The sequence below is a fragment of the Povalibacter uvarum genome (assembly GCF_014202975.1).
In the GTDB taxonomy this organism is placed as follows: domain Bacteria; phylum Pseudomonadota; class Gammaproteobacteria; order Steroidobacterales; family Steroidobacteraceae; genus Steroidobacter; species Steroidobacter uvarum.
Map to the genome: position 1 here is coordinate 185,297 of NZ_JACHHZ010000007.1, position 55,283 is coordinate 240,579.

At 62.5% G+C, this 55,283-nt stretch carries 58 protein-coding genes (2 of these 58 running past the window's edge); 29 read left to right on the top strand and 29 right to left on the bottom strand.

Annotation, left to right across the window (positions count from 1 at the left end; genetic code table 11):
• From HNQ60_RS25980 to HNQ60_RS25995, 4 genes are all read right to left on the bottom strand, one after another.
• Positions 1–105 carry the 5' portion of an acyl-CoA dehydrogenase family protein gene (locus HNQ60_RS25980; RefSeq protein ID WP_184335717.1) on the bottom strand. 1,167 nt of this gene lie to the left of the window's left edge, so only the first 105 of its 1,272 coding nucleotides appear in the window; the start codon lies at positions 103–105; the stop codon falls past the left edge of the window.
• Positions 106–115: 10 nt separating this feature from the next.
• Positions 116–511: a DUF6285 domain-containing protein gene (locus HNQ60_RS25985; RefSeq protein WP_184335718.1), complete on the bottom strand. Its 396-nt coding sequence runs from the start codon at positions 509–511 to the stop codon at positions 116–118.
• Between the two features lies 1 nt (position 512).
• Positions 513–1,508: a phosphotransferase family protein gene (locus tag HNQ60_RS25990; RefSeq protein WP_184335719.1), complete on the bottom strand. Its 996-nt coding sequence runs from the start codon at positions 1,506–1,508 to the stop codon at positions 513–515.
• 128 nt (positions 1,509–1,636) lie between these two features.
• Positions 1,637–2,485: a helix-turn-helix transcriptional regulator gene (locus HNQ60_RS25995; RefSeq protein ID WP_184335720.1), complete on the bottom strand. Its 849-nt coding sequence runs from the start codon at positions 2,483–2,485 to the stop codon at positions 1,637–1,639.
• A 193-nt stretch (positions 2,486–2,678) separates the two neighbouring features.
• On the opposite strand from HNQ60_RS25995, the gene HNQ60_RS26000 reads away from it, so the two are divergent.
• The 7 genes from HNQ60_RS26000 (at position 2,679) to HNQ60_RS26030 (ending at position 11,935) form a co-directional block, all read left to right on the top strand.
• The gene (locus tag HNQ60_RS26000) at positions 2,679–3,623 is read left to right on the top strand and encodes a hypothetical protein (RefSeq protein WP_184335721.1); all 945 of its coding nucleotides are present in this window, start codon (positions 2,679–2,681) and stop codon (positions 3,621–3,623) included.
• Between the two features lie 210 nt (positions 3,624–3,833).
• Positions 3,834–4,370: an RNA polymerase sigma factor gene (locus HNQ60_RS26005; RefSeq protein WP_184335722.1), complete on the top strand. Its 537-nt coding sequence runs from the start codon at positions 3,834–3,836 to the stop codon at positions 4,368–4,370.
• Positions 4,357–5,451, top strand: coding sequence for a FecR family protein (locus HNQ60_RS26010; RefSeq protein ID WP_184335723.1), 1,095 nt, complete (start codon positions 4,357–4,359; stop codon positions 5,449–5,451). The genes HNQ60_RS26005 and HNQ60_RS26010 overlap by 14 nt, the downstream gene beginning before the upstream one ends.
• 106 nt (positions 5,452–5,557) lie before the next feature.
• Complete coding sequence (locus HNQ60_RS26015; RefSeq protein WP_184335724.1) at positions 5,558–8,761, top strand: TonB-dependent receptor; 3,204 nt, start codon at positions 5,558–5,560, stop codon at positions 8,759–8,761.
• 3 nt (positions 8,762–8,764) lie between these two features.
• Positions 8,765–9,685, top strand: coding sequence for a tetratricopeptide repeat protein (locus HNQ60_RS26020; protein WP_184335725.1), 921 nt, complete (start codon positions 8,765–8,767; stop codon positions 9,683–9,685).
• Positions 9,682–10,773 (top strand): dipeptidase, encoded by a 1,092-nt coding sequence (locus tag HNQ60_RS26025; protein WP_184335726.1) that lies wholly within the window; start codon positions 9,682–9,684, stop codon positions 10,771–10,773. The genes HNQ60_RS26020 and HNQ60_RS26025 overlap by 4 nt, the downstream gene beginning before the upstream one ends.
• Before the next feature lie 169 nt (positions 10,774–10,942).
• A complete protein-coding gene (locus HNQ60_RS26030; protein ID WP_184335727.1) occupies positions 10,943–11,935 on the top strand; it encodes a tetratricopeptide repeat protein in 993 nt (330 codons plus the stop codon).
• 138 nt (positions 11,936–12,073) lie between these two features.
• On the opposite strand, the gene HNQ60_RS26035 is transcribed toward HNQ60_RS26030, so the two are convergent.
• Both HNQ60_RS26035 and HNQ60_RS27310 read right to left on the bottom strand, forming a co-directional pair.
• Positions 12,074–13,525 (bottom strand): amidohydrolase family protein, encoded by a 1,452-nt coding sequence (locus tag HNQ60_RS26035; RefSeq protein ID WP_184335728.1) that lies wholly within the window; start codon positions 13,523–13,525, stop codon positions 12,074–12,076.
• A 110-nt stretch (positions 13,526–13,635) separates the two neighbouring features.
• Entirely contained in the window at positions 13,636–13,791 is a 156-nt protein-coding gene (locus tag HNQ60_RS27310) for a hypothetical protein (RefSeq protein ID WP_221304469.1), read from the bottom strand.
• A 50-nt stretch (positions 13,792–13,841) separates the two neighbouring features.
• Here HNQ60_RS27310 and HNQ60_RS26040 point away from each other — a divergent pair, with 50 nt between their 5' ends.
• A complete protein-coding gene (locus HNQ60_RS26040; protein WP_184335729.1) occupies positions 13,842–15,965 on the top strand; it encodes a TonB-dependent siderophore receptor in 2,124 nt (707 codons plus the stop codon).
• Between the two features lie 219 nt (positions 15,966–16,184).
• On the opposite strand, the gene HNQ60_RS26045 is transcribed toward HNQ60_RS26040, so the two are convergent.
• Complete coding sequence (locus HNQ60_RS26045; protein WP_184335730.1) at positions 16,185–17,105, bottom strand: hypothetical protein; 921 nt, start codon at positions 17,103–17,105, stop codon at positions 16,185–16,187.
• 197 nt (positions 17,106–17,302) lie between these two features.
• Between HNQ60_RS26045 and HNQ60_RS26050 the strand changes: the two genes are divergently transcribed.
• From HNQ60_RS26050 to HNQ60_RS26075, 6 genes are all read left to right on the top strand, one after another.
• On the top strand, positions 17,303–17,611 hold the full coding sequence (locus HNQ60_RS26050; RefSeq protein ID WP_184335731.1) for a hypothetical protein: 309 nt from the start codon (positions 17,303–17,305) through the stop codon (positions 17,609–17,611).
• A 13-nt stretch (positions 17,612–17,624) separates the two neighbouring features.
• Entirely contained in the window at positions 17,625–18,254 is a 630-nt protein-coding gene (locus HNQ60_RS26055) for a hypothetical protein (RefSeq protein WP_184335732.1), read from the top strand.
• 88 nt (positions 18,255–18,342) lie between these two features.
• Entirely contained in the window at positions 18,343–18,969 is a 627-nt protein-coding gene (locus tag HNQ60_RS26060) for a hypothetical protein (protein WP_184335733.1), read from the top strand.
• Between the two features lie 46 nt (positions 18,970–19,015).
• Positions 19,016–20,275 (top strand): M24 family metallopeptidase, encoded by a 1,260-nt coding sequence (locus tag HNQ60_RS26065; protein ID WP_184335734.1) that lies wholly within the window; start codon positions 19,016–19,018, stop codon positions 20,273–20,275.
• Between the two features lie 20 nt (positions 20,276–20,295).
• Positions 20,296–21,843, top strand: coding sequence for a long-chain-fatty-acid--CoA ligase (locus HNQ60_RS26070; RefSeq protein WP_184335735.1), 1,548 nt, complete (start codon positions 20,296–20,298; stop codon positions 21,841–21,843).
• A 24-nt stretch (positions 21,844–21,867) separates the two neighbouring features.
• The gene (locus tag HNQ60_RS26075; RefSeq protein WP_184335736.1) at positions 21,868–22,770 is read left to right on the top strand and encodes an SDR family NAD(P)-dependent oxidoreductase; all 903 of its coding nucleotides are present in this window, start codon (positions 21,868–21,870) and stop codon (positions 22,768–22,770) included.
• Here the strand turns inward: HNQ60_RS26075 and HNQ60_RS26080 are convergent.
• Complete coding sequence (locus tag HNQ60_RS26080; protein WP_184335737.1) at positions 22,721–24,838, bottom strand: alginate lyase family protein; 2,118 nt, start codon at positions 24,836–24,838, stop codon at positions 22,721–22,723. The two genes, HNQ60_RS26075 and HNQ60_RS26080, sit on opposite strands and share 50 nt — an antisense overlap.
• A 352-nt stretch (positions 24,839–25,190) precedes the next feature.
• On the opposite strand from HNQ60_RS26080, the gene HNQ60_RS26085 reads away from it, so the two are divergent.
• Positions 25,191–25,772 (top strand): NnrU family protein, encoded by a 582-nt coding sequence (locus tag HNQ60_RS26085; protein WP_184335738.1) that lies wholly within the window; start codon positions 25,191–25,193, stop codon positions 25,770–25,772.
• A 38-nt stretch (positions 25,773–25,810) separates the two neighbouring features.
• Positions 25,811–27,112, top strand: coding sequence for a Xaa-Pro dipeptidase (locus tag HNQ60_RS26090; RefSeq protein WP_184335739.1), 1,302 nt, complete (start codon positions 25,811–25,813; stop codon positions 27,110–27,112).
• A gap of 167 nt (positions 27,113–27,279) precedes the next feature.
• Here the strand turns inward: HNQ60_RS26090 and HNQ60_RS26095 are convergent, their stop codons facing one another.
• The 5 genes from HNQ60_RS26095 to HNQ60_RS26115 are packed head-to-tail and all read right to left on the bottom strand — an operon-like array spanning position 27,280 to position 29,314.
• Positions 27,280–27,747 carry a DUF1801 domain-containing protein gene (locus tag HNQ60_RS26095; protein ID WP_184335740.1) on the bottom strand — a complete coding sequence of 156 codons (468 nt, stop codon included), beginning with the start codon at positions 27,745–27,747 and terminating at the stop codon, positions 27,280–27,282.
• A 40-nt stretch (positions 27,748–27,787) separates the two neighbouring features.
• Positions 27,788–28,306, bottom strand: a complete 519-nt coding sequence (locus HNQ60_RS26100; protein WP_184335741.1) for a DUF1801 domain-containing protein — start codon at positions 28,304–28,306, stop codon at positions 27,788–27,790.
• Between the two features lie 5 nt (positions 28,307–28,311).
• Complete coding sequence (locus HNQ60_RS26105; RefSeq protein ID WP_184335742.1) at positions 28,312–28,521, bottom strand: hypothetical protein; 210 nt, start codon at positions 28,519–28,521, stop codon at positions 28,312–28,314.
• A 32-nt stretch (positions 28,522–28,553) separates the two neighbouring features.
• The gene (locus HNQ60_RS26110; RefSeq protein WP_221304470.1) at positions 28,554–28,994 is read right to left on the bottom strand and encodes an SRPBCC family protein; all 441 of its coding nucleotides are present in this window, start codon (positions 28,992–28,994) and stop codon (positions 28,554–28,556) included.
• Positions 28,991–29,314 (bottom strand): ArsR/SmtB family transcription factor, encoded by a 324-nt coding sequence (locus HNQ60_RS26115; protein ID WP_184335743.1) that lies wholly within the window; start codon positions 29,312–29,314, stop codon positions 28,991–28,993. Before HNQ60_RS26115 ends, HNQ60_RS26110 begins: the two co-directional genes overlap by 4 nt.
• A 242-nt stretch (positions 29,315–29,556) precedes the next feature.
• On the opposite strand from HNQ60_RS26115, the gene HNQ60_RS26120 reads away from it, so the two are divergent.
• Positions 29,557–30,345, top strand: a complete 789-nt coding sequence (locus tag HNQ60_RS26120; protein WP_407676470.1) for an HAD family hydrolase — start codon at positions 29,557–29,559, stop codon at positions 30,343–30,345.
• A 16-nt stretch (positions 30,346–30,361) separates the two neighbouring features.
• Here HNQ60_RS26120 and HNQ60_RS26125 read toward each other — a convergent pair whose 3' ends face one another.
• From HNQ60_RS26125 to HNQ60_RS26135, 3 genes are all read right to left on the bottom strand, one after another.
• Positions 30,362–31,606 carry an FG-GAP repeat protein gene (locus HNQ60_RS26125; RefSeq protein ID WP_184335745.1) on the bottom strand — a complete coding sequence of 415 codons (1,245 nt, stop codon included), beginning with the start codon at positions 31,604–31,606 and terminating at the stop codon, positions 30,362–30,364.
• A 127-nt stretch (positions 31,607–31,733) separates the two neighbouring features.
• Positions 31,734–32,213: a hypothetical protein gene (locus HNQ60_RS26130; protein WP_184335746.1), complete on the bottom strand. Its 480-nt coding sequence runs from the start codon at positions 32,211–32,213 to the stop codon at positions 31,734–31,736.
• Entirely contained in the window at positions 32,210–33,652 is a 1,443-nt protein-coding gene (locus HNQ60_RS26135; RefSeq protein WP_184335747.1) for an FAD-binding oxidoreductase, read from the bottom strand. The genes HNQ60_RS26130 and HNQ60_RS26135 overlap by 4 nt, the downstream gene beginning before the upstream one ends.
• 127 nt (positions 33,653–33,779) lie before the next feature.
• Here HNQ60_RS26135 and HNQ60_RS26140 point away from each other — a divergent pair, with 127 nt between their 5' ends.
• The 4 genes from HNQ60_RS26140 to HNQ60_RS26155 all read left to right on the top strand — a co-directional run bounded on the left by HNQ60_RS26140 (position 33,780) and on the right by HNQ60_RS26155 (position 36,259).
• Complete coding sequence (locus HNQ60_RS26140; RefSeq protein ID WP_184335748.1) at positions 33,780–34,523, top strand: helix-turn-helix domain-containing protein; 744 nt, start codon at positions 33,780–33,782, stop codon at positions 34,521–34,523.
• Between the two features lie 126 nt (positions 34,524–34,649).
• A complete protein-coding gene (locus HNQ60_RS26145) occupies positions 34,650–35,423 on the top strand; it encodes an FTR1 family protein (protein ID WP_184335749.1) in 774 nt (257 codons plus the stop codon).
• Positions 35,424–35,544: 121 nt separating this feature from the next.
• Entirely contained in the window at positions 35,545–35,904 is a 360-nt protein-coding gene (locus HNQ60_RS26150) for a hypothetical protein (RefSeq protein ID WP_184335750.1), read from the top strand.
• Between the two features lie 187 nt (positions 35,905–36,091).
• The gene (locus HNQ60_RS26155; protein WP_184335751.1) at positions 36,092–36,259 is read left to right on the top strand and encodes a hypothetical protein; all 168 of its coding nucleotides are present in this window, start codon (positions 36,092–36,094) and stop codon (positions 36,257–36,259) included.
• Positions 36,260–36,275: 16 nt separating this feature from the next.
• Here HNQ60_RS26155 and HNQ60_RS26160 read toward each other — a convergent pair whose 3' ends face one another.
• Together HNQ60_RS26160 and HNQ60_RS26165 are read right to left on the bottom strand one after the other, a co-directional pair.
• Complete coding sequence (locus tag HNQ60_RS26160; protein ID WP_184335752.1) at positions 36,276–36,668, bottom strand: cupin domain-containing protein; 393 nt, start codon at positions 36,666–36,668, stop codon at positions 36,276–36,278.
• Between the two features lie 108 nt (positions 36,669–36,776).
• Positions 36,777–37,190: a nuclear transport factor 2 family protein gene (locus tag HNQ60_RS26165; protein ID WP_184335753.1), complete on the bottom strand. Its 414-nt coding sequence runs from the start codon at positions 37,188–37,190 to the stop codon at positions 36,777–36,779.
• 296 nt (positions 37,191–37,486) lie between these two features.
• Here HNQ60_RS26165 and HNQ60_RS26170 point away from each other — a divergent pair, with 296 nt between their 5' ends.
• Both HNQ60_RS26170 and mddA read left to right on the top strand, forming a co-directional pair.
• A complete protein-coding gene (locus HNQ60_RS26170; RefSeq protein WP_184335754.1) occupies positions 37,487–38,080 on the top strand; it encodes a hypothetical protein in 594 nt (197 codons plus the stop codon).
• A 2-nt stretch (positions 38,081–38,082) separates the two neighbouring features.
• A complete protein-coding gene (mddA, locus tag HNQ60_RS26175; RefSeq protein ID WP_184335755.1) occupies positions 38,083–38,883 on the top strand; it encodes a methanethiol S-methyltransferase in 801 nt (266 codons plus the stop codon).
• A 62-nt stretch (positions 38,884–38,945) separates the two neighbouring features.
• Here the strand turns inward: mddA and HNQ60_RS26180 are convergent, their stop codons facing one another.
• A complete protein-coding gene (locus HNQ60_RS26180) occupies positions 38,946–40,808 on the bottom strand; it encodes a transcriptional regulator (protein WP_184335756.1) in 1,863 nt (620 codons plus the stop codon).
• Positions 40,809–40,906: 98 nt separating this feature from the next.
• On the opposite strand from HNQ60_RS26180, the gene HNQ60_RS26185 reads away from it, so the two are divergent.
• Positions 40,907–41,395 carry a cytochrome P460 family protein gene (locus tag HNQ60_RS26185; RefSeq protein ID WP_184335757.1) on the top strand — a complete coding sequence of 163 codons (489 nt, stop codon included), beginning with the start codon at positions 40,907–40,909 and terminating at the stop codon, positions 41,393–41,395.
• Positions 41,396–41,440: 45 nt separating this feature from the next.
• On the opposite strand, the gene HNQ60_RS26190 is transcribed toward HNQ60_RS26185, so the two are convergent.
• The 4 genes from HNQ60_RS26190 to HNQ60_RS26205 form a co-directional block, all read right to left on the bottom strand.
• Positions 41,441–42,991: a S10 family peptidase gene (locus HNQ60_RS26190; RefSeq protein WP_184335758.1), complete on the bottom strand. Its 1,551-nt coding sequence runs from the start codon at positions 42,989–42,991 to the stop codon at positions 41,441–41,443.
• Complete coding sequence (locus HNQ60_RS26195; protein WP_184335759.1) at positions 42,988–43,539, bottom strand: hypothetical protein; 552 nt, start codon at positions 43,537–43,539, stop codon at positions 42,988–42,990. The genes HNQ60_RS26190 and HNQ60_RS26195 overlap by 4 nt, the downstream gene beginning before the upstream one ends.
• 26 nt (positions 43,540–43,565) lie before the next feature.
• Positions 43,566–44,231, bottom strand: coding sequence for a class I SAM-dependent methyltransferase (locus tag HNQ60_RS26200; protein ID WP_184335760.1), 666 nt, complete (start codon positions 44,229–44,231; stop codon positions 43,566–43,568).
• A gap of 134 nt (positions 44,232–44,365) precedes the next feature.
• On the bottom strand, positions 44,366–45,382 hold the full coding sequence (locus HNQ60_RS26205) for an AraC family transcriptional regulator (RefSeq protein ID WP_184335761.1): 1,017 nt from the start codon (positions 45,380–45,382) through the stop codon (positions 44,366–44,368).
• A gap of 238 nt (positions 45,383–45,620) precedes the next feature.
• On the opposite strand from HNQ60_RS26205, the gene HNQ60_RS26210 reads away from it, so the two are divergent.
• Positions 45,621–46,931, top strand: coding sequence for a glycosyltransferase (locus tag HNQ60_RS26210; RefSeq protein WP_184335762.1), 1,311 nt, complete (start codon positions 45,621–45,623; stop codon positions 46,929–46,931).
• Between the two features lie 180 nt (positions 46,932–47,111).
• The gene (locus HNQ60_RS26215; RefSeq protein WP_184335763.1) at positions 47,112–47,825 is read left to right on the top strand and encodes a hypothetical protein; all 714 of its coding nucleotides are present in this window, start codon (positions 47,112–47,114) and stop codon (positions 47,823–47,825) included.
• A 51-nt stretch (positions 47,826–47,876) separates the two neighbouring features.
• On the opposite strand, the gene HNQ60_RS26220 is transcribed toward HNQ60_RS26215, so the two are convergent.
• A complete protein-coding gene (locus HNQ60_RS26220; protein WP_184335764.1) occupies positions 47,877–48,878 on the bottom strand; it encodes a helix-turn-helix transcriptional regulator in 1,002 nt (333 codons plus the stop codon).
• 85 nt (positions 48,879–48,963) lie between these two features.
• Between HNQ60_RS26220 and HNQ60_RS26225 the strand changes: the two genes are divergently transcribed.
• Positions 48,964–49,563, top strand: a complete 600-nt coding sequence (locus tag HNQ60_RS26225) for a DUF1579 domain-containing protein (protein ID WP_221304471.1) — start codon at positions 48,964–48,966, stop codon at positions 49,561–49,563.
• A 46-nt stretch (positions 49,564–49,609) separates the two neighbouring features.
• Here the strand turns inward: HNQ60_RS26225 and HNQ60_RS26230 are convergent, their stop codons facing one another.
• Entirely contained in the window at positions 49,610–50,209 is a 600-nt protein-coding gene (locus tag HNQ60_RS26230) for a hypothetical protein (protein ID WP_184335765.1), read from the bottom strand.
• A gap of 98 nt (positions 50,210–50,307) precedes the next feature.
• Positions 50,308–51,348 carry an MBL fold metallo-hydrolase gene (locus tag HNQ60_RS26235; RefSeq protein ID WP_184335766.1) on the bottom strand — a complete coding sequence of 347 codons (1,041 nt, stop codon included), beginning with the start codon at positions 51,346–51,348 and terminating at the stop codon, positions 50,308–50,310.
• A 230-nt stretch (positions 51,349–51,578) separates the two neighbouring features.
• Between HNQ60_RS26235 and speB the strand changes: the two genes are divergently transcribed.
• Positions 51,579–52,388 carry an agmatinase gene (speB, locus tag HNQ60_RS26240; RefSeq protein WP_184335767.1) on the top strand — a complete coding sequence of 270 codons (810 nt, stop codon included), beginning with the start codon at positions 51,579–51,581 and terminating at the stop codon, positions 52,386–52,388.
• Between the two features lie 21 nt (positions 52,389–52,409).
• Here speB and HNQ60_RS26245 read toward each other — a convergent pair whose 3' ends face one another.
• The 3 genes from HNQ60_RS26245 to HNQ60_RS26255 all read right to left on the bottom strand — a co-directional run bounded on the left by HNQ60_RS26245 (position 52,410) and on the right by HNQ60_RS26255 (position 54,965).
• On the bottom strand, positions 52,410–53,096 hold the full coding sequence (locus HNQ60_RS26245) for a PEP-CTERM sorting domain-containing protein (protein WP_184335768.1): 687 nt from the start codon (positions 53,094–53,096) through the stop codon (positions 52,410–52,412).
• A 321-nt stretch (positions 53,097–53,417) separates the two neighbouring features.
• Complete coding sequence (locus tag HNQ60_RS26250) at positions 53,418–54,362, bottom strand: DUF808 domain-containing protein (RefSeq protein WP_184335769.1); 945 nt, start codon at positions 54,360–54,362, stop codon at positions 53,418–53,420.
• Between the two features lie 39 nt (positions 54,363–54,401).
• Complete coding sequence (locus HNQ60_RS26255) at positions 54,402–54,965, bottom strand: dihydrofolate reductase family protein (RefSeq protein WP_184335770.1); 564 nt, start codon at positions 54,963–54,965, stop codon at positions 54,402–54,404.
• A gap of 166 nt (positions 54,966–55,131) precedes the next feature.
• Here HNQ60_RS26255 and HNQ60_RS26260 point away from each other — a divergent pair, with 166 nt between their 5' ends.
• A protein-coding gene (locus HNQ60_RS26260) for a nuclear transport factor 2 family protein (RefSeq protein ID WP_184335771.1) crosses the window boundary here: on the top strand, positions 55,132–55,283 show its 5' end (the start). Its footprint extends 253 nt past the window's final position; only the first 152 of its 405 coding nucleotides appear in the window; it begins with the start codon at positions 55,132–55,134; its stop codon lies off the right edge, out of view.

Genomic DNA, 55,283 nt, shown 5'->3' on the forward strand with positions numbered 1-55,283 from the left:
TCGCTCGTTGTCGTTCGCCCGTTGCAACGGCTCGATCTCGCGCTCGATGAAGTCATCGAGCTTGCCGAGGTAGTCGACCAGGTCGGCCGGCAGATCGAAATCCATCCGGAGCTCCTTATTCCTTGCCCGCTCGCCCGGCAAGTGTGCGTTGATAGCTGGCGTACGTCGGCTGATCCACCGCGACCTTGGCGAGCGTCGTGGTCCAGAGATGCTCCATGAGTTCCCGATCGTCGAGGCCGAGCTGCCCCGCGGCGATCCTTGCGCAGAGCTGTTGATTGAGCTCCTCAAGCGATCCGTGACTGCCGAGAAGACTCCTCAGTCGCTGGCGCTCAGCGTCATCCTGCTGAGTTGTCTCAGCGTTCAAGGCCAGCTGACGCCGTACGAGCTCGACAGCATTCGCCGCCACACGCGCATCGAATGCTTCGCGCGGCGGCAGCTTCGAGGGAACGACGTCTCGCAGGAACGTCGCAACCGATTCCAGAATCTCCGCGGGTGTCGGGTGGTCCTGCATTTCACTCCTCCAGGATCCGCAGCAAGTCGAGCTCGCTCTCGGACGCGCGCCTCGCGATCATCGCCCGCTCGACACTTCGATCGCGGCCGCTGCGGAACCAGTCGACCATGCCGGAGCACATCAGTCCCCAGCGCAGGCTGCCAAAGATTTCCCAGTAGCGCAGCCGCGTACGATCGAGTCGTTCGCCGCTGGCGTTCTCGTAGGCCGAATAGAGCGCCTCGCGCGAACCGAGCCCGCCGGCTGGCGAATCGATCTTGCCGAAGCGCCACGGATGCAGACACAGCCAGGCCAGATCGTGCATGGGATCACCGATGTGGCAGAGCTCCCAGTCGAGTACCGCACGCAGTCCCTCCGGGCCGACGATGAGGTTGCCCATGCGGTAGTCGCCGTGCACGAGTCGCGGAGTGAAAGGCGTCTTCGGCTCGTGATCGCGCAGGTAGCGAAGCGTGAGCTCGAACACGGGACGCGATTGACCCTGGCTGCGATACTCCTGCCGCCATTCATCGAGCGTCTGTGCGACGCTCTGCATCTTCAGAGGCGGAAGCCGATCCAGCGGCACTGCGTGAATGTGCGCCGCCGTCTCTGCGATCTGTTTCAGGAGCACGTGGTGAATCGCCTGGAAGGCCGGGTCGCGCAGGATCTTCCGCGCGATGGTCTCGCCTTCGATGCGCTCCATCAGGAAACCGCCGCCCAGACGATCGTCCGGCTGCAATACGTAGCGGACGATCGGTGCCTTGACGCCTGCCGCGACCGCAGCCTGGATCACCGACGCTTCGGTGCCGAGCCCGGCGAAATCTTCAGGCTGTGCATTGCCGGGCGGCCGCCGACGCAGGATCAGTGGGATCGTGCCGGTCGTCGACTCGGCATCGAACGACCACGTTTCCATGCTCGCGCCGGCAGACAGGTGACGCAGCGAATGCACTGCGCTCACGCCCGGAATGCGGGCGACGACCACGGCCTGAAGTGCATCCTGGAAGCTGTCTGCGTTCGAGGTCATCGGAGATCGGCGTTGGCCCTCCACTGGTCGCGGAGAATGGCAGAACAGGCACCTCGACCGCACCTATCGAGATCGATACTGTCGAGCCGCCGATGGATTCCCGCGTTCGCGGAAATGACAGTGGTCCGTCACTCCCGCGAACGCGGGAGTCCATGTCTCACTGATCGCTGAAATTCCCCGGGCGTTCGCCCGAACGCCTGTCTGAACGCTGCACTGAAATGACTGTGACTCGAGAATCCCAGGTCCGCCCCTAGCCGCGACAGATCGTCGTAGCTGCCCAGCAGCTCCAGCGACCGCGCCAGGCGCAATCGCAATTGATAGCGTGACAGCGGCATGCCTTCGACCTGCTGGAATACCTGCGTAAGGTAGACCGGCGAACCGCCGACTTCCGCGGCGATGTCCGCAAGCGACCAGCGGCGCGAAAGATCGGACGACAGTACCAGCTTCACGCGATCGACGAGTTTCCGCCGGACCGCTGTACCACGGGAGACGTGAGAGGTCTTCAATCCCAACGCACGCCGGACAAGTGCCACGGTGGCTGTTTCTGCTTCCAGCGGCTCTGTGATCTTTCCGGCGAGGCCGTAGCGCAGTTGTGCGGCGAGCGCTTGAGCGTGTGAATCGATGCGCAAGCGTGCGGGTTTGAAGGTGACGCGCGACGAGCTGTCCAGGTGTTCACGCGGCGAGAGCTCCTGCAATCCGTCTCCGCCGAGCGCAATGGACAGGCACGCATCGCCGCCGGAAAGCGGATGACTGATGCGGTAGCCTTCGCCAGCGTTGAAGAACAGCAGCTGGTTCGCTTCGGCGACCGTTGCTTCGCTGCGCGCATGCCGGACATAGACACCGCGATAGGGAAACACGAGGTGTGTCGTGCTTGCACACTCTTCCGCACTCGCATGACGGCAATCGCCCCGGCAGATCACATCACTGATCGTCGCCGTGGCGGTGCTCAGCAGGCATTGAACGGAGAGTTGGGTCATGCGGCGTTCGGTCATTCTTTGAACGGAGCGCGCCCATCGTAGCGGATCCGCGGGCCATCGGGACCTTTGCGGGCAGGGATCGTGACCGCATCGCCTCATTTGCGGACCGGCGGGCAGGGGCGGGTGAACTGGGATATCCTGCCGTCCAACTCAGGCGAATCGGGCAGCGCAAGATCCGAAGCCCAAGCTGCAAATGAACGGAATCCGCCGCAATATCAGGCTGTTGATCGTGGGGTTCGCCGCGGTCGCTGCGACCGCCGCAGCTCATTCCCACGCCGATGAGGACTCTTCCGCTTCCATCGCGGAAGCAGCGGCCCAGACGACTGAAGCCGGGAACGATGAGCGTGCCGCGCTTCTGAAGAAGGCGAAGGAACAACGCAAGTGGCGTTTCTCTCGCTACCAGCCTCCGACTGGAATCGGCGACCTCAAGTGGGGAGAGCGGCCCGCGAATTTCGAGCGATACCGGCCGGTGAACATCGAAGTCACCTTCACGCCGGGCAGGTACATCTGGAGCGGCAACCCATGCCTCGCGACCGCCGACTGCGACATCAACCACATCCTCAACTCGCTGCGGATCGATCAACACGAGCAGTTCCAGATGTTCGCGGAGTTCGTGATCCCGGAACAGGGAATGCGCTTCACGAACACCGGCGTAGTAATGTATCCGGTGACGTATATGTTCTGCGCCAACTGGGCCGGCGGTCGCGGCAAGCCGCCGCCTGACATTGAACAGCGGCTGGTCCTGTGCGGCGCCCGTCTCGTCTTCGAGAGTCAGACCGGCGAAGCGCTGGCGGCCCTGCGCGAGGATGAGCCGACGAACTACGAGCGCGTGCTGTTCGAGCTCATCGAGCGCCATGGACGTCCACCCAACTACTGGCGATCGCCGCAGGTGATCGTGAAGACCGACGACGCGATCATCAGCGAGCCGCGCAAACGCAGGTTCGACAACTGGGCCTGGTGTCCCTTCTACCGCGGCGGCGCACGTTCGTGCGGTACGAGCGTGAATCTCGCGTTCAATGAAAAGACCGGCAATGGTGCCGTCATTTTCGCTACACGCGCCATCTGGGACTTCGCCGCGGCCAGCGACTCCAAATCCGAATCGGCGCGGCTGCTGCACAAGCTCCTGTACGAAGAGTGAGCCTCTGGCCGGCTGCGTCCGGCCCACGCAGGCCGAGGGGTTTCGCCGATCGCCAACCCCCTCCCTCTCATATATATGTGCCCGTCCCGATCGATGGATCGGCCATATTCATAAAGAAAACTGGCCGCGCTCGCCGTCCGGGAGGGGGAAGCGGATGCCCATACCCGGTCTTAACCCTCAGGTACGACTCCGCGAGAAGCCTCACCGCTCATGTCCGATCCGGGCTCCAAAGGCCACGTTGCCGACTGGTTCCGACGCCTGCGCACCCCGTTGCGCCGGTTTCTCGTCGGGCGCGGAGCCGTGCGCGTCGCCGACCTGGACGATATCGCCCAGGAGGTTTTCCTCCGCCTGCTGCGCTATCGCACCAGCGAAGTGGTCAGTCAGCCGCAGGCGTATCTGTTCAAGATCGCGTCGAACGTCGCCGCGGAGTGGGCGATTCGCGCCCGTCACCGGTTCGAGCACGAGCCCCACTGGCTCGACTCGCTGGTCGCGGAGGATCAGGTCGAGGAGACGCTCGACAGCGCCGCCGCCCAGAACGAAATCCGTCGCGCCGTCGATACCCTGACGCCGCGCGAACGCCAGATCATCAAACTGTATTTCGAGGAAGGACTGACGCATGCGCAGATCGCCGAGCGAATCGGCGTAACGCTGCGGGTCGTGCGTCGGGACTTCGAGAAAAGCTATAGCAAACTGCGCGGCGAGCTGAAGCTGCAGCAAACAGGAGCGCTCAAGTATGGAAGCGAATGAACGGCGCAGGCTCGCCACGGAGGAGGCGAGTCGGTGGTGGATCAAGATGGATACGCGCTCAGCGGACACCCTGTCGGCTGAGGATCAGCGGCAGTTCACGGAATGGCTGCGCGAATCGCCTCTGCACGTGTCCGCGATGCTGCATGTTGCGCATGTTCACGATGCACTGGGCAGGTTCAAAGGCTGGAGCGAGGTTGCCACCGACGGCGCGGATGAGAACGACAACGTCGTGACTTTGCGCGACCAATCACCGCGCGAAGAGTCAGCGCCCCGTCGCCGCTCTGCATGGCTGCCGGCCGCACTCGCGGCTGGCCTGTGCACGTTCGTGGTCGGCGGCGCATGGATGTGGCTCGGCCGCGGTGAGGTGATCGTGACGGATCGTGCCGAGCGGCGCGAAGTCATGCTGAGCGACGGCAGCGTCGTCCGGCTCGAACCAGAGTCGATGGTCCGCGCCAGCATGAGCGATGACGTACGCAACATCACGCTGGTTCGCGGACGTGCCCTGTTCCACGTGAGCAAGGACCCGAATCGACCGTTCATCGTTGCGGCCAACAATACCGCTGTTCGCGCAATCGGCACGGCCTTCGGCGTCGAGCACAAGAAGGACGAGATCATCGTGACAGTTGCCGAGGGCGAAGTCGCGGTGCGCCCCGTTGCGCCGAAGATTCCAATCCTTCCGATGACACAGCAGGACGAGAGCCCGTCGGCAGCTCAGCCCGCAAGCGCAGGCGTCGTATCGAAGAGCGTGAGTGAAGTGCGTCTGACTGCGGGCAAGCAGGTCATCGTGCAGTCTTCCGGCAGCGCCGAACCCGTGCGTGAAGTCGATGCCGAGCGCGCGCTCGCCTGGTCCGAGGGAAGGCTCGTGTTCGACGGCGTGCCGTTGCGTGATGTCGCCGAAGAATTCAATCGCTACAACCATGTTCAGTTGCGCATCGAAGGCGAAGATCTGGGACAGCGTCTGGTGCGCGGCGTGTTCCAGGCGTCCGATCCGGAAACGCTGATTGCCTTCATCGGCGCCGGCGCTCACGTCAGTGTGACGTATCCGGATCGCCAGAACATCGTTGTCGCAGCCGCTCCCTAAAGCGCGGCTGATCGATCTGTCGAGGGGGAAGTTCGTGAGGTCGCCCGGTCTTACTTAATCAGAACGTATTTCGACAACCAGATCGTACTGGGCGGGGAGACCAACGATGCGGATTGCAATCGCCACTGCGGTAGCGGCATGCCTCATGGCCAGCATGGCCAGCGCGGAAGATGCCAAGCTCTACAACCTCAACATTTCGCGCCAGCCGCTCGACGCGGCGCTGCAGGAGCTTGCGCGCCAGACCGGCCTTCAGGTCGGTCGTTTCAGTGATGCAGGTCAGGATGAAATCCTCGTCGGTCCGCTGAGCGGCGACTACGCTGCGGACAAGGCGTTGGAAGTGCTGCTCTCGCCAAGCGGATTCACCTGGCGCGCACTCAATGATCGCGCGTACATCGTACTGACGCCTTCGGATCTGCAGCCTGCGCCAGCGGGAGAACGCGGTCGCGAAACAGTGACGCTGGATCGTGTCAGCACGACACAGATGCGTCCGATTCGTCTCGCGCAACTCGATACATCGGCAGCTCCGCCGTCGGGCGCGGTAACGGTGCCGCAACGCGCCGCCGCGGCAGCAAGCGCGGATGCGGAGGAAGCACCTGTTGCCGAAGTCATCGTCACCGGATCGCGTATCCGCACGACGAACCTCGTGAGCTCATCGCCTGTCACCACGGTGAATCAGGAAAGCCTCAAGCAGACCGGCACGCAGTCGGTCGAAGCGTATCTCAACACGCTGCCGCAGCTCGTTGCCGGCAACACCAAGTCGAGCAACGTGTTCGGCGATGCCGATGCGACCTCGACGCTGAATCTGCGCGGCCTCGGCGCCAAGCGCAGCCTCGTGCTGGTCAACGGCAAGCGCTTCATCGCTTCCGGCCCCGGCGGCACGGTCGACGTCAACAACATTCCTGCATCGATCGTCGACCGCGTCGAGATCGTGACGGGCGGTGGTTCGGCTGTGTACGGCTCGGACGCGATGGCCGGTGTCGTCAACTTCATCCTCAAGGACAAGTTCGACGGCATGGAAGTCGAAGGACAATACGGCATCTCCGGCGAAGGAGATGCTTCGGTATGGAGTGCCTCGACTACGATCGGGGGAACGGGTGAGAGATCCTCGGGCTGGCTGCACATCAGCCACGAAGAGCGTGACCTGCTGCGCGGCAACCAGCGCGAACTGTCGCGCTATGCGTTGACAGACAACGGCACCACGTTCGTTCGGACGGGCTCCGCGAGCCGTCGTGGCGGCACGCTGCTTGCGATTCCGACGCCGAACGGCACTGGCGGCTTCACGAATCGTGACTACGCGCTGGATGATCTCGTGCCGCGTCCGTACGTCGCCGCCCAGGACGCATTCTTCGATGCGACCGGCGACTACGCGATCCAGACGCCGCTCGAGCGCACCAACGTCTATGGTCGCGCAACCTTCGATGCGACCGATAACGCGACTGTCTATCTCGAAACGACCTACAACCGCGTCTTCTCGGCGGCAGCATTGTCGCCGTCGGCACCGAACGTGCGTCAGACCTACAACGCGCCTGCGATGCCTGTAAACGCGTCATGGATCTCTCCTGAGATTCGCGCGCTGCTCAACGCGCGTCCCAACCCGAACGCGCCGTTTGCAGTGCGCTTCCTCGTACCTGATTCGTTCCCAAAGCGTGAGATCTCGTTCACGCGCGATATCTTCCGCGGCATCGGCGGCCTCAAGGGCGAGTGGGATTCGGGCTGGGCTTGGGATGTGAGCTACAGCTACAGCCACCTCAACACGACGGAAGTGCAGAAGGGCGATGTGTCGCGCCGCATGATCGTCGAAGCCTCGACGCCTGATCCGAATGATCCGACGCGTTGCGCGAATGGCAATCCGGCTTGCTCGCTCATCACGAGCCTGACGGACTGGACGCCGGAGCAGGTTGCGTACCTGCGTTCCGACAACGTCAGCACCATCAGCGGTACGGAAGAGATCGCAGCTGCGCAGATCACGGGTGATCTGTTCACGCTGCCCGCTGGCGCGGTTTCGACCGCGTTCGGTACGGAGTACCGCCAGGTCTCCAGCCAGGACAACCCTGCACCGATCGTGCGTGACTTCATCTCGGCAGGTTTCGGCGAGCGCAGCGCGACCTCGGGCTCGTTCGACGTGTGGGAAGCGTACGGCGAAGCGATCGTTCCTCTGATCGCAGACAAGCCTTTCATGGACTACGTCGGCCTCGAAGTCGCTGCCCGCTACTCTGACTATTCGCTGGCCGGTGGCGTCAACACGTACAAGGCTGGCGGTGAGTGGCGTTTCAATCCGACGTGGCGTTTGCGCGGTGTGTATCAGCGCGCCGTTCGTGCACCGAACATCAACGAACTGTTCGGCGGCGCAACGCAGACATTCCCGCAGACGATCGAGCCCTGCTCTGCGTCCGCGAACCCGACAGGTGCTGTTCGCGATCTGTGTATCGCGCAGGGCATCCCGGCGGATCAGATCGGTGTCTACCAGCAGAACGGCGCGGCGATCTCCGGGTTGCTGGTGTCGAACCCGGATCTCGAACCGGAAGAGTCGGACACGGTCACGCTCGGTGTCGTCTACACGCCGGAAGCGCTGCCGCGCCTGAATGTGACGCTCGACTACTACGACATCAAGATCTCGAATGCCATCGAGCGTCTCGCCGGTGGTGCGATCGGCACGCTGAACGCCTGCTTCGCAAGCCTGGATATCAACAGCCAGTATTGCCAGACGATCCGTCGCTCGCCGAGCAACTATGAGATCGCGGACTTCCGGGTACCACTCGCGAACGTGGGTGCATTGCGCACGTCCGGCATCGACCTCGCCAGCCAGTACGCCTGGGACTTCGACTTCGGATTCGGCGGCGCCGGATCGCGGTTGCATGTTTCGGCACTGGCGACCTGGGTCGAGCAGAACACGTTCCAGGCGAACCCGGATGCGCCGGTCATCGATCGCGTCGGCACGGTCGGCGGCGACACGGCGGCGATTCCGGAATGGAGAGCGAATACGGACGTGACCTGGGTCACCGGCGACATGCGGTTCACCTGGAGCACGCAGTACCTCTCGTCAGTGAAGGATCGCAAGTACGCGAATGCGCTCGCCGCGGGCAGCGCGAATCCGACGGCGGGTATCACGAATCCGGAAGTGCCGGCCTACTGGTATCACAACTTCAATGTCGCCTATGACCTGGGCAAGTACTCGGTCTACGGCGGTGTCCGCAACGCCTTCGACAAGCAGGCTCCGCTGCTGTCCTCGCCCATCGAAGGCAACACTGACCAGAACACGTACGACGTCATCGGCCGCTACTTCTATCTCGGCGCCTCGGTGGAGTTCTGATCGATGCGCATCCTGCTGCCGCTCGTCGCCGCGCTTGCGGCGACGGGCTTCGCGGATTCATCCGCGGCGGAGCCGGTCGCGAAGCACAAATCCCTGATCGGGACTGAGCTTCGCGATCCGGACTGGAGCCCGGCCACGCGCGCGATGCTGGAGAAGGATCTCCTGATCGCACAGAAAACGATGGAGATCGCGCCTGAGCGGGAAGACTCCTATATCTGGCTGGGACGGCGTTTTGCGTATCTGAATCGCTTCGACGAAGCGATCGACGCTTTCACCGTCGGCCTCGGGAAATTTCCGGACAGCTACAAGCTGCTGCGTTTTCGCGGACGAAAGTACGCGCGCACGCGCCAGTTCGAGCTTGCGATTGCGGACTATCGGCGCGGCGTCGAGTTGATGCAGGGCATTGAAGACAGCTACGAGCCTGACGGCATCGTCAACAAGCGCAACCAGTTCCTCGGTTCGTACCGCGGCAACATGCACTACTACCTGGGGCAGACGCTCTGGGCGGTAGGAGACTATGCGGGCACGCTGCAGGGCATGGAGCGATCGATCAGCGAGCCGCTGGTCCAGAATCCGGATCACACGGTCGCTACGACGTACTGGCGATATCTCGCCCTGCGAAAGCTCGGGCGGACAGCGGAAGCGAACGAGCTCGTTCGCAAGATCCCCGGCGATCTCAAGCTGCTGGAGAACGACGGCTACTACGATGGCGTCAAGTTCATGCAAGGCGTGCTCGATGCGAAGAGCGTGATCGCGAAGGGCGATGCAATCAGCTCGTTCGCCGTCGCCATGGACTATCACTTCCGCGGCCAGCACGCCGAAGCGGAACGTACGTGGACCGACATCATCACCAAGACGCCGCAGGGCTTCTGGCCCGCGGAGACCGAGTTGCTCGCGTCGCGGGCACGCCGAGGTGCCAAATGAGCAGCCAGATGAATGGTTCGTGGACACGTCGCGCCGCCCTCGGCGCTATTGCTGGAGCGGTCGCTGCAGCATCCACACCGCGCACGTTGTGGGCCGCGAGCGGGCAGGGTGGCTCGCCGATCTTCGATGCGCTCGGTGAGATCCGCACGGTCTATACGCCTGCATTGCTCGATGACATCATCGCGAGCGGTACGCGCGCCATCTCGATCACACTGACGGATCCGAAGGTCGGTGTCGACGAGGCGCTCGATCTGCTGCTCCTGGACATCTCGGCGTACAACCGCTACCTCAAGTCGCTGCCGAATCACTTCATCCTGGCTCGCAGCATTGCGGACGTCGATCGCGCAGCGCGCGAGCGCAAGCTGGCGGTGTTCTACAACATCCAGGACTCCAATCCGGTTGCGCGCGATCTCGATCGCGTGGCCGTGCTGCGAGGGTTGGGTCTCACAAGCATCCAGCTCACCTACAACACCCAGAACTACTCCGGCGCCGGCTGCTTCGTGGAGAATGATCCGGGCGTCACGCCGTTCGGCCGCGAGCTCATTGCGCGCATGGAGAAGGAGCGCGTGCTGCTCGATCTGTCGCATGCAGGCATGAAGACAATGGCCGACGCCGTGGCGGCCGCAAAGCGGCCGATGATCATTTCTCACACGGCGTGCAAAGCATTGCGTCCGCATCGTCGCAACACTACCGACGAGAATATGCGCGCGATCGCGAAGAAGGGTGGTGTCGTCGGCATCACTCAGATCCGCACCTTCCTGACGGACGCGAAGAAGGACAACCTCGAGGTCTACTTCGAGCACATCGTGCACGCCGTGAAAGTGGCGGGCATCGAGCACATCGGCATCGGCAGCGACCGCGATCACCGCGTCATTCCTGACACCGAGGAAGAGCTGAAGATCCTGCTGCAGGAAGAAGGATCGCAGATCAAGCCGACGGACTGGCCGCTCTATCTCGAGAAGCTCAACGGGCCGCGACGCATGGAAGTCGTGCACGACGGGCTCAAGCGGCACAAGTTCCCGGCGTCGGATATCGACAGGATCATGGGCGGGAACTTGTACCGTCTTTACAAGGAAGTCGTGGGTTAAGTTGACCAGGAATGGATCCCCGCTTTCGCGGGGATGACGATCGCCGTCGCCGAGGTGACGACCTCGCAGTCATTCCCGCGAAAGCGGGAATCCATCTTCGTGTCCGTATCCTCGGAGAATCGATTTCGCGGCGCAGTTCATCGCGCCAGGCTACAAGGGGAAATTCAGCATGAGATTCAGCAAGAGCTTGTTCATCGGCGTCGCCGCGGTCGCGGCGATGGGGTCCGCCGTTGCTGCCGAGCAAGGGCCGCGCGTGTTGCAGGGCAAGTCGCTGTTCGGCGAGCAGCTCTATACGACCGGCCCGAATCCGGTGAACGTCGCGCCCACGGATACGCTGCTGCGTGCCGTGGCCGAGGCGAAGACAGCCTACGAGACCAACCTCACGATCGACTCCGCGACCTGGTACGGACGCCTTCTGGGCTACCAGGGACTGATGCGCGAAGCGATCGCCGTCTACACCGCCGGCCTCAAGAAATATCCGAACTCGGCGAAACTGCTGCGCCATCGGGCGCATCGCTATTTCAACCTGCGCGAGTTCGATCGTTCGGTCGAGGACGGCTTGCGGTCCGCCGCGCTGTACGAGAACAAGCCGCTCGAGCGCGAGAAGCTGGGCCCGGACTATTTTCCGAGCACGCCGGACGTCGTGCAGTTCTATCTCTACTATCACCTGGGCCATGCGTTCCTCGCGAAGCATGACTACAAGCAGGCGGCGCACTGGTTCGATCGCTCGCGTCAGGTCGGAGCCGGCGTCGGTGAAGCGAGCAGCATCACAGCCGGTACTTACTGGCAGTACATCTCCCTCGCGCGCGGCACGCAGTTCGATGCTGCCCAGGCGCTCCTCGACGGTTACACGATGGATCTGGTCGATCTCAAGGACAACCTCGAATCGAACAACTACTTCGAAGGCCTGCAGCTCTTCAAGCACCGCCGCGATCCGTCGTCCTTCTTCGACGACAAGGACAGCGGCAAGGCGTTCAGCACGTCGGACGGCATCAAGTCGAGCACGAGCTTCTCGCTCGCGAACTACTACCTGATTCAGGGCCGCGCGGCCGAGGCCAAGGATCACCTGCGTCGGGCGATGCAGATCGATACCTGGAGCTTCTTTGCGCGCGTACAGGCGGAAGCGGACTGGATTCTGGTGTACGGGGAAGAAAAGCCCTGAGGCTAGCCGGCCAGCAATGAGCTGTTAGCCAGAATCTAGAGAGGAGTTCTTGCTGTGGGTCCGGCTTTAGCCGGACGTCATCGCGTCACGCGATCTGGGCCTTCGGCCTGACGTCCGGCAAAAGTCGGACCCACAGTGCTATCGGATCCGCAGCGCCGAACGATCGATCGGCGTGCCGCGCTGAATGACGTGCGCGATCCGCCGGGTGTTCATGATGTCGGCGAGCGGGTCGCCGTCGAGAATCAGCAGGTCCGCGGCCTGGCCGGGCTGGATCGATCCCCACTCGTTTTCTTCCTTCAGGAATTTCGCCGCGTTGACAGTGGCTGCCGCGAGTGCGTCCATCGGCGCAACGCCGGCTTCGACCATCAATCGCAATTCCTGGTGCGTCCCGTAGCCGGGAAAAGCAAACGCATTGCCCGTATCCGTGCCAGTGACCAGCAGCGCGCCTGCCCGCTGGGCGTCACGCACGTGATCGAGGATCGGGCGCAGCCCGCTCTTGCCGAAGAACTCCTGTTCGCGGGCGAAGATTTTCGGAGCGTTCTGCATCGACGCTGCTTCCGCGTCCGTCAGTGTTTCGCGCAGGAACGCGTCGTTCATGCGATCGGGATCGGCGCTCCAGTTCAGGAAGCCGTCGTACAGGTCGAGTGTGACGACATAGAAGAAGCCGGCTGCACCCATTCGCTGATGCAACTCCGCGTCGAACGGCCCGGTGATGATCGAATGCGCGGCGGCATCGACGCCCGTGCGAAGACATACATCGAGCTCATCTCGCGACGATACGTGCGCGATCACGGGAATCTTCGCAGCGTGCGCTTCTTCCACGGCGGCACGCACGATCTCTTCGGACATCTGGGGATGGTCGTCACCGAAAGGACCGGGTCCCGATTCGATCGTGAGCTTGATGGCATCGGCGCCCCACGATGCGAGTCGCTTCACCTCGGTCCGCACTTCGTCGGCGGTACGAACGAGCGTGATGGCTCTCAGCGGCATCAGATCGATCGGCCCCTGTTCGGGTGCGGCGGCAACGGTCTCGGCAATCTTCTTCCGCAGGTCCGGCGGGAAGATCGTCGTCGTGGGGTGCGATCCGGGGACCGTGAGCAACGAGCCGACTGCGTAGAGCTTCGGTCCCTGCCACGTCCCGTCAGCGAGCTTGCCGCGGTACGAATCGATTTCCGCGGGCGACGCGCCGTTTGACCCCATGTTCAGAATGCGAGTGATGCCGTAGTAAAGATTGCGGGCCAGCGTCTGCTCGACGATGTTCCCGCTTTCCGCGAACGTGCCGTTGCCCCAATGAACGTGAAGGTCGGCGAAGGCCGGGACGACGCTCCTGCCGGCGGCATCGATCGTTTGCATTGCCTTCAGGGTGGGTGAGAGCGAGGGTGCGACTTCGACGATCCGGCCATCGTCGATCGCGATGACGGCGCCTTCCAGAACGCTCCTGGAGCCCGGGTCGATCACCTTCGCATTCGCAATGACGAGATCGATCTCGCGTGGCGCTTCAGCTTTCTGGCTGCAGCCCGCGGCGCAGACCAGCGCGACGGCCAGAAGGAGGTGCAGCCGGAGGGGTTGGGTCGCATCAGCGAAGGGCATGAGTTTGTTCTCGTTATAGGGGGCAGGACGCGCAGCCTAACAGCGCCCGCACGGTGATGGCATTTCAGGCAGGCGGGAGATGGATACCCCGTTTCGTGCGTATGACGGACTTACGCCTGGGCCATCTTGGCCGGAAAGATGAGAATCGTTATCATCTCGACCGCCGCGCGCCTTGCATGAAGGCCGATGCGGCAACCCAGCCAGCCGCCTGTCCCGCCGGGACACGCAAGCCAGCCATCAATCGCAGCGCGCTGGCCCTGTTTCATTCCATTTCTCCAGCGCCTCTGCCGCCGACAACGATAAGGGAGAGGCTCCGATGGCTCGTGTTTCCGACCAGCGCCTTGCGCGCGCGGTATGTATTGCATTGACCGGACTGTCAGCGGTGGCTGCATCAGCGGCCGATACCTCCGCTGCACCGACCGAGGTCGATACTGTGATCGTGAACGCGACACGCATCGGCACTTCGCTCGAAGAGGTCGCGACCAGCGGCGCGCTCGGATCGAAGAAGCTGCTGGACACGCCGTTCTCGATCACCGTCATCAGCGACGAAGAAATCAACCGGCGCCAGGCGAACTCGGTCGCGCAGATCTTCATCAACGATCCTTCGATTCTTTCTGCTTCGCCTTCGGCGACGACCGCCTGGTGGGGTGCGCAGATCCGCGGTCTCGACGTGATGAACTACTACATCGACGGCGTTCCGTTCCTTCTGTCCTACGGAGGCGAATTCCCTCTGGAACCCATCGAGAGTGTCGAAGCGCTCAAGGGCCTGACGGGATTCATGTACGGCTTCGGTACGCCCGGCGGTGCGATCAGCTACACCACCAAGAAGCCGACGGAGGAACCGCTGGCAATGATGGCGCTGGAGTACCGCAACGACAGCGTCTTCTCTGGTCAGCTCGATGCGGGCGGACGCGTCGGCGATTCGCAGGCATTCGGGTATCGCGTCAACGTCGCTGGAGAGTACGGCGAAGCGTACAGCGGGGCCGATCTCAATCGCACGCTCGTGTCACTGGCGGTCGACTATCGCATCACCTCCGATCTGGAGTGGTTCGCGAACGGGCTGTACGAGACGAGCAAGCTCGAGCACGAGCCGCTGTACTTCTACTGGGACATGTACGAGGACGCGCGGCTTCCGCGTCCGACCTATGACTACGAGAACGTCAGGATCGACAACTCGTTCTACGAGTACGACACGCTGATGGGCTCGACGGGTCTGAGGTGGCGCATCAACGACGAGTGGAAGGCAAACCTGACCTTGGGCTACAACGAGAAGGAACATCACTCGAACAAGATGTTCGCATACGTGTTGAACGAGGCGGGCGACTACGAGGGCTACGCCTACAATTTCGCGGGCTTGCTCAAGAACTACTTCAGCCGCGTGCTCGTTCAAGGCGAGGCGACGACAGGCGCGATCCGGCACGAACTGGTGTTCGGCATCGACTATCAGCGCAACACCACCCGCTGGGGCAACGACTGGCACTGGTCGAACGACTTCAACGGCAACATCTACCAACCCCAGGATTTCGTGGTCACGCGCGATATCGATTTCAGTCTTGCGCCGCTCAGCGACGACGAGCGACAGACTGCGCTGTTCGCCAGCGACACGCTCCATATCGGCGATCACTGGCAGGCAATGCTCGGCGGTCGATACACCGAGTACGAGCAGGTCGATCATGACCACGACCCGACGTTCGATTCCGGGTACGACACCAGCGAGTTCTCGCCGACGGTCGCGTTGATATTCAAGCCGGCCGATTACGTTGCCATCTACGGCAGCTATGTCGAGGCGCTGGAATCCGGCTCGCGCGTGGGGACTGACGGTGAGCCGCCGTACATGAACGCGGGCGAGCTTCTGCCCGCGACGATCAGCAAGCAGTACGAACTCGGTGCCAAATACGAGCACGATCGCCTGCGCTTCACCGCTGCCGCATTTCATGTCGAACGAGCCGCGCAGATCGACGTATACCGCGACGGTGATCGGTACCTGACCCAGGATGGGATGACTCTGTACGACGGCATCGAAGCCATCGGCAACGTGAACGTCACGCACGATCTGACGATGGGACTCGGTGCGACCTTCATCGATCCGCGCATCGACAGGGTCTCGGAGGAGAACGCAGCGCTGGAAGGCAATCGTCCTGCCGGCGCCCCGAAGCGCCAGTTCGTCGCCAACGCGGACTATCGATTTCCACGGATTTCAGGGTTGAGCGTGTTCGGCACCGTGCGCTACCTCGGCGACTTCTACTACGAGGAGGCGAACAACGTCCTGATCCCCGATCGCACGATCGTCAGCACCGGCTTCGAGTATCAGGCGCAGTGGGGCGGGCGTCGCGCCGTGATCACCGGCAGCATCAACAACCTGCTCGATGAGAAGTACTGGGACAGGAATACGCTGGGAGAAGGGATCAATGGAGCGTTGGGAGTGAGGGTTTATTGGTAGACCAATGGACGGCGGGCTAGTTGGCTAGCTTGTTAGCTAGCTAGCTACCTAGCCAGAGCAAGAGCCTCGTCACTCCCGCGAAAGCGGGAGTCCATGCCTTTGGTTCAGATGGACTCCCGCTTTCGCGGGAGTGACAGAGTCCTACGCTGACTCTTCTCTTCTCTTCTCTTCTCTTCTCTTCTCTGCTCTGGCTACCGGCTAGCTGGCTAGCGGGCTTCCTCACGATGTCAGTCTCCCCAACCCCTCCGGCCACAACTTCGTATACGGCGTGATCGCCCGATACACCGTGACATTGTTGAGCTGGCGATTGTCGCGGCCGAGGAACTTGATCAGTCCGCCCGCGCGGCCGAGGCGATTCTTGTACTGGTAACTCTGCGAGATGACGCGCTGGTAGAAAAACTCCCACTTGCCCTCGACGCGCCGGCCCATCACGAAGCAGAGAGTGTCGGTCAGGATGCCGCCCTGGAGCTTGCGATTCTGATCAGATAGACCCTGTTGCACTGTTGCTTCTTCGCGCGCGATGCCGCCGGCGTCCAGCTTGTAGTCCTCGCGTCCGAGTCGCAGCGCGTTCTTCGTCTTCACGCCGGAGTCCTTGAGCACCTGGTGATACTTGTCTTCGTATTCGCTCGAGTCGTCGCAGTTGATGTGACTGACATACGGCTCGCGCGGATCGCCGGTAACGACGAACGAGCAGCCGTTCATCTGGCCCGTGAAGAAGGCATCGGCCCGCGAGTCCTTGCGTAGTTGCATTGTCGTTACGCCGTTCTGGATCCACGGGAGCATGAGGCACAGGAACCACTGGAGACTCGCGCTCTCGGCTTCGGTGCGCGTGACGGATTTCGCCGCGGTCCGCACGACCAGTGTTGCCTTTTTCTGAATCTCATCGACCTGCCACGCCGCATTGTGGGCGAGGGCGCTCACATGCACGGAAGCCTTCCCTGCCTTGAACTTGTGGAACGACTTCGAAGCCGAGGAGCCGGCGAGATGGTTCTGCGCGCCCTCGATCTTGTTGAATGTGCTCTGCATCAACTCCAGCTGGCCGATCTTGCCGGCTTCTTCGGGGTTGCCGGGCAGGTTGATCGAATAGCGCTCGAAGAACGCCCTGGGATCGTCGAAAAACTGCTTGCGATAGTCGGGCATGGCGTCTTGTCCTTGTTCGGCGTTGCAGTGCGATGGTCCTGCGCGACCGGTGGATTTTCCGCGGACGTCGTCACACGTCCGCGATGTCGGCGGCGTTTACATGCGGGCATGAGCACCGTCCGGTATGAACGTTGGTCTAGTGGTTGTGTGATCGCACTCGGTCGTATAACCAACCCCTCATCGACGAGGGTCCCCTCATGGCCGAAGCAACCTTGACCGGTGTCGTAGTCGCTCAGCAACCCGGTGACCTGAACAGTATCGCGCCTTCTCCCTACGACGGGTTGTATCTGCTGACGGACGACGGCCAGCTGATCGCGCTCGTCAGAGATGCGATGTATGTGCAGATGTCCTGGGAGCACATCTGGCGGCGCAGTCGCCCGGTGTTCGAACCCCTGCTCGGGCAGCACGCAACGATCCAGGGCTATCTGTCGCGACGAACGCTCTACGGCGCCGCCGTCGTGACACCGGAATCGCACGCCAGCACCGTCGATCATTTTTCCCACTGAAGCGACGGCGGATATGCCACTCAAGGAAATGCTGGAGATCCTCGGAACGACTCTGGCGGTCGGTACGCTGGCTGCCGGCGTCTATCAGTACTACATCGCGCAGAAATGGAAACGCGCCGAGTTCGCAGCGAGCCAGTTGGAGTTGCTGACCAGCGACCCCGATCTCGAGCTGTGCTGCAAGCTGCTCGATTGGGCTGGCCGCGTATCGTCAGTGCCGGAGAAGTATCGCGATGTGACGAACGAGAAGACCTTCATGCATGACTGGCAGACCATGAAGGAGGCGATGCTGCCGGAAGAGGATTCGGATCGGGCCGACTGGGACTGGCAGCACATGATGTACCGCGACATCTTCGACCGGTACTTCGGTTACCTGGAAAGCATCAATCACTACGTCTCGGTCAACCTGATCTCGGTGCGGGATGTTGCCAGCCTCGGTTACTGGCTGGAGCAACTCGACAAACCCCGTTTCCTGCCCGACGAACAGCAGTCGCTGTTCCGTGATTTCATCGCGCGATATCACTACGAAGGCGTGCGGGAGCTGACGCGACGGTTCCAGGCGGCGGGTCTGACGGCACGCCCCAGCGACATTGCTCACCTGGAGTCCCCGCGTCGTTCAGTTGCACCGTCCAGCGCAACGATCTAGCCTGCCCTGGCCACCCGGTGGTGACTACCTAGTAGCCGCGCTATCGCGGCGATGGCAGTCTCATCGGATAACCATAAGGAAGAAAGCCATGATCGCGGGTACCCGACTGTTGCCGTTCCTCTGCGCCCTGTTGCTGACGGGCTGCGCATCATCGACGTTCACCACGACCTGGAAAACCCCGGACGCAACACCGCTGGGATTCAAGGGCGAGAAGGTGGTGGCGGCGGTACTGATGAAAGACCCCGCCGCGCGCAAGCTGGCGGAAGACAGGCTGGCGATGCAGATTTCCATGCGCGGCGCGGAAGGTCGAACACTGTACTCACTGGTCCCCGATGCAACGCCCGGCAATGAAGCCCAGGCAAAAGCGGCGCTCGAAGCAGCCGGAGTGAAGGGCGCCGTCGTGATGAGGCCGGTGCACGTCGACCGGACCGTTACGGTCACGGAGCCGTACGAAGCGGAAACGTACGCGAGCTTCTGGGGCGGCTACTACGGCTATGGTGTGTCCCTGTCGTATTCGTCGCCGAGAGAGGCGACCGTGAACGAGAAAATGGTCGTCTACGTCGAAACCCTCGTGTATTCACTCGAACAGAACAAGCTGGTCTGGGGCGGGCTGAGCACGAGCGAGGACCCGGATACGCTCGCCCAGTTGATCGAAGAGCTTTCGGTGGCCGCGGCAGCGGAGCTCGAGAAGCAGGGGTTGATCAAGGCCCGGTAGTCGTACGATCCTGCAGCCCCTGTCAGATCAGATCGAGGGAGCTGCAATGCGTTCAGGCCGGCGAGCTTTCCTGGGGATGACGGCGGCGACTGCCGCACTCGCGTTCAGACCGTCGGTCCTCCTTGCGCAGACGACACCGCCTCCTCCTGTCGGCAAGGCGGTCGCGGGCATCGCGCTGCCGCCTTCAATTCAGACTGCTGAATACCTGCAACGCATCGCCAAAGCGCAGCAGTTGATGCGCGCCGCTGGGCTGAAGGCCTTGCTGGTCGAGGCGGGAAGCTCGCTCGTCTATTTCACTGGCGTTCAGTGGTGGCGCAGCGAGCGCCTGACCGCGGCTCTGATTCCTGCCGAGGGCGAACCGATCATCGTAACGCCGCAGTTCGAGGAGCCTTCTGTGCGCGAAAGCCTGAAGATTCCCGCAAGCGTTCACGTCTGGAACGAGCACGAGAGCCCGACAGCATTGATTGCGGACTGGCTGAAGAAGCGCGGTTGGGGCGCAGGCCCGGTCGGCGTCGAAGAGACTGTGCGTTTCTTCGCGGTCGACGGCCTGCGAGCGCTCGGTGTCGAGACACGCAGCGACGCAGGTGTGGTTCGCGCATGTCGCGTGATCAAGTCTTCAGCCGAGATTGCGCTCATGCAGGCCGCGAGCGATATCACCATCGCTGCGTATCGTGACACGGCAACGCAGATCGCACGTGGAATGACGCCGGCCGACATCGGCAACATCATGTCTGCCGCGATGGCGAAACATGGCGGCACACCCGGGTTCACGTTGATCCTGCTCGGCGAGGCGAGTGCCTATCCGCATGGTTCCGGCAAGCCGCAGGAAGTGAAACCCGGTGAAATCGTGCTCATGGATTGCGGCTGCTCGGTCGAGGGATATCAATCGGACATCTCGCGAACGCTGGTGTTCGGCGAAGCGACGAAGCAGCAGCGCGCCGTTTTCGACCTCGTCCGGCGCGGCCAGCAGATCGCATTCGATACGGCGAAAGTCGGAACGCCCGCGGGCGAGGTGGATGACGCCGTTCGTTCAGCCTACGAGAAGGCGGGCTACGGCCCTGGCTACAAGTTGCCGGGAACCTCGCACCGAACCGGTCACGGCATCGGTCTCGACGGGCATGAGCCGGTCAATCTCGTGCACGGCGAGACGACGCGACTCGCTCCCGGCATGTGCTTCTCCGACGAGCCGGGAATCTACATTCCCGGCAGCTTCGGTGTTCGACTCGAGGACTGCGTCTACATGACAGCGGGTGGACCCAAGTGGTTCTCGGTGCCGCCGCCATCGATCGACGATCCGTTCGGCTGAGATCCCGAGGTCCAGTAACCATGTATCTCACCCAGGGCCTGCATCGCGCGCTGCAGTGTCGTCCTGATCGCATCGCAACGATCTGCGGTGATCGGCGACATACGTATCGTCAGTACGTCGATCGCGTGGCGCGGCTGGCCGGAGCGCTGCGGGAACTGGGCATGGCCGCGGGCGACCGCATCGGAATGCTTGCTCTCAATTCCGATCGGTACCTCGAATTTTTCTACGGCACGTGGTGGGGCGGTGGCGCGGTCAATCCGATCAACATCCGCTGGAGTCCGGCTGAGATTGCCTATTCGCTCGACGACTGCGATACGCGCATCCTGCTGGTCGATGAGCAGTTCAAAGGCGTTGCCGCGGAGTTACGCGGTCGCAGCAAAGCACTGCGGACGCTGATTTACACCGGCGACGGAGCCACGCCCGAAGGCATGCTGAACTACGAAGAGCTGCTGGGGAAAGCCACGCCGGCAGTTGACGCCGATCGCGGCGGAACAGACCTGGCCGCAGTCATGTACACCGGCGGCACCACCGGTTTTCCCAAGGGCGTCATGCTGAGTCACGCGAACCTGGTCTCGAACTCGCTCGCGCTGGTCGCTGCCAACATCACGCACGCCGATGGGATGGCGCTGCTTATCGCTCCGATGTTTCATGTTGCCGTCGGTGCGCTCATGCATGGGCACGTGATGATCGGGGGTACGTGCGTGATCGCGCCGATGTTCACGCCGATCGCGGCGATGCAGGCGATCCAGCAGCATCGCATCACTCACATGCTGCTGGTGCCGACGATGGTCCAGCTCACTGTCGACCATCCCGACGCAGGGAAATACGACCTGAGCAGCGTCAGCATGCTCATCTACGGCGGGTCGGTGATCAACGATGCGGTGTTGCGCAGAGCACTGAAGACCTTCCCCAATGCTGGCTTCTACCAGGCTTACGGCATGACGGAGCTCGCCCCGTGTGCCACCTACCTGCGTCCGGAAGACCATATCGGCAAGGCGGAGCTGCTGCGCTCGGCAGGTCGCGCATCGTTAGCGACGCAAGTGCGAGTGGTCGACGAGCAGGACGTGGAGGTTCCTCGCGGCACGGTCGGCGAAGTCGCGGTGCGTGGACCGACAGTGATGCTCGGTTACTGGAACAAGCCTGTTGAAACTGCCAAAGCGGTGCGCGATGGCTGGATGCATACAGGCGATGGCGGCTACATGGATGAAGACGGTTACCTGTACATCGTCGATCGGATGAAGGACATGATCGTCAGCGGAGGGGAGAATGTGTACTCGGCGGAAGTCGAGAATGCGCTTGCCCGTCACGCTTGCGTTGCTGCTAACGCAGTGATCGGAATCCCGAGCGAGCAATGGGGCGAGGCCGTTCATGCCGTGGTTGTGTTCAAGCCGGGAGCCAGCGCATCCGCTGAAGAGTTGTCGGCACACTGTCACGCGCTGATCGCCGGCTACAAGTGTCCTCGCAGTTTCGAGTTTCGCGATGCGCTGCCGATGACGGGTGCCGGAAAGATCCAGAAGACGGAGCTTCGCAAGCCTCACTGGGAAGGGCGTCAGCGCTCGGTCAATTGAGTACAGGTTGAAAGAGGTTTGGCCATGCGTGCGCTGTTCGCTGTGATCCTGGGCGTTGCGGTTTGCGTTTCGCCGGCTCGCGCAGCGCCGGCAGAGACGAAAGCGGTACTGGTGACAGGAGCGAGTTCCGGGATCGGCCGCACGATCACCGAACGCCTGGCATCCAAAGGGTACTTCGTCTACGCAGGCGCGCGTAAAGACGAGGATCTGAAGGCGCTAAATGCCATCAAGAACGTCCAGGGCATCAGGCTCGATGTGACCGATCAGCAGCAGATCGACGCCGCGGTCGACACGATTTCGAAGGCGGGACGTGGACTCTACGGGCTCGTGAACAATGCGGGCATCGCGACGCTCGGATCGCTCGAGAACATGAAGCCCGAGGAGTTCGACCTCGTCATGGCTGTGAATGTGCAGGGGACCTATCGCGTCACCCGGGCAATGGCGCCGCTGATCATCGAGCAGAAGGGACGCATCACCAACATCGGCTCTCTTTCCGGAACCGTGGCCATGCCCGATCTGCTGGCGTACGCGATGAGCAAGCATGCGATGGAAGCTTTCACCGATTCGCTGGCAGGGCAGATGGCGCCGCTCGGCGTGCAGGTCAACGTGATCGAACCGGGGAACTACGACACGCAGATCGGCAGGAACGCAGCGGAGCGCACGGGTGCGGCGTCGCGGATGGCGGATCGCAGCCGGTTCCCGAAGCCGGATGACGTTGCAGCGGCGGTCGAACAGGCGCTGTTCGATGCCAAACCAAAGCGCCGCTATCTCGTCGTGCCGGTCGAGGGCGAGGCGCGGATCGTGATCCGCAAACAGCTCGAGAAGCTCGTGCAGATGAACGAAGACCAGCGTTTCACGTATAGCCGCGATGAGCTGGTCAAGATGCTGGACGAGGCGCTGGCCGCGGGGCGGCCGTCGGGGACCTGACTCCGCGAAGTTCTCCGAAGGCACCGAGGAAGGGCATCGCACCTTCGCTCATGTCTTCCTCGTCGAGGCGAGAGCTCCTGTCGGACGACGAGCGAAACTCGGCGAGCGCCTCGGCATGCACAGCATCGGGTGGAATCTGCGCGCACGCCGCGAGGATCCGTGAATCGAAGCGATCCGGGTTCGAGGCATAGTCCGCCAGCAATCGCTTGTTCAAGGCCAGGAAGCGCAACAGCATGGCGATGCTGCGGTGCTGTGAACCTGTGAAGGTCCACAGATCGATGCCGAGGCGGCGCCCCAGCGATGCACAATGGATCAGGCCTTGAGTGAGAAACAGGCTGTAGTGCAGCGGGCGCGTACGCTTGAGCTCGTTGACGGGTACACCGAATGCACTGAGCTGACTCGTCAATCGCAGCGGCAGATCGGACAGCACTTGCGCTGCCCGTGCGTGTCGCCCCACGAACGCGGCGAGTGCCGCCACGACCAAGTCGTGCCATATCGCAATGTTGTTCGGCTCTTCACTGATCCGTCGCGCGTCGACATCGTCGAGGAATCGTTCGAACCACGCTTTCAGCGCAACTTGCTCGGCATCACTCAGCGCGCCAGCCCGCGCCGTCAGCGTGATGGCATCGAGCAGGGGCCAGAAGCCGCGAAAGTCCACGATGCCCCATGCGTTGCCGGTCTGCTCTCGCCCAGGAATGACCTGGGCGAATCGCATGTGTGGATTCATGCGAGTGTCGGGATCGATGAACCAGGTTTTCAGCATGCGCGCGGTGTGATCAAGCAGCGTCATGTCCCGGCTGACCGTCCCCGCGATAGCTGTGCTGCACGCGTCGATCACCAGATGATCGAGTGCGGCGCGATCGGTCGATGTGCCCGCGGCTGCAGCGTCATTTCGTTGACCATCGACGTGTCGAATGGTGCCATCTGCATCGACGTGGAAGTATGGCGCAACGCTGAGGTAATCCGCCGGATCTCCGCTGGCGGCGCAGCCGGTCTTGTTCCGCACGCTCGGCAGCGGACGATTCAATGCTGCTCGCGCGTGTGCGATGAGTCCTGAGACCTGAAGATGTTCGCGCCAGTTCCCAAGTGCTGCCTCGTCATAGCAGAGCAGCCGGCCCGGCGGATTGCGTTCGGTCACGAGACGCGTGTCGAGTTGGCGGCACAGCAGTTCAACGCCTTCGAAGCGCGAGCGCCAGCGCAGTCGTTCGTTGCCTTCGATGCGTTCTTCCGTGGTTGACGTCAGTCGCGCGACCCACGCACCCTTCACGAAACGACCGCGTTCGGCGCTGACCGCCGTGGGCTGTACATCCCACGAAGCAGTGCGCCAGGTATGCCAGGGTCCCGGAACTCCGAGACTCCTGAGCAGCGCGGCCTTGTTGAGATTGCCGTAGCGAAGGCTCTCGTCGAATCGCGCCTGGCTGTCGTTGCGAAAGCCGATCTGCGGTTCGGTGAGCGTGACCGACACCGAACCCGGCCGCAGCAATTCAGCGTTGTCCTTGATGCGCGCGAGCGGCACGATGAGATGGAATGCCGTGGCATCGCTCTCGGCGAGACGCCGAATCTGTTCCCAGGCGTCGCTGGTGATGAAGCAGGCGCCGTCCCAGGGCAGCGTCCATCGGGCGATGGCGCGGCCCGCATCGAGCGCGACATTGCGGGCCTCGTTCAGCCCGATCGCGTACAGGTTCTTGTGCCGGTACTTCCATTCGAGCGCAAAGCTCGAAGCGTCGAACGCGATGTCGCTGTGCTTCGGATCGACGCGATCGACACCTGGCGGCAGATCGGACATGTCATTGAAGCAGCGCGCATAGCGATGCATCTCGAAAGGCAGGCGGATGCATTCATGCCCGGCCTGTTGTATCAGCTCGAGACAGGTGGATTCCACCTGGGCGTCGGCGATGCGGTTGAGCACCCAATGCTTGCGGCATCCGCGCAGCTCGGGCTCGTGCTCGAGCGTGAAGCGCAGATGAGCCAGCATCTCTTCCGCGCCGTGTCGCGGCGGCAGGCTGTTGCCGAGCACGCGATACAGCGCGAACTGCAGCTGTGGTGACGTCGGAACGGATGGAGTCATCAGCGCGCTCCCGTCGCCTGGTCCGGTCTGAGTTGCCGCTGATTCTGACTCATCTGGCGCCCAGACTGCAGGACTGCACGATCGGCTCACGCCCCGCTTGTGCCTCGGCGCGGGAGAGAGGTGCTGCACCGTGCCTCCGGCCAGCACGCCCAGAACGCCGATGGCAGGGACGGCAAGTGACAATCGCCAGTTCGATTGATCGGCGATGACACTCTCCTTCGGTCAATGACGCGGACGGCATAGCTCGCCTGCCGCGATAAGTCCAGTGTCGGTGGGTTTTGTCGCCGGCGGTTGATTCTCGCGGGCCGGGCCCTTCAGTATGCTCACCCCGGACACGAGCGGCGCTATTGTCATGAGCATCCTGATACTCGGCCTCGTCCTGTTTCTCGGCGTGCACTCCGTGGCCATCGTGGCCGGGGATTGGCGCGAGTCGATGATCTCGAGACTCGGCGACAAGCCGTGGAAGGGGATCTATTCGGTCATCTCCATCGTCGGATTCGTGCTGCTGATCTGGGGCTACGGGCTCGCGCGGCAGGAGCCGATCGTGCTGTATGTGCCGCCGGTCTGGACTCGATACGTCACGGCGCTGCTCATGCTGCCCGTGTTCATTTTCCTGGTCGCGGCCTATCTGCCCGGGCGCATCAAGACGGCCATGAAGCATCCGATGCTGGCCGCTGTGAAGTTCTGGGCGCTGGCTCACTTGTTCGCGAACGGCACGCTCGCGGACGTGCTGCTGTTCGGCGGCTTCCTGGCCTGGGCCGTTGCAGACCGGATTTCTTTCAAGCGGCGGCCGCCGCAGAGGATCAAGACGGCGCCGCCGGGCAGATTCAATGACGCGATCGCCGTCATTCTCGGGTTGGCGTTGTACTTCGTGATGATCCACTGGCTGCATGTGCGCTGGTTCGGCGTTTCGCCGCTGCCGGTCTCGCTGTAACCCATTTGCGCGTTCTCACCTTCGTGTTCGAGGTCTCCATGCGTTCTCTGACGATCAATACGGTTTGCCTTGCCGGTCTGCTGACTACTGCTTCTGTCGCGGGTGTTCAGGCGGCGGAGTCCGCCGATCGGGTGCAGGTCATTCGTGCGGGACGGCTCGTCGATGTTGCCGCCGGACGTGTGCTGGAGAACCAGGTCGTCGTCATCAGGGGAGAGCGCATTGAATCAGTCGGTCCCGCGGCCAGTGCATCGATACCTGCTGGCGCAGAGGTCATCGACTTGTCGTCCAGCACGGTGTTGCCGGGGATCATCGATACGCACACGCATCTGATGGGTGACCCCACGCTGCCGCCTTACTACGGTTATGGCCTGTCGGTGCCGCGCATGGCGCTGAAGGGAGCCGCGAACGCAAAGGTCACGCTGCTCGCTGGTGTGACCACAGTGCGCGATGTCGGATCTGACGGCTACAGCGATGTGGCTTTGCGCGACGCGATCAACGACGGTGATGTCCCTGGTCCGAGAGTGCTGGCATCGGGCCCGGCGCTCGGTATAACTGGCGGACATTGCGATTCGAACATGCTCGCGCCCGAGTTCAAGTACGAGGCCGAAGGTGTTGCCAACGGCGCCGACGCCGTCCGTACCGCTGTTCGCCGCAACGTGAAATACGGCAGCGATGTGATCAAGTACTGCGGCACAGGAGGCGTGTTCTCGAAAGGGACGAAAGTCGGCCAGCAGCAGTACACGGCGGAAGAAGTCGCCGCGCTGATCGACGAAGCTCACATGCATGGCCGCAAGGTGGCTGTGCACGCGCATGGCGCGGATGGCATCAAAGTCGCGATTCGCGCCGGGGTCGATACCGTCGAGCATGCGAGCCTGATCGACGACGAAGGCATCGCGCTGGCGAAGAAGAACGGCACGTTCCTCTCGATGGACATCTACAACACCGAGTACACGCAGGCAGAAGGCCCGAAGCGCGGTGAACTGGAAGAGTTCCTGCGCAAGGACCGCGAAGTCGCGCAGATCCAGCGCGACAATTTCCAGAAAGCAGTGAAGGCGGGCGTGAAGATGACCTTCGGCACGGATTCCGGCGTCTACACGCACGGCGACAACGCGAAGCAGTTCGCCGTGATGGTGAAGTACGGCATGACGTCCATGCAGGCGCTGCAAGCGGCAACTGTGGTCGGCGCGGACGCAGTCGGTTTGAAGGGTCAGATCGGCGCAATCGCCGCAGGACACTACGCCGACATCATTGCAGTGAGCGGCAATCCGCTGACCGATATCCATGCGATGGAGACGATGCAGTTCGTGATGAAAGGCGGGCAGGTGTATCTGGGGCCGTGAGGGCCGGTGCTCAATCGGTTGCGGAGGGTTTGGCTGTGGGTCCGGCTTTAGCCGGACGTCATCGCGAAGCGATCCGGAGATGCCTTCGGCATGACGTCCGGCTAAAGCCGGACCCACAGCAGGAGTGGAACCAGCGCTCGTTGCTAATGGCTCGCCGCTCGCCGCCTTCAGGCGCTCTTCTTTTTCCTCGAAGCCTTGGGCGCGGAGCGCACGGCCTGCACCGCCGTATTCAACGCCACCGCTTCACGAATGAGCGCCTTCAACGCCTTCTCGTCGATCTTGTCGCCTTCGCGAAAATCGATCGCGCGCCTGGTGTTGCCTTCGAGGCTCGAATTGAACAGGCCTGACGGATCTTTCAGCGACGCACCCTTGGCGAAGGTCATCTTCACGGCGCTCTTGTAGCTTTCGCCGGTGGTGATGATTCCGTCGTGAGACCACACGGGCACGTCACCCCATTTGATTTCCTCGATGACATCCGGGTCGGCCTGCCTGATGAGTGCACGGATGCGGGCGAGCGTGTCGCCTCGCCAGCCGCCGAGCTCTTTGATCTTCGCGTCGATACGCTTGGCGCCCGAGCCGCCATCGCTTTGCTTTGCCGCGCTCTTCTTCTTCGCGGCGGTCGTCGTCTTCTTCATGACTTCATCCTTTGATCATTCGATGTATCGGGGATCCGGGTCACAGACGCTCGCCGGGTAACCGGCTGGCCTGTTCGACCCACGAGGAAAACTGTACTTCGTCGAAGTCGTCCTCACGGATGTCGAGGTAGCGCACGTCCTTGTGCTTCGAGGGGCCGGGCGGAACGGGTCTCAGCGAGGCTCCACGGAAGAAGGTCACTTTGATGTACTTCGCAAAGACGTGAAAGCTCAGGAACCAGCCTTCGCCTTCGAGTCCGTAGAAGGGCGAGTTCCATTTGACCGCCTTCTGGACGCCAGGAACGATGCGCATGATGAGCTTGTCGAGACGTCGACCCATGGCGCTCTTCCAGCCGGGCATCGCGGCGATGTACGCCTGTACGGGAGGGTCGCCATGGCCTTTCGCAATCTGCGGATTCCCGCCCGAGAGCAGAACCACTTTGCCGCCCTCGGAGGACTGCTTCTTCGCCGGCGCCTTGCGCGGCTTGACTGCCTTCGCAGCGACCCGCTTCGTGCCGGGTTTCTTCGCGGCTTTCGCCTTGGCGGATTTCCTGGCTGCCATCGCGTTCATTCCGGTCGGCGCGCTTGTGATCTGGCGAAGTAGGGCAGCGCAAACATGTACAGGCCCGTGAGCATGAGCAGGATGAGCGGGAACAGCGCGAGAAGCCCGACCCACACTGCTTGCTCCTTCTGCGCCAGTGCAACGAGATTGGCGATGACCGCCAGCGTGAAGGCGATGGACAGCCAGCGATGAATCTGTCGAATCCACTTGTTCATGTCATGTCCCCTGGTGATGACTCGTAGCGACTTCAATCCGTGCGGCCCAGGAGCTGTTCCAGATTGCCAAGGAACTGCTGCCAGCCATGCTTCGCACCGCCGAAGGCCTGCTTCTGCTCGGGCCGGAAGCCTGACTGCTCCATGCGCAGGTGCGTCCCTGTGCTCGTCTGCGTGAGCGTGAAGACCACCACGCTCTTCAGGGCGAAGGCGGGATCGTCGTGCGCGAAGTCCCATGTATAGGACAGCGTCTTGTGCTGTTCGATGGCGAGCACTTCGCAATCCAGCACGCCGCCCCAGTCGCCGCGAAGATTGAATCGATGCCCGACGACCGGCTTGAAATCGCTTTTCATGAGCCATTCCTCGATCAGGTGCGGTTGAGTGAGTGCGCGCCAGACCTTCTCCAGCGGAAACGGCATCTCGCGCTCGACGACGACGCTGCGCGTCTGCCCCTCGTTCAACGATCGGGAATTCATTGGTCCATCCTTCGCAATAAATCTTCGAGGCGGTCGAAGCGGCTCTGCCAGAAACCGGCCATTTGCCGCGTCCAGTCGATCAGCGGACTCAAGGCGCCGACCTGTGCGCTGTAGTGCGTCTGGCGTCCCTCATGACGGTCGCTCACCAGTCCGGCCTGTTTCAGAACGCCCAGGTGCTTGGAGACAGCGGGTTGCGAGATGCCGGCTCGGGCGGTGAGGGCGCCGACGGTCTGCTCGCCTTCGCGACACAGCCGTTCGAAGATCGCCCGCCGGGTCGGATCGGCCAGTGTCCTGAAGAGGGTGTCGCGGGCGTTCTGCATTCGCAATGAATAACCAAAGAGCTATGAGTAGACTGTATAAACTTTGGCGGATATGCGAGTCAATAGGCAATTTATGGGCCTATAGGCTGCTACGGCCGATTGACCAATAACCATTGAGGTATTTATATCGACCACTGCTCCGAGGGGCAGCGCGCGGCAGGATGGCTTGACTGCCGGACCCGCGTCGGCCAACTCTGCGGCCGGTGCCCCAGGAACGAAGACGTCTTCCGAAAATGCTCCAGATGCTCGTATGCGATCTCGATGGAACGTTGCTCATGTCGGGTGAGCCTTTCGACCCGCGTGACGTACATGCAATGCATGAGCTTGGCGAGAAGGGCGCGGTTCGCGCGATAGCCACCGGCCGTGCGCTCGCCACCGCGAAGAAAGTGATCACGGCGGAATTTCCCATCGACTATCTGATCTTCTCTTCCGGCGCCGGCATTCTCGACTGGCGTTCGCAGGAGTTGCTCGTGTCGCACACGTTGCAGCCCGATGATGCGGAGCGTGCCGTGCAGACCTTTCTCGCCCATGAGCTCGACTTCATGATCCATGCGCCGATCCCCGGGCAGCACATCTTTCATTTCCATCGCACGGGGAACGCGAATCCCGATTTCGAACGGCGACTGGCTCGCTATGCCGCGGATGGTCGTGTGTTCGAACAGGGTGCGTGGCGCAACCCGGCGAGTCAGTTGCTCGCCGTCTGTCCCGGCGGCGACCCGGCTGAACCCTTCGAGACGCTGCGGCGAGAGCTTCCGGATCTGAGCGTGATCCGCGCCACCTCTCCGCTGGATGGCCGCAGCATGTGGATCGAGGCGTTCTCTGCCGGTGTTTCCAAGTCGCAGGCTGCTGCGTGGATCGCGCGGACTTGCGATATCAGCAGCGAGAACGCGTGGGCGATCGGCAACGACTACAACGATTGGGATCTGTTGCGTTGGGCAGGCAGCGCCGCGGTCGTGACGAATGCGCCAGAGGCGATGCGGGCAGAGTTCACGACGGTGAGCTCATTGAACGAATGGCTCGGGTCGCATTGAGCTCTGCCGCGCGTACTCACTCGCATTCGAAAGGAACCGACGGTGGCGCTGTTCCGAGTCGTGGCAGTTCATAGGGACGAACCCAGGCGCCGGGCTTCGAGAAATCCCGATACGTGAGAATCGCCGCGTTCCCCGCGACCATCGCGTCCTGGACATTCAGGCATCCCATTCCGGCTGCGGCATACCACTGACCGTTGCGACGCTCGTAAAGCACTGCTGGCGGTGGATCGCGCGGCGGATAAGCGATCGGCATGCCGACATCGATCAGCAGACGCGCTCCCGAGAGGCTGACGGATTCACCGAAGCGCACCGGAAGATCGAACTCCGGCGGCATGGGTTCGTGCAGCAGCATGCCGCGCTCCACCCAGGGACTGTGATATCGGCCGAATGTATAGACAGCCCCAGGCAGCCGCGGATCGCGCGGATTCGGTTGGTCTGGCGCTGAGACGACGATCAGGTTGCCGTCGAAAGCGAAGGAGCTGCCGAACCCATCGCCCGGTGCCGTGCCCGTTCCCATGAGTTTTTGTCCCTGCGTCCACTGCGTTCCGGTGCGCTCGAATGTGTAGACCGCGCCGCGCCCACCGTCGGCATCGGGATCGACCATGAGCGCCGTGCTCTTGCGCAGCGCGAGGCGATTTCCATACACCGGTGCGATCTGTCCCTGGTGGACGAACTGCTCGCCGGTCTTGCGTGTGTAGACGTGAACCTGCTTGTAGGCCGTCGCGGCGTTGCTGTATCGCGCAAGAATGAGTGCGGTGCCTTCATGGAATGCAACATCGATGATGGTCACGCGGATGTAGTCGGCAGGCGTTGGCAGGACGATCGTCTGTGCATGAGTCCACACGCGGGAAGGACGAGTGAAAACATAGACCGCACTGGGATTGATGCTGCTGCCGCCGCTGATCAAAAGCACGCGGCCATCGATCGCCGCTGGCGCTCCGAAATCATGATAGGTCGGAGAAGGTGGAGGATCCGGCGGTCCGTCCTCGTCGGGATTGAACAGGACCTGAGTGCCCGCCCACACGTTCGGTGCGGTTCGCGTCCACACCTGGGCCACGCCGCTGCTCGATGTTTCGATCGCAACGTTCTCCTGCATCGCCACGATGGAATTCCAGCAGTAGACGTCATAGCAGATGGGCAGCCTGCTCGTGATCGTCGCGGGTGCGATGATCGGTAACTGCTGGGCGAGCAGAGGGGCCGGCAGCAGCAGAGTGAGGAAGCAGAGCGAGCGGCAGCCGCGGACGATCGTCTGGAAACACATCGCGAACTCCTTTCCCTGTCGCGGGCGTGATCCTGATCTGCAGTGGTGCGAATGCGGAGTGTGATCGTCCGAGCGTTCCCGTCACGGGACAATGCGTATCCGCCGCGCCAGCGCAGCGCAGGGTAAATCACGACAACGGTGAGCGAAGATCGCCGACAAGCTGCGCCGATGATGTGGTGGCGAAGTGCTCCGGCCGCGCGAGCGTGTAGAGGAACATCGCGAGTATCCAGTGAAACGCGATCGGAATGCCGCCTGCCGCAAGGGCATTCGGCGCGCCCAGCGCGAACTGAATGCAGAGCCGCGAGGCCATCACCGCGAAGTACAGCAAAGCAGAGACTCGCATCCACTGCCGCGCGCGCGAAGACACTGGCCACGAGATGCGTCCCTGCATCGTCGCGATGGCTGTCATCACCATCAGCAGGATGATCTGCGCCGGCAGGAGCAGAGGGTAAGGCAGCAAACCCGAGTACCAGTCGTCCATCGGCGGCAGCCAGGGCGGCGCGAGCAGCAACACTTCGACCTGGCCGAGAACACGCAGCAGAAACAGGATCAGGCACACCCACAGAACGACGATGCGTTCGCGGTCGATGTACGCGGCCGTGTTCATTTCATGCCCTGGAGTTCGCGGCGATAGTGTCGATACCAGTCGCTCTGGAAAGTCTCCTGCGGATCGAAAACGCGCTTGGCCTTCAGGAATCGCAGGAACTCCGGATAGCACGCGAGCAGTTGCTCCGCGGTTGCGTGTCGATGGTAGGTGAGGAAGAAGCTGCCCTGATGGTGGATGGCGATGTCGATGAGACGACGGAAATGGCTCGCGGAGCGGTGAATGCCCTTGAGATCGTGATCCACATGCAGATTGAAGATCACGCACGCGCAGGAGGCTTTCGCCCAGGGCAGCGCGGTTTCTTCGTCGCGTTCGATCAGTCGGACCGTGCCGTAGATGAGGTCGACTTCGTGCTCGAGAAAGTCGCGGCGCACATCATCCATGAACGCGACGAGCCGGTCCTTCGGCACGTACAGTTCGGTGATCATTTCGGAGCCGGGGACGCGCGCATCGCACACGCGATCCAGACGTCCGTGATAGTCATCGAGATACAGGCTGAGCTGGTGGGTATCGCTCCAGTACATCTGCCCGGACGAGCGAAGATAGAAATCCGCGAACTCGTTGAAGGCGCGCAGCTTGTTTCGATGCGCGAGATAGATCAGTCGACGCCAGTCAGCGGGCGACAATCGGACCTGGTGATCGGGAACGATCGTCTCGGGTTCGACGGGCCGATAACACGAGAAGACGCCGCGGCTGAGAAATCGCCGATCCTCGGGCGCCGTCGAGAACTGGAAGTCGCCGTAGAGGTAACCGCTGCGGATGCGCCGGTCGAAGGCTTCGCCGATCTCGGCGATGTCGCACAGGCCCACGATGCGTTGTACTTTCTGTCGCGGCACCAGACGGATCGTTGCCGAAGTGACGACGCCGAAGAGGCCGTAGCCACCGACGACGTGACGGAAGAGCTCCGTGTTCGAATCGCGATCGCACTCGACGACAGATCCGTCGGCCGTTACGACTTCGAGACTCTCGATGTCGGATACGAACGGGGCGCAGGTCAGGCCGCGTCCGTGAATGTTCGCGGCGACGGCGCCGCCGACCGTGAGGCGATCGGCGCCGGTCTGTTTCTGGCGAATTCCCCATTGCGATGCACTGCCGTGCTGGGCGATCACATAGTGGCGAATGAGCTCGGGCCATGTGATTCCGGCCTGTACCTTGATGTGACCGCGCTCGGCGTCGAACCCGAGTATCTGCTTCATGCCTCGCATGTCGAGTAGCCACCCGTCGGACGCGAACTGCTGGCCTCCCATTGCGTGACACGATCCGCACACACTCATGGACTCATCACGAGCACGCGCGAGCTGCACAGCGCGAACGACATCTTCAGTGTGCTTCGGAGTGAGGTGACCCCGCACCGTCGTGGCATTCAGGCGCGAGTGAGTGTCGTTGTGGACCAGCGCGGGGCGTTCGATCGTCGCGGTTGCGGCTCGAAGTTGCGTGACCATGCCTTTCTTCTCTGGTGGCGGAGGGCGCGCCGAAGACTGTGAGCATGGAGTGGATTACGCAACTGGCGATGATCTAGTATCGGAAGGCGATACCACAGGCGGCACAGCCCGCGACGGGAAAGGGCAGATGAGCGAATCAAAGCAGATCGTGGCGATGCTCAAGCGCAGCCTGAAGGCGCGCGGCATGACGTACGCCGACCTCGCCAGTCGCGTCCGGCTCAGCGAAGCGTCGATCAAGCGCATCTTTGCGCAGGAGACGTTTTCGCTGGCACGGCTCGAGCAGATCTGCGGCGCGCTCGGGATGAGCATTGCCGAGGTAGTACAGATATCGGCGCCTCAGCCGCTCGAGCGGCGCCAGCAACTCACCGTCGACCAGGAGGAGGCGTTGGCCAGCGATCCGCGGACGCTTGCGACTTTCCACCTGCTGCTGAATGGCTATGACTCAGCGAGCATCGCCGCCGAGCTCGGGCTCAACGACCGGGACCTGCGTCGCCTGCTGGTCAAGCTCGATGCGGCGAAGCTGATCGAGCTCGGAACGAAGCTGAAAGTTCGGCTGCGGACGTCGAACGTCATTGCATGGCGATCCGACGGGCCGGTCCGTCGGGCCTACGAAGAGCAGGTGAAGGGCGAGTTCTTGCGCGCTGCCTTCCAGGACAAGGACGAGCTGCTGAACTTCGGCTCGGCGGAGCTTTCGGCTGCATCGGTCAACATCATCGTCCGCAAGCTCGAAGCCCTCGCGCGCGACTTTGCCGATCTGGCGGCGCTCGATGCCAGCCTGCCGGGCAGGGATGAGAAACGCAGCATGGGACTGATGCTGGCGATGCGGCCGTGGGTGTTCTCGATGTATGCGGGGCTGCGCCAGAAGGGCTGATACCGCGCCGCGATTGATCGAGATCAAGGCGAAGGCGTCGCCGGTCGGCTGCAATAGCGCGCATGCATGCTCCTTCAGGACGCTCCTGGAGCGGGCAGGGCATCCTGCACTTTGGGAGTCGCGGCCATGCTCAACGCTTTCATGTTCACGCTTCGAGAAGGTATCGAAGCCTTCCTGATCGTCGCGATTACGCTTGCTTACCTGAGGAAAACCGGCCGCGCGAAGCTGGGTCGCGCCGTCCATCTCGGGGTCGCCGTTGCGCTGGTGGCGAGTTACCTGGCATCGCTGCTGTTCGCGCGAGCGGAGAATCGTCCGCTGTGGGAGGGCGTGCTGGCCCTCGTGACTGCTGTGCTCGTCGGTACCTTCACGTTGCAGGTCCTTCGCACGGCAAAGTTCATGCGGCGTGATATCGAAGGCAGGATCGAGCACGCGGCCCTGCAAGAAGGGGCCTGGGCGTTCGTCGGGGTTTTCGCATTCACTGTGTTGATGATCACGCGCGAAGGCATGGAGGCGGCGCTGCTGCTGTCCGCTTCATTCATGCAGAGCGGAGCGCGGCTATTTTTCTATGGGGCGACAGGTGGGCTTCTGGCTGCAGCGCTGCTCGCTCTGCTCTGGAGCAGATTCGGTCACCGCATCCATCTGGGACGCTTCCTCCAGGTTACCGCCGTGTTCCTGCTGCTCTTCCTCGTGCAGCTCCTGATCTATGGATTCCACGAGATCACGGAATCGGGCCTGCTTCCGATCGACAACACCTACTGGCATCTGGTGACGGAGCCCTACGGGCCCGAAGGCCGCTACGGTCATTGGCTCACCTATGCGCTCGTCGTGCTCCCTCTCGGCTGGTTGCTTTCCGTCTCCATCGGTGGTGGCTTTTCGCGTTCGACACAGGTGGCGCGGTAGATCGTCGCGTCGCTGACCTAACTTTGCACGCAAAGCGCGTCCCAGCTGATCTGGATCAAGTGAGCCTTCGACCGCGTTGCCTACGATGAATCGTACTCAACAAGATACGAAGGAGATGCTCATGAGACTCAAGACTTCATCGGCGATCGCTTTGCTGGCGCTGGCTGCGGTACCGCTGGGCGTCCAGGCAGGCGATGTCGCACAGGATGCCGCGCTCGACGCCTGCGTAAAGGCATTCACCACGACGTACATTCCCAATCATGTGGTGCGGGACACCAAAGCGAACATGTCGGCCGTATCTCCCGCGCTGAACTACTACAGACCATCGAGTTACACGATCGAGTTGCGAGCGCTTGGAGTAAAGAGCGGCGAGACGCTTGCCCGCGCACGCTGCCAGGTTGATCGCAACGGCGTCGTTCGGGTCGAGAGCCGCGACACGAAGTACACGGTGACCGCGAAGGAAGCGGAAGTGACGGATTGATGCGCGTGCGTTCGCGTGAGATCAGCCTCGCATGTGCCGTGCGAGGCTGATTGCCCGTGCTCCGGCAGGGCGATGCCCGACGTGTCGACCGAGCCGGGATGTACTTACAGGGCGACCTCACCCCATCTGCGGTATTCTCTCCCGAGCCGCTCCGGCGCGGTGCCGCAAGATGTCAGGAGGAGTTCCGATGGCGACCAAGAAGAAGTCGACGAAGAAGCAAGCCCCGGCGGCCAAGGTCAGCTGGGCGGACACGATGAAAAAAGCGCTGGAGAAGAAGAGTCCGGCCGGCGGCTTCCCCGATCAGGGCAAACCGCGGGACTCGAAGGTCAAGCAGCTCAAGCGGACGGTGTACTGAACGCTGCTTCGCCGCGTCAGTCCGAATCAACGAAAACCGTCTCCGCACGCAGTTTCTCGAAGCACAGATTCACCGTCCGGCCGACGCCGCGAGTGCGATGACGCGTCATCGCCGGAATCGTCACGCACTGCCAGGGCCGCAGCTGCAACTCGCGCCCGGCCTCGCCATTCTCGAATTCAATGACGAGCAGTCCCTCCACGACCAGGAAGAGCTCGTCCGATGTCGGGTGAAAGTGCCAGCGGTACACCTCCTCGAACACGGCGAGGCGCAGGCAGCTGTCGTTCACCCGGTTGATCACCATGTTCCGGTAGCGCTCGGTGACCGCGGCGCCTTCCGCGAACAAGTCGACAACCTTGAGTGCAGGATATCGAACGGGCTCCGACGTGTAGTCGTCTGCTGTGACCTGCATACGCTGCTCCTCTGTCATGCAGGAGCAGCGTAGGTTCCGGTCGGGCAGGAGAGAAGCAACTCTTCGTGTCGCCGATCCATGACCTCAGGTCATAGTTGCGCCCCGCCGTCAGAGCGTCTGGCGTTCGACGTAAAGAATGTTCGTGATCCTGCCGTCCTGCACCTGGTACACGGTGAGTTCTTCGGCGGTCTTGCCATCAGGCCTGCCCGTAACCCGGTCGCGCACCATCACTTTGTCGGCCAGCGCGATCAGCTCCACTATTTCGATCTTCAGATTGGGCGCTGCAGCGAACGCCTTCGTGTACACCTCCCGGTTGTGCTGGAGCCCTTCGGACGTCTGTTCGCCCGGAAAGCGGAATTTCCGGATCGCTGGCGAGTAGAGCGCAAGGAACGCATCCAGATCGTGACGATTGGCCGCATCGGTGTATTCGCGGACGACCTGTTCCGGTGTCTTCGCGGGTTCCGCGGAGAAGCCGGCGGCGGAAACGAGCAGCAGCGAGCAGAGGGCGAACGAACGGATCATGGGAAACCTCCTTGAATGAAGCCGAGAGCGCGAGTCGTGCGGCTTTATCGTCGATCGGGGCCGGGCGGGCTGTAATCGAATGCTACGAATCGTTAGCGGCTCACCGGCGGCCGCACGTTCGAGCGGTCAAGTAGCGCATGCCCGAAAGTGCAGGGAACGGGCGGCCTGAGCGCCCGTTTGCAAACCCGTAGCTAATCCTGACCTCTTCATGAGGACTCGTGAGCGTGCTCCCGGCTGTAGTCGACGCACGGGAGACGAATGGGTCGGCTCCCGATCCGCTACACGAGGTCGTGATCATGAGCAGCATCAGATGGAGTGTCCTTCTTTCCGCTTCGGCTCTCGCCGTGACCCTGGTCGGTGCCTTGTCGTCCCCGGCAATCGGCAACCATTCGACCGAAGGGCATGGCCACGGGGACGGGGCGTCGAACAAGCAGCCTTCCGGCGAACTGGTCCGGGCCGTTCGTGACAGCACGCGGCGTTTCAAAGACATCAACCAGGCCAAGGCCGCCGGCTACCAGCTGCTCTTCGGCTGCGTAAGCGGGCCCGACGACGGTGCGATGGGCATGCACTACGTCAACCTGGAGCTGGTGGCGGATGGTGTGCTCGATCCGGCCCGGCCCGAGATTGTCATTTACGAACCGCTGCCCAATGGCGGCCGCCGCCTGATCGGCGCGGACTTTCTCGTCTTCGCCGAAACATGGCATGCGACCAATACGGCCACGCCGCAGGTCATGGGTCAGCTCATGCACCTGATCGACAGCCCGAACCGGTACGGCCTGCCGGCGTTCTATACGCTGCATGTATGGGCATGGAAGTCGAGCCCGACGGGCGCTTTCGTGAACTGGCACTCCGATGTGTCCTGCGAAGCGTTCGAGGGTGAGGAGCAGTGACCATGCCGGTCGTCATCTATCGCACCAGCGCGTTCCTTTTCAGCGTGCTCAGCTATGGGGCGTTCCTGCTGGTCTTTCTGTACCTGCTCGCCTTCCTGGGCAATCTGCAGGCGACATCGCTGGCGGACGAGATGGCGATGCTCGCAGCGCTGGTGCCGAGATCCATCGATCTTGGTCGCGACATGGGCTCGCCGGCATCCGCGATCCTCGTGGATCTCGGGTTGCTGGCGCTCTTCGGCCTGCAGCACTCCGTGATGGCCCGGCCCGGCTTCAAGCGCGCATGGACGCGAGTCGTGCCGAAGGAGCTGGAGCGAAGTCTCTACGTGCTGATCGCAAGCGCGGTACTGGCTTTGCTGATGTGGCAGTGGCGACCGATTCCGACACCGGTGTTGTGGCATGCGAGCGCGGACTGGGGTGTCGCGCTCGGCTGGTCAGTCATGGGTGCCGGCGTCGCGGTGCTGCTGTGGGCGACATTCCTGATCGACCATTTCGAATTGCTCGGGTTGCGTCAGGGCTGGAGCACATTGCGCGGCAGGGAGCTTCATGCTCCCGCGTTCGTGACGCCGTATCTCTACAAGATCGTCCGCCATCCGCAGTACCTGGGCTGGCTGTTGATCTTCTGGGGTACGCCAACCATGACCGCGGGCCATCTGCTTTTCACGGCGGGCATGAGCGGCTACATCCTCGTGGCAATGCGGTTCGAGGAGCGCGACCTTGTGGAGAACATCGGTGAACGCTATCGGCGTTACCGCGAGGAAGTGCCGGCGCTGGTGCCGTTGCCTGGCAGACGATTCGACGGCTAGCGACGTATCGACCAGCCTTCCCTCGCCGCGGGGAAGGCTGGATCGAGATTCGCAGAGAGCAGCTAACTGGCTTGGCTGTGAGCAGCGACCATGCTTCGAAAGTTGTCGTGGCAGCTCATCGCCTTGGTGCGAATGCGCTGAAATTCCGGATCGTCGCGCAGGCGCTTCCATACCGGATCCCGGTCCACCGCCGGGAAGGAACAGAAGTTGGTATCGACAGCGCGCTCCAGCATCTGCAGCGCTTCCTGCGGTCGCCCGCAATACAGGAGCATCGGAGCCACGGCATAGAAGGCTTCCGGATCGCCGGCACCTGACCATCGGCGCATGAAGTCGCCGACAAACGCATCCAGCACTTCGCCGCTCGCTCCTTCGAGGCACGGCTCCATGAGTCGCCTCGTCTCATCGTCGGCGGCTTGTCGGGTGATGCGCAGGGCGGCGTTGCGATCATCCAGTCGCAGGTAGTACAGAACCGTTCCCCACTGAAAGATGTACGAGCCCTCATCGAGCGCCAGCCAGCGCGTTACTCGTGACAACTCGCCATCGTACATATAGGTATAGCCGCACGTGCGCAGACGGGGATCCTGCGGATCGAGCTTCAGCGCAAGCTCGCATTCGCGCTGCGACTCCTTCAGCAGGCCGCCATAGCGGTAGACGTACGACGACGCGAAATGCGTTTCCGCGTGCGAGCCGAAGCGATCCAGCAATCGACGCGCTTCCACGAACGCGTTTTCCAGGTCGCCGGTTTCGGAGAGGTGAGTGACGATTTCCCGGGCGGCGGAGATCAGTTCAGGATCGAGCTCCAGTGCCTTGCGATGCGCAGCGAGGGATCGCTGTCGGGCCGGCGCGCCGCCACCGCCGTAGGTGCCGTAGTCGTAGTAGCGCAAACCCAGCGAGTACCAGGCGCGGGCAAAATCCGGCTCGAGTGCAACGACATGCTCGAGCATTTCGATTGCGCGCTCGGTGGGCTTCGGTTGCTTGGGAAGCGCGATGCTGCGGAGGTAGAGCTGATACGCCTCGCCGTTGGTTGGGATCGCCGCCGGCGCGGCGGTTGTCGACGCGCCGAGAGCCGGGAGCAGCCCTTGCCGTACGCCTTGAGTGATGAGCCGGCGCATCGCCAGCAGATCGTCAGAAGGCACCGTGATGCGGGTCCTCCAGACGACCCGGTCGTACTCTACCTGCTGAGCCTCGATCGCGAGGCTGAGTTCGTTGTCAGCTTCGAGGTAGTAGCGGCCGCTCACGATGTGATCGACGCCGCGTGCCCGCGCCGAACGCAGAGGATCGTCCGCATCCAAATAGTCGAGCGGGCGGACGGCGAGGTCTCGCGACTTGGTCAGCAGGGTCGCGATCTCATCGGGCAGTGCGAGCGCCAGATAGTCCAGTTTGTCGTCGCCAGCAGCGTTCTCGAATCGCAGCACCGCGACGCTGGTGAGCGACGATGCCGCCGTGGTCTTCCACCACCACGCAGATCCGGCGAGTATCGCCACCAGGAGCACCAGCCCTGCGGCGGGCAACGCCCAGCGTTGACGGCCGGAAGGTTGTTCGCCGCCTGGTCGTGGGGTTTCCTTACCCGATGCCGGAGCATCGATCCTCTGCACCGGCGCTGTCAGCCGGTAGCCGCGCTTCGGGATCGTTTCGATGATGCGATGCGTGCGGTCGTCGCCGAGGTGATGGCGCAGTTCGGAGATGCAGTTGGTGACCGCCTGGTCGGTGACGACGACATTGCCCCAGACTTGTTCGTTCAGCGTCTCGCGCGAGACGACTTCACCGGCCCGTTGCGCCAGGCACACGAGAACGTCCATGACCCTGGGTTCGACGCGCGCCTCGGTATCGCCGCGGACGATGCGATTCTGGCGGGGTTCGATGAGGCACTCGCCGACGCGGAATCCGGCTTGCAGGTCCTGGGATTGCGTTTTCCGGCTCTGCATGCCTGATCGTGTCCGAATGTGGCCGGTGCTGGGCCGACGACCACCGTAGGATACCGCCATCGTACCCCTCGGCGATTGTTCATTCGGGAGCCCGTCAAATGAAGCGTCCTGCAGTTGTACTGGTTGCACTGGCAATAGGCGCCTTCTGCGCGGGGCAGTTCGCGCTGGCTGATGAGGAGGCCGTCCCGTATCCCGAAAACTTCCGGGCCTGGTCGCATGTGAAGAGCGGCGTGATCGGTCCGCAGCACGCGAACTTCTCGAGCATGGGCGGCATCCACCACGTCTACGCGAACCCGCGGGCGATGGACGGTTATCGCACGCGACAGTTTCCGGAAGGATCGGTCATCGTGTTCGAATGGCTCGAGTGGGCCGAAAAGAACGGCAGCATCGAAGAGGGGCCGAGGCGCCAGGTCGATGTGATGGTCAAGGACTCGCAGCGTTACGCATCGACGGGCGGCTGGGGATTTCAGCGCTTCGTGAAGGACAGCAAGACGGAACTCGCGGCATCGCCGACACCGCAGCAGTGCTTCGCCTGCCACGACAAGCTGAAGGTCGACGGACTCGTGCTCAGCAAGTATCGCGAGTGATACCGGACTTCGGGAAGGACGGGCCGACCCGTCCTTCCCCGGCTTTCAGTTCGCGTTCGCGTCGATGAATGCCGCGGACGTGTCCCTGAACTTCTGCATCGACGCCGGATGCACGTACATCATGTGGCCGGCTTCGTAGTATTCGATCTGCACGTTGCGGCGCAGCTCGGACGGGATGTTGAGATGCTCGATGGCATGCGTGACGGTGCCGTACGGGCATGCCAGGTCGAAGTAGCCCTGCTGGACCAGCACTTTCATCTTCGGATTCATCGTCATCGCATACGACAGGTCGGCAAGCACGCTCGCGAACGGCAGCTTGAAGCCGTTGGAGTCGGGCTGCACATGGCCGAAGTCCCAGTCCTTCCAGAGACCGGCCGACAGGATGTACGGCTGGTCGGAAACCATCTTGAGCTCGCGTCGTGCATAGTCGTTGAAAGTGGCAACGACGGCGGGAGCGATCGCGGACGCGTACGGATCGAACGCCGTGGTTTCCGCGAGCCGGTTCGGCATGCCGCCGACGAAACGTGAATCGATGCGGCCGACAGTAATGCCGCGCGAGCGCAGCAGTTCCTGCAGGAACCGGTTCTCGTCCATTCGCATGTTCGCCTTGTCCCAGTACGCGGCGCTCACTCCTGTGTAGCGCTCGAGCCCGGCGAGAACGGCCTGACGCTCTTCCGCGGTTGCGCGTGAGCCTTTGAAGAGCACCGGTGCATAGACTGTCTCCGCCCAGTTTTCGACTTCGCGCAGGAACGGTTCGAGCGCGGGCGGCTGCGGATTGAGCGCCTTGTGATACCAGGCGGTTGCAGCGTAAGTGGAGAAGAAGTTGACCGTGCCTTCGTCCACCGACAAGCCGGCCGAGCCAGTGGCGAAATCGAGGAAGGGCGATACGAGCATGATGCCGTTCAACGCGACGTTGTGACGCGTCAGCAGGTCGTACGTGACGCCGCCGGTGCGAATGCCGCCGTAGCTTTCGCCGAGCACGAACTTCGGGCTGCCCCAGCGGTTGTACTCGCCGAGATAGCGCACGATGAAGTCCGACACCGAGCGGATGTCGTTGTCGACGCCCCAGAAGTCCTTGCCTTCGGCTTTGCCGACGGGTCGCGAGAAGCCGGTGCCGACCGGATCGATCAGCACGATGTCCGCGCGATCGAGCATCGTGAACTCGTTGTCGACGATCTTGAAAGGTCCGCGCGTGTTGTTGGCTTCATCTTCCAGAGCGGTGCGACGCGGACCGAGAATGCCCATGTGCAGCCACGCCGATGCCGAGCCCGGGCCGCCGTTGTATGCAAAGACGATAGGGCGCGTGCGCGTGTCCTGCCCCTGACGTACGTACGCAGTGAAGCCATAGAGCGCGATAGGCTCATCCTTGTCGTTCTTCATCAGCAGCGTGCCCGCCGTCGCCTCGTAGTCGAGTGGCTTGCCGCCGACGCGGATCTGGTGGCGGGTCACCCAGACTTTCGCTTCGGGAATCGGCTTCTCTTCCTTCTTCGTCTCGCCGCTGGTCTTTTCGTCAGGCGCTTCAGCGGCGTAAGAAACAAGTGGCGCAATGAGCCAGAGTGCTGCCGCACAAGCAGCAGCGAGACGGGCGGGCTTCATGAAGGGACCTCGGACTGAGCTGGTGTCAGTCCAGTATATGAAGCGGCTCCAGGCGTGGGAACAGCCGCGCGAAGCTCAGTCGATCCAAGGCGCTCCTGCATGTCCCGGATCACGACCCTGTGCATGGCGGAGATCGTGCGGCCTACGAAGTACCTCGCGATGTTCCAGCCCGGCGAGAGGAACTCGTAGCGCGTGACCATGTGTACCGAGCACGAGCCGTCGTCGTGCGCGGCGATGCTGATCGTTCCGCCCCGGAGCGCAATGTTGCGGCAGTAACGGATCGTGTGTTCGATGATGTCGAACTCGATCCTCTCTCCCGGTACCAGCTTCGTGATCCTCTTGGCGAGATAGCCTCCGTCGCTGTACATGCAGCGCGAGGAGTCACCGACCTTGCCGTAGCAGCCGGTGGTTCTCAGTGGTACGGGCAGGACGCTGCGCAGGAACCATGAGGGCTTCCGGCGGATGTGCTCGTAGAAGCACACCGTCTGCCACGCTTCATCGGGAGTGCAGGCGAGGTGACCGGCGGTCTGAACTTGCAACATGGTCATGAGTGATCTCCGGATCGAGTCGGGGGTCAGTGGGTAGTGGCGCGGGCGCTGAAGAATGCGAAGCAGCCGATCAGCTCGACTGTGTGCTCGACGTAGCGGGCAGCGAGCGACTGGCGCAGTTCCTCTGCTGTATCGCTCATGCAGTTGATGACGCGCAGGCCATTCAATCCGCGATACGCGAGCCGGCGTGCGGTGCGATCCGGGATTGCATCGTTGACGAGCGTGAAGCCGAAAATCCTTGCGCCGCTGCGGCAGATCGGTCGCAGGGAGTCGAAGACCCGGCACTTCTGCGCCATGTCGCCGGGCAGGCAGTGCAGGATGCCGCCGAGGGCAATCGAGTCGAACGGATCGATGCCCACGAGTGGCCGGCATGCGTCGCGCAGATAGACCTGCGGTCGATACCGGGCGAGGCGGTTCGCAGTGAACTCCAGGCAGTTCGGTTGCAGGTCGATGAGCCCGATCCTCGGTTCGGGCGTATCGAATCCGCAGCGGTCCAGGCAGTAGCCAGTACCGACGCCGATGTCCGCGTGGTTACCAGTGACGTGCTGGCGGTAGTGATCGATGAAGGCTTCGGCCGGGCAGTCCCAGACATACCTGGCCAGGACGCCGACGATCAGCGGATCGTAGAGGTGCAGGCCAAGGCGCGTATAGGCCTTGATGCCGTCACTGGACGCATAAGAGGCGGCGGACATTGGATTCCCCATCGGCTGGCAACGATGGGTGAATCCTGCGGGTGGGGCCGAGAGGCCGGCTTCCGGATTGATCAGTCCGGATCAGAAAGTACCGATGCCTTCCTGGTTCAATGACTTGCGATGTTCCTGGAAGATCATTCCGGAGTCCGGAGGTTCATCTTGCGGTAGTCGCCGGGCGACTGGCCGGTCACTTCCCGGAACGCGGCGTAGAAACTCGACTGCGAGCGGAAGCCCGTATCCATGCTGATGGAGAGGATCGACTGGGAGGGCGCCGACAGGAGCAGTTCCTTCGCTGCCGCGACCCGCCGTTCGCGGACATAACGCGAAAACCCCACGCCGATGCGGGCGTTCACGAGCTCGGAAAGCTGGTGGCCGGAAACCCCCAGCTCGGACGCCAGCGTCGACAGGCTCAGGCTCTCGTTCTGGTAGACCTTCGGATCGCTCATCAGCGACTCGAGCTTCTTCAGAGTGGCATCGACATCCACATCGCGCAGTGTCGACGCGCCATAGCGCGCGCGAGCTGCTTCGGTCACTTCAGCCAGCAGATCAGGGTTGGCGATGAGCGCTACGACCATGATCGCGAACGCGGCGCCGATGGCGTTGCAATAGAAGAGATAGAAGTAGTCGTGATCGATGTATGGAATCGCGAAGCCAAGCGCCAGCACGATGATCGCCATCGCGGACATGACGGCGAAATAGAAGATCTCGAAGCGAAACTGTCGGCGCCGCGCGCGCAGCTCGTACACGAGATTCGCGAGCCACAGCGAATAGCCTGCGCCGAGCAGGAACAGGATCGGCAGCGAAATTTCGAGGCGCGGCAGGAAGACGAGCAGGACCGGCACGAGATGCAGCAGCATGAGCGGCCGGAACGGCTCGCCCGGGAGCACAGCCCAACGACCGAAGAAATAGAACGTCGCCGGCGCCATGAACAGCGCCAGCCGGTAATAGAAGAAATGGAGCGGTTCCTGCGCTGCGGTGAAATAGCGCATGTGGCCGATCTGCAGCGCCGCCAGCGCACCCAGGAGGACGGCGCACGAGAGAATCGAATAGGCCGATTTGTTCGGCGTCTCTATGAATCCCACGTACGCGAGCAGCAGCAGGGCTGCGATGACGATGGAAAATCCTGCGACGGCGAGGCTGACTGTTTCCATCGACGCGGCTGCTCACGGTGCGGGATTGGGTGCGGGATTGCACGAAGGCACTGTACACGCTGGCGTCGCTTCCTTCCCAGCGCAAACCAGAACCGGAACCGCGGGAATTGCAACATCCGCATTCACACGAATGAGCCGGCGACGGCGCATCGGTTAGCATGGCGATCGAGATGAAGGTGTGAAGCAGGCATCGCAGGGGCGGTGCCGATTCGTGCATCGGGCACGAAAGGGGAGCGATATGCGACTGTCGATCGTCACCTTCGGGAGCGAAGGCGACACCCGGCCGCTGGCGGCACTGTGTCGCGGTTTACTGGATCGAGGCCACGACCTCACTCTTTTCGCCGAGCATTCCACGCTCAGTCTGCCGCGAAGTCTCGGCATTCCCTGCGAAGCTCTTTCAGGCGACGTCCGGTCGGCATTGCCGATCGCGGATCCCCGCCAGGACCTGCATCTCTCCGACGTGTTTCGGTCGATCAAGGCGGTAAACGCCGTGATCGCTGAGAACAGCGCATCCTGGTTGCGAACCGTCGCGCCTCACGCGCGTGAATCAGATGCGATTCTGTTCTCGAGTCTGGGTTCGGGCGTCGGCGGCGCTCTCGCGGCGCAACTGCACAAGCCGCTCATCGGTCTGTTCTTCCAGCCCATCACGCCGACCCGCTGTTTCTCATCGCCGATGCTCCCGCCGATGAACCTGCCCGGGTGGGCCAATCGGCTGACCTTCAAGCCCGCGCATGCGCAGGCGTGGAAAATATGCGGCCGCCCGGCACAGGAGGCTCGACGCGAAGTCTTCGGTACGCGCGACGACACGAGGCTGCGATTCGATCATCCGATGTTGTTTGGCGTCTCGCGCGAGCTCGTGGCGCAGCCTGATGACTGGCCTGACGATCATCGCATCTGCGGGCACTGGTCGCGCACCGACGTCACTTGGCAGGCACCGGGAGACTTGCTCGAATTCCTCGCGGCGGGCGAGCCGCCGATCTATGCGGGCTTCGGAAGTCCCTCGGCGTTCATACGTCGCAAAGCTCTGGGTGCGCTCATCGACGCGGTCGCGGGACGTCGTGCTGTCTTCTCGCCGGGCTGGAGCAGGATCGACGCGAGTGTGCTGCCGAAGAATTTCTTCATCGTGCGCGATGTGCCACATGAGTGGCTGTTCCCCCGGATGTCCATGGTCATTCATCACGGCGGCGCAGGCACGACGCACACCGCTGCGCGCGCCGGCGTTCCGCAGATCGTGTTGCCCATCGGAGCCGATCATCATTTCTGGGCGCATCGGATCGCATTGCGCGGTGCTGCGCCGAAGTATCCGCGCAACGGACGTTTCAGCAGCAAGGCCGTCGCTGCCCTCATCGACTTCGCGCAGCGTGACGAAACAAGAATGTGCGCCCGCGATCTGGGAGCGGCGATGGCTCGGGAAGATGGCGTCGGCAATGCGATTCGTGAGATCGAACGTCTCGTATCGCCGCAGGCAAGAAGTCATGAAGCTCTCCGCGTCGACTCACGCGCGCGAGTGGCCGCGAAAGGATTGTGGTTCTCGATCGCGACCGATTGAGAGCTCTGTCGCCCGACATGCAGATCGCGTCAGCGTTGACATGTCTCCCGGCGCAGACATCGCGCTGCGAATTGCAATCGACGCTGCAAAGTTGTGTGAGATCGTCACGAAACGCCGGACGTCTCGAATGAACGTTGCTAGTCTCGCCGCCGCGTAAAAACCAACGCCACGGAGAGGATTATGCAAGGAACTATCTTTCGTGCCGCGCTCGGTGTCTGCATGCTCGCAGCCAGCTTGGGCGCCACTGCTCAGACCGTCGCGGATGTAGGCGATCCGGATTCCTTCGGACGATCGGTCACGTACCTGGGGCTGGTTCAGACGAAGGCGGTATATCTCGAAGCGGACTGCTCGGTGGTCACGGACCCAGACGGCCGATGCATTACGCTCCTTCCGGCGCCGGCGACGACGCGATTCGACGAAGCCAATCTGGGAACGATGCGACTGCCCGCTTACGCGACGCGGACGCACCTGTGCTACCAGCTGAACGCGAACGTGCTGTACAACATGTTCAATCCGAGCTCGACCGCGAGACCGGCTTCGTTCTTCGGTCGCGCAACGATCGAGATCGAGAACACGGTGCTCAACAACCCGGCCCTGGTCGATCCCAACACGGGCCTGCCGTACAACGGCAAGATCAGCTTTACATTGTCGGCCAATACCGAAACGTTCACCCTTGCCCCGTTCGAACAGAAGTTCAAGAGCGGCTGGGAGAACCGCAACTGCCTGGGCGGACTCATCAGCCGGCGCGGGCTGATTGGAACCTATGGGCTCACGTCCGCGCAGGCTGCTGAGTTCTTCCGCCGGCCGATCACGTTGAGATTCGGCGCGACCGGAGGTGGTTACTCGGTCGAGTACGGCCAGTTCTTCTACGGCATGCGAATCTACGGCGATTGACGGAATGCGAGGCGGAGGTACGGCCCGAGTGCCGTGCCTCTGTCTCGATACTCAACGCTTCCGGCTTCTCGTCGTCTGTTTTGGGTTCTTTGCGTAGAGCGTCGACAGATTCGCGATCGATTGCGACAGCGCCTCGCGCAACGAGTCCGGAGCGACCAGCTCTGCATCCACGCCCAGCGACAGGATGTCGCACACAGCGTTCTCCGGGCCTTCGAGCGGAATCTGCACGGACGTCCAGCCTTTCTCGTCCGGCGGCGAACGCGTTCTCTCCGCGGCCTGCTTGACCGCGACGCTCAGCTTCCCCAGCAACTGGAAACCGCGCTCCGACACTCTCACCGTCGCGGTAACCCGGTGCAGGCGCGCATTGAACTGCTCGACTGAATCCGACCAGTACGCGGGCAGGTCGAAATTTTTCGGGCGAGCGAAAGGAGTGTTCGTCGGCTCCAGCGACCGGATCGACGAAACGAGATACGTGGCAGGCGATGCTTTGGAGCCCAGCGCGATCAGGTACCAGACGCCCGCCTTCAGAACGAGGCCGAGCGGTGCGAGGTCCTGGACGCTTTCCCTGGTCCAGCTCTTGTATCGGACGACGACGCGGCGTTCGCTCCATACTGCATCCGCAAGCGCCGGCAGCGTCTGCGGTCTCTCGATGGGCTTGAACCAGCCCGCGGTGTCCAGATGGAATCGCGTTGCGACGGTGTCCGCACTGCGACGGCGTTCCGAGGGCAGCGCTGCGTCGATCTTTCTTCGCGCGGCCGACATCGCATCGCCCAACCCGAGATCCGCAGCTGCTTTCGGTAGTCCGAGCAGGAAGAGCGAGCTCGCTTCCTCCACTGTCAGGCCCGTCAGCTGCGTCTTGTACCCGTCCAGCAGTTGAAAGCCTCCGGCCGAGCCGCGGTCCGCAAAGACGGGCACGCCTGCGGCGCTGAGCTGATTGATATCGCGATAGATGGTCCGGACGGAGACTTCGAGCTCCTGCGCCAGGACGGTCGCGTTGATCCGCCCCTTGGCTTGCAGCAGCAACAGAATGGACAGCAGTCGGCCCGCGCTCATCTCGATAGTTTCCCGTACCATCCTGACACGCGTTGTCAGGTATGCCCGACTATAACGATCTCCGTGACCACCAACGGAGATTTTCATGACTCACCGTCTCGTCGATCCCAGCCGTCGCGATCTGCTGGCAGCCGCACTGGGCGCTTCCGGAGCGATGCTGCTGTCGCCCGCGATTCAGGCCGCTGCCTCGGTCTCGGAAAAACCCGATCCCGTGTTCGCAGCGCATGCGAATGATTGGAGCTGGCTCGTGGGGAGTTGGTCGGTGCGCCACAGCCGCCTCAAGGATCGACTCGCTGGCAGCACCGAATGGGAGGAGTTCACCGGTACGTGCATCAACTGGGCGTTGATGGGAGGCCGCGGCAACGTGGACGACAACATCCTGGACTTTCCTTCCGGCCGTTATCGCGGTGTCGGCGTTCGCGCGTTCGACGTCGAGACCCGTCAATGGTCGATCTGGTGGATCGATTCGCGACGTCCCGGAATCGAGCCGCCGGTACGCGGTGGATTCGCCGATGGTGTAGGAACATTCATCGGCGACGACACGTGGAAGGGCAAGCCTGTGAAGGTGCGTTTCCGCTGGTCGAAGATCACACCGGCTTCAGCGCATTGGGATCAGGCGTCTTCGGGCGATGGCGGCGAGACGTGGGAGACGAACTGGCACATGGATTTCACGCGCACTGCGTGACCGGATCTGTGCGGGTTCCGACTGTGGGTCCGACTTCAGTCGGACGTCAGCGCGGCAGCGCCTTCGTCAGTTCGACGAGCTGTGCACGTCCGTCGTTCGTCAGCATGTACTGCGTGACCTGGTCGCCGAACGTGAGCTGGGCGCTCAACTGACCGGCGCTCCCGATCTTCGCGAGCGTCGCAGTGCCCATCGGGAAGTACCACCACTGCGAGGTGCTGGAGAACGACGGGCCCAGCGGTTGCGACATGCCCAGCCTTTTCACATCGAGCTCCGGATTGCGCAGCTCGATGGATTCGCTGTCGACCTTCAGGATCAACTCCGGCGAGGCGCCCGTCAGTTCCTTCGGCACCAGCCACTTGAGCACGGCGAGGTATTGCACGTGAGTGCCCATGCGATTCACGTCCACACCGTGCAGCTCGATCAGGTCCAGTTCCTGTTCCTTGTGCTTGGGCGAGTTCCGGTCGCGCCGCCATCGATCGGGTCCGCGCGACGCGGCGTTGACGAGATCGATCGACGTTGCCACCGTCGTGACGGTGACGGCCGTTTGTTCATCGAGGTACTGGCGCGGTGCGGTCGGCGGGGCGGTAGTAGCGCAGCCACCGAGGACAGCGAGCGAAAAGAGTGCAACCAGCTTGCGCATCGACATCGGGGTCTCTCGTGATCGGGCATCGCGCTTCGACATGCCGATGATGTTCGGCTGCCGCGCCGTCCGCGGTCAACTTCCGGAGGTCGAAGCGGCTTTTTTTAGGGGGATTTCCCTGATCGGACCGGGTAGCCCGCTTCGCGCCAGGCCTTCATTCCACCGTCGAGCGCAGCCGCGCGCTGAAAACCCATCTCGCGCAGCGTTGCGGCCGCGAGCGTGGAGATCCGGCCGAACTCGCAGCAGGCAACGATGCGGCGCGTCGGGTCGGGCAGGTCCTGGTTGACGCGCAGCTCGAGCTGGCCGCGAGGCAGATGCTTTGCGCCGGGCACGTGAGCTTCCTCGTAGGCTTCGCGCTCGCGTACATCGAGAATGACGAGCTCGTCAGAACCGGCTTCGACACGCGACTTCAATTCCGCCAGCGACATGAATGGCACGGTGGCTGCGGCGCGCGCGAGCATCTGTGCGACGGTCTTGCCGCCGCTCATGTTCGTTCGCAATGCTTCGGTGATGTGCGTGGGCATGTTCAGGTTGAGATTGTTCATCATCGCGATGAACCCGGCGCGATCGCGCACCTGAAGGCGTGGGTTGTTCGCGGCTTCATCGCCGATCGTCGAGTGCGTGCGATTCTTGTATTCATGCGCCGGGTAGACCTGCAGCGCCGGATCGAGTCGCAGCACGCGCTCGAACAGACTGTCGTACAGCGCATCCGGATCGCCGGTCGGCAGATCGGTGCGGCCGGTGCCGCCCATGAGCAGCGTATCTCCCGTGAAGACGCGATCTTCGACCACGAGGCACATCGAATCACGCGTATGCCCGGGCGTGTGGAGCACTTGCAGGCGCAACTTGCCGACGATGAGCATCTCGCCGTCGTCCACTCGCAGATTGACGAATGGCGCGGAACTCAGGCGATACATCGCAACGGGAATCTGCAGGCGCTGCGCCAGCTCCTGCGTGGCGGAGAAGTGGTCGGCATGCGTGTGCGTATCGACCAGATATCTGATGCGCAGGCCGTCGCGCGCCGCTGTCGCGAGGTAGCGATCGATGAGGCCGATCTCGGGGTCGATCAGCACGGCGGCGCAGCTGTCGGCGCAACCGAGAAGGTACGATCGGCAGCCTCCCGCGCTGAAAGATTCAAAGATCACGTGGGGCTCCATCGCCGCCAGAGGCGGCACTGGGCGAGGTGAGCGATGCGGCGAGTATAACGCCGGCTCGAGGAGCCGGGTCAGCCCGCGCCTCGCGCGGGCTCGACGTCAGGCCGTAGGCCCGGATCGCTTACGCGATGACGTCCGGCTAAAGCCGGACCCACAGTCTGCGGCGCCATTCATCAGACAGTCTGCTACCTTCCACGTCTATCGAATGCGAGATTCGCCCCATGACTCGAGTATCACTGCTTGGCATTCCCAATGATGAGAACTCCTCCTTTCTTCGAGGTCCGGCAGAGGCGCCGCCGCTGATTCGCCGTGAGCTCTTCTGCGATGCGTACAGCATGTGGAGCGAGACCGGCATCGATCTGGGAGCGGAGGGCAGGCTGCAGGATCGGGGCGACCTGAAATTCGAGCCCGGGCAGGATCCCTGGGAGGCCATCGAACAGGGAGTCGCTCGCGTGCTGGCGACGGGCGATTCGCTCATCAGTCTGGGCGGCGATCATGCGATCACTCATCCGATCCTGCGCGCGGTGCGCCAGCGACATCCGAAGCTCGCGATCCTGCACATCGATGCGCACGCCGACATCTACGATGCCTATGAGGGCAATCGGCGTTCGCACGCATCGCCCTTTGCGCGGATCATGGAGGAGGGGCTGGCGGACCGTCTCGTGCAGGTCGGACTGCGGACGATCAACGATCACCATCGCGATCAGTTCAAGCGCTTCAGCGTGGAAGTGATCGAAGCCGCGAAGTTCAGCGACGACCTGCGGCTGGAGTTCTCGACGCCGGTCTACATCTCGCTCGATCTCGATGGTCTGGATCCGGCGCACGCGCCGGGTGTCTCGCATCGGGAGCCGGGAGGTCTATCCGTGCGACAGGTGTTGAACCTCATTCATCGCATCGATCAGCCGATCGTCGCCGCGGACATCGTGGAGTACAACCCACGCTGCGACTTCATGACCATGACCGCGACCGTCGCCGCGAAGCTGGCGAAGGAGATCGCGGGAGCGATGTTGAGAAACGGTCGGGGATGTTGAGTAACGGTCAGAACTGGCGCGTCATCCGCAGCTGGTGCGCAGCGCCGGCCGTGTGAGGTGGGTTCGTCGCCGCTGAGCCAGCGCGAACAGCAGGAGGCCGGCTCCGAGCAACGCTGCCCCGGCGGGCTCCGGCACTTCGACACCCTCTCGTCGCAGCGAGGTGATGTCGAACATGCCGTTCAGGCCCGTCGTTGCCTGATCGAAATCCCAGTTCGTACCCCAGAACGAACCGAGGCCATAACCGAAGCGGCCTGGATCGATCGCCGAATCGGACGGCCCCGTGCGGGCGTTCAGGAGGTCGAGGCCGAACAGTTCGAGCGTCGTCGTACGCGTTTCGAGGCTGTCGGGCAGCATGTATTCGTAGTATTCGAAGAAGTTGATCGAATCCAGCGCGGCGCTGTCATCGCGATAGATCGATTGCGCGCCTTCGATTCCGGCGTAGCCAGCATCGAAGAGGAAACCATCGCCGCTGATCGATATGCGCAGCAGGCCCGTGAGGTCGCTGACGTTCTGTCGATCCGTGTCGTATGAGAACGTTCCCGTGATGGATCGCGTGCTCAGCGACTCGAGTGTGCGTTGAGTCGAGCCGTCATCGGCATTGAACGCCGTGAGCAATCCTGTGAACGAATAGGAGATCGGCACAGCGAGGGCGAGAAGCGGAAAGGAAAGAGCGATGGTCGCCGCGACGATTCGAGCCCAGATACACATACAGCCTCCGTGCGAGCACGTGCAGGATAGACGGGAGGGTTCGACAGTGCTTTACGCCGATCCGGGCGGCCATCCGGTTCGGTACGTAAGCAGTTGACCGATAACAAGGGGATTCGCGCGTCCATCGTTCACGGGCGGAGTGCGCCTTGAGCAAGATCCTGAATTCGCGTTGCGGGTGGGCTTTCCGCGCGAGATACCCACAGCGAGTTCCCTGCCCGGATAATCGTCAACGACGACAAGGGGCTGATCGAGCACTCGAATCCAGCCCTCTTTCCAAGATGACGGAAGAGGTGGCGCTGTCCGACGCTGATTGCGTCGGGCTCAGTGCTTGCGCTTCGGCACGAAATGCACGATCGCGACGATGATGCCGCCGATGATGAGACCGACGATGGAAGCGCCACCTGCGAACGCCAGCCATTCGGTGACGGGGCCGAAACCGGGAACCTGTCCCGCGAGCTTCGAAAGGTCATGGACGATATGCGGCACCGTGTTCAGGTGAAAGTGCTCGAGCCCATGCACGATGATGCCGCCGCCGACCCAGAGCATGGCCGCGGTGCCGACGAAGGCCAGTCCTTTGAGCAGATGGGGCATCGATTTGACCAGGCCCCGACCGAACGCTTTGGCGGCGGCCGACTGCCGGGCGGCGAGATGCACGCCGATGTCGTCCATCTTTACGATCAATCCGACGACGCCATAGACGGCGATGGTCAGCGCGAGGCTGACGACGACCAGGGCGCCAGCCTGGATTGCGAACGGGCGGTCAGCGACGGTCGCGAGCGCAATCGCCATGATCTCGCCTGACAGAATGAAGTCAGTGCGGATCGCGCCGGACACCTTCTGCGCTTCCAGTTGTGCCGAGCTCAACGCGAGTTCCGTCACCTTCGGCGACGCATCGACCTTGCCGGTCGTCTTGGCGACCGCCTCGATGATTTTCTCGGTGGCTTCGAAGCAGAGGTAGGCGCCGCCGATCATGAGGATTGGCGTGACGGCCCAGGGTGCGAAGGCGCTCAGCAGCAGCGCACCCGGCAACAGGAAGAAAAACTTGTTGCGCAGTGACCCAAGGGCGATCTTCCAGACGATCGGCAATTCGCGTTCGGGCGTGAAGCCCATCGCGTAGCCGGGGGTCACGGCGGCGTCGTCGACGACGACACCGATCGCTTTCGACCCGGCTTTCCCAGCCGCGGCGGTTACGTCATCCAGGGATGCGGCTGCCAGTTTGGCGATCGCCGCGACGTCATCGAGCAGTGCTGCAAGTCCTGAAGCCATTCGCAAGCGTGACGTGGCCGTGCGAGCAAGGCAAGAGGGCTAGCCTTCGCAGCCATAGGTCGCGATCACCACGCCGTTCCTCGTCGTCTTCGAATCGACCAGTTGCAGGTTCTTTGGCGATCTGCCTGCGCGGAACAGGCGGGCGCCCGTCCCGGCAATCACGGGATAGATTTCGAGTCGCAACTCATCGAGCACGCCAGCGTGCAGCAGCGATTCGACCAGCGTTCCGCTGCCGTGGATGCCGATGTTCCTGCCGGGCTGTTGTTTCATTTTTGTGAGTGCGGATACGACGTCGTCTCCGAGCAGCGTGACGCTGCCACGACCGGCCGGCCAGGACATGTTCCCGAGTGTGCGCGAGGCCACGTACTTTGCAACGTTGTTGATGTGATCAGCGAAGGGCTGGACCTCTGAAGTGGGCCAGTACCCGGCCCACTCCTCGTACGTGACGCGTCCGAGCACCATCGCATCTTCCTCCGCGACCTTGCCGAAGAAGTCCGCCAGCACTTCATCCGTATCGCGCAGCCGGACGATGGAGTCGGCAACGGCGTCGAACTGGACGACGCCATCGAGCGTCATGATCAGGTGCGAAACGAGCTTTCTCATGTCGGTGAGCCCTGGAGCGGGTGGGGAACAGCTTCTGCCTCAGTATGAAGTAGACGAACCAGGTACCGCCGGATCGACACCGGCCAAATATTTCTGTTTGGGTAAGGCACAATCGGCCGGCCCGTATGCCAACAGAAATTGCACCGTCAACGGCTCGAGGTCGTTCATGAAAACATCGATCGCACGACTCCTGACCTGCCTGGTCGGGACAGCTGTCTCGCCATCAGTCGCAGCAGACCCGCTGGACACTGCGCTGGATGCCTACGTGGAAGGACTTCGCAAGGGAGATCTCAACATCCTGCAGGGGCTATTCCTTGG

Coding starts and splice junctions, on each gene's coding strand:
- HNQ60_RS26140 (WP_184335748.1), top strand. CDS start 33,780: ATGAGCGAATCAAAGCAGATCGTGGCGATGCTCAAGCGCAGCCTGAAG.
- HNQ60_RS26045 (WP_184335730.1), bottom strand. CDS start 17,105: ATGCCCGACTATCGCAAGCAGTTTTTCGACGATCCCAGGGCGTTCTTC.
- HNQ60_RS26035 (WP_184335728.1), bottom strand. CDS start 13,525: ATGCCCTTCGCTGATGCGACCCAACCCCTCCGGCTGCACCTCCTTCTG.
- HNQ60_RS26055 (WP_184335732.1), top strand. CDS start 17,625: ATGCCACTCAAGGAAATGCTGGAGATCCTCGGAACGACTCTGGCGGTC.
- HNQ60_RS26220 (WP_184335764.1), bottom strand. CDS start 48,878: ATGAGCGCGGGCCGACTGCTGTCCATTCTGTTGCTGCTGCAAGCCAAG.
- HNQ60_RS26085 (WP_184335738.1), top strand. CDS start 25,191: ATGAGCATCCTGATACTCGGCCTCGTCCTGTTTCTCGGCGTGCACTCC.
- HNQ60_RS26230 (WP_184335765.1), bottom strand. CDS start 50,209: ATGTCGATGCGCAAGCTGGTTGCACTCTTTTCGCTCGCTGTCCTCGGT.
- HNQ60_RS26225 (WP_221304471.1), top strand. CDS start 48,964: ATGACTCACCGTCTCGTCGATCCCAGCCGTCGCGATCTGCTGGCAGCC.
- HNQ60_RS26215 (WP_184335763.1), top strand. CDS start 47,112: ATGCAAGGAACTATCTTTCGTGCCGCGCTCGGTGTCTGCATGCTCGCA.
- HNQ60_RS26025 (WP_184335726.1), top strand. CDS start 9,682: ATGAGCAGCCAGATGAATGGTTCGTGGACACGTCGCGCCGCCCTCGGC.
- HNQ60_RS26205 (WP_184335761.1), bottom strand. CDS start 45,382: ATGGAAACAGTCAGCCTCGCCGTCGCAGGATTTTCCATCGTCATCGCA.
- HNQ60_RS26000 (WP_184335721.1), top strand. CDS start 2,679: ATGAACGGAATCCGCCGCAATATCAGGCTGTTGATCGTGGGGTTCGCC.
- HNQ60_RS26250 (WP_184335769.1), bottom strand. CDS start 54,362: ATGGCTTCAGGACTTGCAGCACTGCTCGATGACGTCGCGGCGATCGCC.
- HNQ60_RS26200 (WP_184335760.1), bottom strand. CDS start 44,231: ATGTCCGCCGCCTCTTATGCGTCCAGTGACGGCATCAAGGCCTATACG.
- HNQ60_RS26105 (WP_184335742.1), bottom strand. CDS start 28,521: ATGAACAAGTGGATTCGACAGATTCATCGCTGGCTGTCCATCGCCTTC.
- HNQ60_RS26160 (WP_184335752.1), bottom strand. CDS start 36,668: ATGCAGGTCACAGCAGACGACTACACGTCGGAGCCCGTTCGATATCCT.
- HNQ60_RS26095 (WP_184335740.1), bottom strand. CDS start 27,747: ATGAAGAAGACGACGACCGCCGCGAAGAAGAAGAGCGCGGCAAAGCAA.
- HNQ60_RS26015 (WP_184335724.1), top strand. CDS start 5,558: ATGCGGATTGCAATCGCCACTGCGGTAGCGGCATGCCTCATGGCCAGC.
- HNQ60_RS26120 (WP_407676470.1), top strand. CDS start 29,557: ATGCTCGTATGCGATCTCGATGGAACGTTGCTCATGTCGGGTGAGCCT.
- HNQ60_RS26125 (WP_184335745.1), bottom strand. CDS start 31,606: ATGTGTTTCCAGACGATCGTCCGCGGCTGCCGCTCGCTCTGCTTCCTC.
- HNQ60_RS26245 (WP_184335768.1), bottom strand. CDS start 53,096: ATGTGTATCTGGGCTCGAATCGTCGCGGCGACCATCGCTCTTTCCTTT.
- HNQ60_RS26005 (WP_184335722.1), top strand. CDS start 3,834: ATGTCCGATCCGGGCTCCAAAGGCCACGTTGCCGACTGGTTCCGACGC.
- HNQ60_RS26135 (WP_184335747.1), bottom strand. CDS start 33,652: ATGGTCACGCAACTTCGAGCCGCAACCGCGACGATCGAACGCCCCGCG.
- HNQ60_RS26060 (WP_184335733.1), top strand. CDS start 18,343: ATGATCGCGGGTACCCGACTGTTGCCGTTCCTCTGCGCCCTGTTGCTG.
- HNQ60_RS26150 (WP_184335750.1), top strand. CDS start 35,545: ATGAGACTCAAGACTTCATCGGCGATCGCTTTGCTGGCGCTGGCTGCG.
- HNQ60_RS27310 (WP_221304469.1), bottom strand. CDS start 13,791: ATGAAACAGGGCCAGCGCGCTGCGATTGATGGCTGGCTTGCGTGTCCC.
- HNQ60_RS25985 (WP_184335718.1), bottom strand. CDS start 511: ATGCAGGACCACCCGACACCCGCGGAGATTCTGGAATCGGTTGCGACG.
- HNQ60_RS26155 (WP_184335751.1), top strand. CDS start 36,092: ATGGCGACCAAGAAGAAGTCGACGAAGAAGCAAGCCCCGGCGGCCAAG.
- HNQ60_RS26165 (WP_184335753.1), bottom strand. CDS start 37,190: ATGATCCGTTCGTTCGCCCTCTGCTCGCTGCTGCTCGTTTCCGCCGCC.
- HNQ60_RS26110 (WP_221304470.1), bottom strand. CDS start 28,994: ATGAATTCCCGATCGTTGAACGAGGGGCAGACGCGCAGCGTCGTCGTC.
- HNQ60_RS26130 (WP_184335746.1), bottom strand. CDS start 32,213: ATGAACACGGCCGCGTACATCGACCGCGAACGCATCGTCGTTCTGTGG.
- HNQ60_RS26050 (WP_184335731.1), top strand. CDS start 17,303: ATGGCCGAAGCAACCTTGACCGGTGTCGTAGTCGCTCAGCAACCCGGT.
- HNQ60_RS26190 (WP_184335758.1), bottom strand. CDS start 42,991: ATGAAGCCCGCCCGTCTCGCTGCTGCTTGTGCGGCAGCACTCTGGCTC.
- HNQ60_RS26070 (WP_184335735.1), top strand. CDS start 20,296: ATGTATCTCACCCAGGGCCTGCATCGCGCGCTGCAGTGTCGTCCTGAT.
- HNQ60_RS26020 (WP_184335725.1), top strand. CDS start 8,765: ATGCGCATCCTGCTGCCGCTCGTCGCCGCGCTTGCGGCGACGGGCTTC.
- HNQ60_RS25990 (WP_184335719.1), bottom strand. CDS start 1,508: ATGACCTCGAACGCAGACAGCTTCCAGGATGCACTTCAGGCCGTGGTC.
- HNQ60_RS25995 (WP_184335720.1), bottom strand. CDS start 2,485: ATGACCCAACTCTCCGTTCAATGCCTGCTGAGCACCGCCACGGCGACG.
- HNQ60_RS26075 (WP_184335736.1), top strand. CDS start 21,868: ATGCGTGCGCTGTTCGCTGTGATCCTGGGCGTTGCGGTTTGCGTTTCG.
- HNQ60_RS26080 (WP_184335737.1), bottom strand. CDS start 24,838: ATGACTCCATCCGTTCCGACGTCACCACAGCTGCAGTTCGCGCTGTAT.
- HNQ60_RS26195 (WP_184335759.1), bottom strand. CDS start 43,539: ATGACCATGTTGCAAGTTCAGACCGCCGGTCACCTCGCCTGCACTCCC.
- HNQ60_RS26100 (WP_184335741.1), bottom strand. CDS start 28,306: ATGGCAGCCAGGAAATCCGCCAAGGCGAAAGCCGCGAAGAAACCCGGC.
- HNQ60_RS26185 (WP_184335757.1), top strand. CDS start 40,907: ATGAAGCGTCCTGCAGTTGTACTGGTTGCACTGGCAATAGGCGCCTTC.
- HNQ60_RS26065 (WP_184335734.1), top strand. CDS start 19,016: ATGCGTTCAGGCCGGCGAGCTTTCCTGGGGATGACGGCGGCGACTGCC.
- HNQ60_RS26170 (WP_184335754.1), top strand. CDS start 37,487: ATGAGCAGCATCAGATGGAGTGTCCTTCTTTCCGCTTCGGCTCTCGCC.
- speB (WP_184335767.1), top strand. CDS start 51,579: ATGACTCGAGTATCACTGCTTGGCATTCCCAATGATGAGAACTCCTCC.
- HNQ60_RS26180 (WP_184335756.1), bottom strand. CDS start 40,808: ATGCAGAGCCGGAAAACGCAATCCCAGGACCTGCAAGCCGGATTCCGC.
- HNQ60_RS26090 (WP_184335739.1), top strand. CDS start 25,811: ATGCGTTCTCTGACGATCAATACGGTTTGCCTTGCCGGTCTGCTGACT.
- HNQ60_RS26010 (WP_184335723.1), top strand. CDS start 4,357: ATGGAAGCGAATGAACGGCGCAGGCTCGCCACGGAGGAGGCGAGTCGG.
- HNQ60_RS26210 (WP_184335762.1), top strand. CDS start 45,621: ATGCGACTGTCGATCGTCACCTTCGGGAGCGAAGGCGACACCCGGCCG.
- HNQ60_RS26040 (WP_184335729.1), top strand. CDS start 13,842: ATGGCTCGTGTTTCCGACCAGCGCCTTGCGCGCGCGGTATGTATTGCA.
- HNQ60_RS26145 (WP_184335749.1), top strand. CDS start 34,650: ATGCTCAACGCTTTCATGTTCACGCTTCGAGAAGGTATCGAAGCCTTC.
- HNQ60_RS26115 (WP_184335743.1), bottom strand. CDS start 29,314: ATGCAGAACGCCCGCGACACCCTCTTCAGGACACTGGCCGATCCGACC.
- mddA (WP_184335755.1), top strand. CDS start 38,083: ATGCCGGTCGTCATCTATCGCACCAGCGCGTTCCTTTTCAGCGTGCTC.
- HNQ60_RS26030 (WP_184335727.1), top strand. CDS start 10,943: ATGAGATTCAGCAAGAGCTTGTTCATCGGCGTCGCCGCGGTCGCGGCG.
- HNQ60_RS26255 (WP_184335770.1), bottom strand. CDS start 54,965: ATGAGAAAGCTCGTTTCGCACCTGATCATGACGCTCGATGGCGTCGTC.